Here is a 57015-nt window from a genome sequence, read left to right as displayed (position 1 = left end):
CACCTATGGTCGATTCCAGCTTGATGCATGGACAGACGAGGAGTGGGAGGCTTACAAAAGAAGGTTTGTGCAAGTGGTACAACGACATTGGTCGGATAAATTTATTTTGGATCCAAACAGGGCTTGGTACCGTCCGAGATTGGGTGCGGCGCTTACATCAGCGCTCATTCAATGCGGTCTTTCCATTCAATTAGTTGAAACCGCGGCCCAGGCTCATCAAACTTACAGGATTATCCATCCCCGTAATCCAGGTTTCCGGTCGTATGCTTCGGATACACTCAGGTCCGGTCTTTTCACACATGCAGATCTTGAATCCCATTGGAATGGCAGACTTACCAGAGTTGGATCAGAGCAACATAACATTGATTTTCTTCAAACGACCATTAATCACGAGTTTGGCCATACGCTGGGCCTCGGGCATGTGAACGGATCGGGTAACAACGACAGGGCCTACGGTGTAACGCTTAATGAACGGGAAAATCAAATGGGTATGGGCGGATTACTTACAGCCAGTCACGCACGACCCTGGATCAATAGCTTGCGGTATCGGCACCATTTACTTCCGGAAGGCAATCCCAGAGAGCACCATGTAACCTTTACCGGTCGGGTCGCCAGCCCGCAATTGATAGAATATTGGGATAACGATTGGCGGCCAGCAGCTGCAACTTCATAGGATACTGTTCGGAATGTGTTTTGGGAAAATAATTAAGAGAAAAATGAAAAGTCGTAACAAATATTTATTCCTGTTCCTGGCCATTTTATTAAATGCCTGTAATTTGTTCAGGCCGGTTGATCCGCTGGCACCTCAAGTATCCGAAGTTACCATACTGCAGGTTACCTCTACCAGCGTGAGGGTAAGTGCACAGGTTTCCGACCCGGATGCGGAAAATAGTCGGCAGGAAAAGAAAAGCGGTAAAATCCAGGATTTTGGCTTTGTGTACGGGATACTGGATAATCCTACAATTGAAAATGGTTACGTAGAGCAAGGGGGACAGAACATTATGGCATCGCCCTACAACTGGGAAGATCAGATCACCCGGCTTTCTTCTCAGGAAAAATATTTCATCAGAGTTTATGCCAAAAACGAAGGCGGAGGGATTATTTATGGACCGGTAGCCAGTTTTACAACGGGTAATTTCATCTTGCCAACCATAAAAACCACCAGCGTATCGGGCATAAAGCAGAATTCGGCAGTCGTTAACTATACCGTAACGATGGGAAATAGCAATGCAACCATCACCAACTACGGCGTCTGCTATTCTTCTACCAATCAAACTCCTGTTGTGACCGATTCAAAAGTACAAGTGACTGGCTCCGTGAAAACAGGAACCTACACGGCCACGCTGGAAAGGCTGTCTGGCGGAACATTATATTATGCCCGTGCTTATACAACAACCAATGCGGGTATCGCTTATGGCAATGTTGTTTCATTTACGGCTGGCCAGCCAGCGGTTTTGAAAGACACTACATTCGTGATGAACTTCTCAAACACGTATGACCTGGAAACCGGCGATATCCAATCGCGAAATGGTACCGAAGATCTGTATTGGTATCCTTATGGACAACCTGCCGGAATTTACCCTAAAAATGGGGCGAAGTTCTTTGTCATGGATACAGGTACTGATTTCAAAGCATTGAAATATTCTGACTTGTTGTCTTTAAAATATTCAGTTGATTTTGTTGATGGCAGCTACACTTCTAAAAGTAACCGGCTTTCAAACGGCACGGTGGTAGCCTATGTGACCAACATTGGCCATTATGGCAAAATGCGTATCAATTCAAAAGGATCCGAGCGAACCGAAACCGATGTGTATTCTGGAAACATGGAAGTGTCCATTGTGACTTATAATAATGACTAAAACGGCCTGCGTATACGGATATCCGTAGGGCATTACACTTAGGGGAAAACCCTGATACTATGAAAAAGTTTTTGACCTTTTCCGCCTCAATTTTGCTCTCAGGACTTCTGGTTTCTTGCAGCATATTCTCTGCTGTGGATCCGCTTGCCCCTGCCGTTTCCCAATTGGAAGTTGTGTCGGTAAAACGGACTGAAATTACGGTAAGCGGAACTATCAATAAACCCGATTTTAAGAATACCAGACAGGAGAAGAAGAGCGGGCTAATCAGAGAATATGGCCTGGTTTACGGTACAAATCAGAATCTGACTGTGGAAGTAGGTCCGGTGAAAGTGCTGGGAATTTCGGGCACATTACCGTTGACGATCCAAAATGAGACAATCAGTGGATTGCTGGCCAATACCCAATATTATGTCGCTGCTTATGCGAGGAACGAAGGCGGAGGAATTGCTTTGAGCGAAATTGTGAGCGTGAAAACCACCGATCAGCCTGGTATTTTTACCAGTAAGGTATCAGTTAAAGTGGCTATTACCGGCGCATCGCCTTACGATCTGGATGAGGCGAAAGTAGTGGCATCGGGAGATGCGCAAACGGACGTGACCATGGAAACTTTTACCATTTCGGGAAGAGGAACGGTGCTGTCCGTCTCATCTGTTGGCGGAACGGTTCTCAAAAATCTGGGTGTAGTTGATTTTAATGCATTAACCTACCTGAACCTGCTGAATATCAGGGACTATAAGACCGAGGCAATATCCATATTAATGAATACAAGTACTGCCAACACGGTAATTGCCTTCAAAACGAAAGAAGGCAGGTATGGCAAATGGAAAATAGAATCGCTGGTTGGTAAGGACTTGACTGTGAGCCTAATCGCTTATGATAAATAACCCGGAATTATGAAGTACTTCGTTACCCTTATATGTGTTTTTCTCACGCTTGCCTCTGTGGCGCAGGACCGGATTTGGCTGGATAATGGAAATCCTGTTCAAGCCAAACTGAGCCGTGCCATGGATAGTAAACTGGAATGGATCGCCGCTGACGGCATCCCCAGAATATATCATAGAAAGCGATTTTTAGTGGTTTTTGCAGCCAGCGGCCAGTTTATGGTCATTTCCGAGCTCAGTGAAAATGCGTCCAAAGCCCAAAACCAGATCGAAGCTTTTTACAAATCTCCCCCGAGAAATGTAAGCCAGGATATCATTATCAAGAGCGTTCCGCTGACGGTCATGGCGGGTTCTATATCCTACGAAAGCGATGAGGTGATCAACTATCTGACAAGCGAAGGTAATGCTGCATCCATTAGCAAAGAGGAAGTTGCAGCTGTGATTTATAAGGACGGACGTCACGAAATCCTGCGCGATGTGGTGGATGTAGCCCCTTTGCTGGCGTTGGCCCACAAAGAAATTGAAAAGAAAGAGCGTGAGATTGTTCGAAAGGAGCAGGAAAAACCAAAAACACAACAACCTGTCGCGAAACAACAAGAAAAACCTGAGCCACCCAAAGAGCCGGCAAAGCCATTTTTGACAGCTACGGAAGTGAAGGATTACAGCGCCAAAGGGATCAGAAGAGTGGATGAATTTACCTCTTACCTGCGGATTATAGGCAATAAAAGTATGAAGTCGGAAGAGAAAAATAAGGCTGTGCAGCAGGCTTTGAGCCTTTTTGAACCACAGGCCACGGTTGCAGTCAGTTCTTCTAAGGGCGTAAAGAAGTATCCCGTTAAAGAATATCTGAACAGGCTGAAACTGTTGCCTTACAGCAAGATCAACATTACGTGGAATGAGGTCAAGTATGTGAGTGAGCTAAAACAGGAGGCGGATGGGAATTATTACGGCATTATCGCGGCGCAGCAGGTCTTCGAAGGATTTGCGGCCAATGGGAAGGTTGCTTACGGGGATATCACCAAGAAAAACATCCGCGTGAAACTGGAATCGTATCAGAAAACCATTGATGGAAAAGATACGGTGAACTGGGAGGTATTACTGGGAAATATAGGTGTTGAAACCAGCGAGGGACAATGAGATACAGTCGGTTTTTCTTGGCTAAATTGTTTGCAGTCGCCTGGACTTCGCTGCATGCGCAATGCGGCTTCCTTGCTGGAAATGTGACGGAAATTACCGGTACTGTTCCTGTCGTTGCCAGTATCTCGGTGAAAACAGACCAGGGAAAAGTACGGCTGGGAAAAACAGATTCATCAGGTGTTTTTAATGTAGAAATGCCTTGCAATGTATCTGTAATTACTATTGAAGCCTCCAAGCACCAGTCGCTGCACATTCCTTTGAATGCCGATTCCAAACTGGAAGGTACCTATTTCGTGACATTTGCATTGATGCCATTGGGCAAGCAAACCAGCGATGAACCGTATGCGCAATCCGAGCAGACCCATTTTGAATTGAAGGATACGACCAAAGCGCAGACGTCGATTATCAGACGGTTTGAGGTGAAAGATGCTATGTCCAACCAGGCCTTACCTGCTGAAATATGTCTTTATTATACCCAAAAACAGAAAAAGGATTGCATTAACCTGCTTGTTTCAAAACCCTCTGCGGAGATCATTTTTACAGAGAAGGATATTGTGGCCATGGAGGTGAAATCCGCTGGTTATCAAGCATATAACGGGAACCTCATATTGGACAAAACGGATCAGGAGCCCAGGACCTACATTATCAAACTCAATAAACAGCATTCAATGCTGTCGGTCAATATTATCAATGCCAGTTCGGGAGTTCAATTCCAGTTATTGGAAGAAAACAATTCGGCAGTACCATTGCACCGGGTCAATGACGGACATTATTTTGCCGAAGTCGCACCAGGAAAGTCGTACAATCTGGGAGTTGGTGGGGCAAATCAGAAAGAATTCAGTACCGCCGTGGCGTCGCTGAAAGAAGGTTTAACATTGAAATCGCTGCGGATTCCGGAAAGAGAAACGCCTGTTGCTATTGCTGAAAAACCAATTAATAGGAAGGGGATCGTAGCTTCCGGCAAGACGCTCTATTTTCCAAGAAGCGATTACAAATTACCGGTGCAATCACGGACTTATCTGGATTCGGTGGCGAGCTATATCCTCGAAAACCGGGATAAAGCATTGCGGATCACTGGTCATACGGATAATGTCGGGAACCCCGGTTTGAATGTGACATTGTCTGAATATCGGGTAAGGGTGATCACGAAATACTTAATGAATAAAGGTGTTCCGGAAAGTGCAATTACGGCGTCGGGTGTTGGTAGCAAGCATCCCGTCGTCCCAAATGATACGGAAGAAAATCGGCGAAAAAACAGGCGTGTAGAGGTTCAAATAATTGATTTACAGGAAAAAAGTAATTGAAATCATGAGGAATTTTACAAATGTGAGATGGCAGGTATTGCTGGTATTGGGCATACTTTCGGTGGGCCAGAGCTTTGCACAACCCCTTAGTCGGAAGGATGCAGATGAGATACGGGTTCTTGCGAGAGAGAAGATAAAGGGTTTGAATGACCTTTTGAATGCGATCGCCAATGAAGACCTTAGCAATTACGAGCGTCGCTACCTGATGATGAACAGCTATATGCCAAGTAATGATCAAATCTTCGTCAATGACGGGGTGATTGTAGAGGACGATACCGATCCCAAAAACAGGGTTAGCGCGCCAGGATTGGACACGCCCATTGAAAAGTACCTCAGCAATTTCGACCTGTTTTATACCAAAACCGAAACCAATACCATCGAATTTACAAACCTGGTAGTAGGCGACGTAAAAGTGGATAAGTACCCATTTGTAAAAGTCTTTTACACCCAGCATTTCAAAGGAAAAAGCAACCGCGATAACACGCCTTTCCAGCCCATATCCCGGGTAGCTGAGCTGCGGGCAGACAAATCGGGAAATGACTGGATCGTATCCCTTACGCGTATTGCATTCAATTCCACCGAAAACGCAAAAGCAGTACCGATTACGCCCAAACCATCAGCTACTTACGATTCATTACAGCGTAAAAAGGAACCCATTGTAGCGCAGCCTACGGATAAAAAGCCGGTAGCAACACCGGAACAAACCAGGCAAACCGAGCAAGTTTCACAACAAATTAGTCAGCTGAGCCAGGCAGAGATCCAGCAAGCCAGGAAATGGGGCGCTATTAAACTGGGAGCAGGCGTAGCAGCCCTTGCATTTGGGGCAGTGACTTACAGTATGCTCAACAAAGATTACAAGGATTATAAAAACAAGATCGCAGAATCGGAAGGATTCACGAGTTACGCGAAACCAGGTGCGTTCATATCCATCGGCGCCGCCGCAGTCGGAATCGGTCTGTCAGTGAGTTCGATATTTGATTTTAAGACGGCGAAGGGGAGGTAGGAAAAAGCTATGAGCTGTTAGCTATTAGCTGTTAGCCAAAGTGACTGCAAGCCTCTGCAGGAACAAAGAATACTTAAAAAGGCCAATTGTCAAAAAAGCTATTAGCTAAAGGCTAACAGCTAAAAGCTCAACACTAATGTCCCAACCAGCAGCACGAATCGGAGATATGCATGTTTGCCCGATGGTTACGCCCGGAACGCCGCCTGTTCCGCATGTGGGCGGGCCTGTTCTGCCGCCGGGTGTGCCTACGGTACTTGTCGGAGGCGTGCCCGCCGCATGTATGGGTGATATGTGTGTATGTGTGGGACCGCCGGATGTGATTGCAATGGGCTCGACGACTGTGTTGATTGGTGGAAAGCCCGCGGCGAGAATGGGCGATTCCACGGCGCATGGCGGAACGATCGTATTAGGTTGCCCGACGGTTTTAATCGGCTGATTATCAAACGTATTAATAAAATTACTCTTAACCATATACAATTATGTTCAACTACGGAATAGGTGGAAATGAACGCAAAATCGACCAGTCCAGTGAGGGCATTGCGGATATCCCACAAAACAGAACGCTTTTTGCCAGCCAATTAACCGGCGACCCGTCACCCAGGCCACAAATGGTCTACGATCTGAAAACAACAGAAGAGGTTTTTGCGCATTACCAGCCGGAAGCGGAAGTGGAATTTATCACATCCGACGGAAGCCTGATCAACGAAAATCTCCGGTTTAAGAATTTGGGCGATTTTGGTAAAAAAGGCATCATCGCACAAAGTGCCTTTTTACAGGACTTGGATGCAAGAAATGAAGCTTACCAGCAGGTTGTGAGACATTTGAAGGTAAATAAAATCCTCAAAGCCGCCCTGGAAAAGCCGGAAGCGAAAGCAGCATTATTGGGAGTTTTTCAGACGCTCATCAACGAGTTGGAAGAAGCGGGCTGAAAACAATGAGTGAATGAGTGAATGATTGAATGACTGAATAAAGTAAAACTAGACATTCCACCATTCCGCCACGCAATAACCATTCACTCATTTTAACATTCACTCATTCACTCATTCGGTCATTCACTCATTATTTCATTCAATCATTCAACATTGACATGGCATCAAATCTAAACGAATCGTCCCCAGAATCCTCTTCAAGTGCGCTGAAGGAACGCACAGCAGTACCTCTCGAAGCCGGCCTGCCTCTTCTTGCCAAATATGGAGGCTACGATCTGGTAGAAACCATCATCGAAGGCGCAGCCAACATTAATCCTGAAAAGAAAGCACGTAAAAAGATATTCCTGACAGAAGCGGATAAAAAGAAAGAACGCCAGCAACTTAAGAAGCGGCTGGAACTCTGGTCGGAGCTGCTGAGCAGTGGGGATTCCGTGCCTGATATGATCGAAGCTGGTCAGAAACAGGCAGATACGGCCTTCGAATCATTGAAAGAAAATCTGGGAAAAGCGGTGGAGCAGGTACGTCCGCTGGAACAGTCGTACCGTTCGGTAGCGATGTTTTTCAAGAACACCGATCAGGAAAAAGTGAAGAATGTTACATTCCTGAATGCGGCGCCCGATCAATTGCAGGATCTGGACGTAACCACTTTTATCGATGCAGTAGGAGAAGAGCTTGCCGCGAAATTCGATCGTCTCGATCTCCGTGAAAACTATTCTATTCTGAACGTACCTGGATATATGGGTTCAGGAAAAGTGGTGGACAAGTGGGCCAAAATGGCTTATAAAAACAAAACCATGCTGGTGACAGATTTTATGCATTTGGATGCACCAGAGGATGTTATGGAGCTTTTTGAATCCGCTAACCTTACCGGCGGGGCGGCACATTTGTCCAATGTAATGATGACCTGCAACTGGCTGGTGGGCCGTGCAAAACATGCGGATCTCGGCGAGGAAGATGACTTATACATTCCGCCATCCACTGCATTGGCCGGAAACCTGTATAAAACCCTCATGTCGCAGGTGGCTGCTGGTAAAAAGCACGGAACACTCAGCGAAGTGGACGGCGTTCGTTTTCCATTGAAAAAATCCGAGATCGCCGATCTTGAAAAAATGGGATTGATACCCATGGTGAATGAATACAGCAAAGTAATGGCCTTCTCTGCCAAAACATTGTTCAATGGCGATAACGTTGGTTTGCAGACTTATTCGGTCGTACGGGTGTTCGACTACATCACCAAAGTACTCATCGATTTTCTGAACCGCAGGGCTTTTGAAAACTTCGATTACAATACCAAAAACGATCTTAAAAAGCAGATTATCAAGTTTTTGGATAGCGTTACCGGCCCAGGTAAGCTGATTGAGAAATTCAGCGTAATGCGTTTTGAACAGGATAAAAACCAAAAGGATAAGGTCTACCTGGACATCCATATGGTCCCTTATTTCCCTGCCAAAAATTTCATGATCGCATTAACTGGCCAAAAAGGAGATGATCTGGATGCGGCGGAATGGGCAGCGGAATATGCGCAGCAATAAGGAAATTTTGAATGAGCGAATGAGTGAATGAGTGAATATTTTTTTAACTCTTCATTCACTCATTCAGTCATTCAGTCATTCACTCATTTCACATTAAAAGTGGCATTCAGCACAACGCTAAAAATCGACGGCGAGCATGAGTACAGCGTCATGTTTATGCGGTTTGAGTTACATCAAACGGTGGACGAGGCGATGTCTATCACGTCGCCGATCCAGTGGGCGCATTTGTATATGGAGCTTGAAATGGTGCTTGACGATTTTCTGATCGAGTGGGCCAATAAGCCTTCACAGAAATATGATCTAACCGTGGAGCAGTTCGGTGAAACGGGCTCGTTCAAGACACTGAGTTTCAAGGATTCGGTATGCACCGAGTTTGTGGAAATGTTTGACGACGGTACTGACGATTTGGATAAAGCTTTGAAAAATCGGTTGCAGAATTTCATTACCTGCCTCACGATCACTGCTTCGAGCGTGGAGATTAACGAAGCGAAACTGGAAAATTTTTAAAAATGGCCGAACAGGACGCGACGATCGGTGTAGAAGCACATTTTACGCTGGACGGAAAGGATTTTCTTGTCAAAAAAATATCATACGGGTGTAACCGCAATGCCGATGAACGCGGCAGCCCGACGGACGCGCCGAAGGCAAGGTTGATCCGGATGACGATTGCGCCAAAGCAAAACGATGACTTCACATTGCTTTACGATTGGGCCTTTAAAAATGACCGTCAGCTGAGCGGGCAGATCGAATTCAAGTACGACGGCGACTCGCAGGTGCTACGGAAAATGGAATTTGAAGATGCCTATTGTGTAGGTTTCCGGGAATCATTTATGGCAAAGGAGTCCACGATCCGGGGCCGCACATTGGCGCATGTTCCGGATGGAAAGGGTTATCTGCCACAGCACCGCGGAAGGGATTATTTCCTGAGGGAGAGCTTTGCAGCATTGGTTTACGAACTGATATTACTTCCGAAAAAAGTGAAAATCGGACAGGTTGAAATGAACAGCTAGATGGCACGACAGGTAAATACTTCCATTGAAATCGAAGGCGGAACAGAGATAACCCGTCACCTCGGGCTGGTGATTGAGCAGGATTTGTTTGCACATCATTGGTTTGAATTGCTGGTGCCATTTGAACAGCTAGAAGATGCGGGAGAACATTTTTTCAATCGCTCTCACAGGGCTGTGATGGGTAAGAAAATTACTTTCTCATTCAGTCCGAGGCTGGGAGAGGAATCATTTGACTTCACTTTTCAGGGGATCGTAACCGAAATAAGGCTCCGGAGCCTGAGCGATATGAGCAGCGCATTTGTGCTGAAAGGATACAGTCCGACGATTGTGCTGGAAGATTCGGTACAGCGACGTTCGTTTCTGAGGGGAACCGTCCAGGAAATCTTTAATGCGGTTTTACAACCTTATCCGCAAAATCTTTTGAGAAAACAGCTAAATCCTGAGAATGGAGGGCGTGCAGTGCCATTTACCCAATACAATGAAAGTAATTACAAATTTCTCAGCCGGGTAGCTGATCGGTGTTGCGAGTGGTTCTATTACAATGGGCGGGAGTTGGTTTTGGGACATGGTAATGATACGCAGGAAGTGGATTTCCTGGTTGACGGGTTGCAGAACTTTGACGTCGCATTGCGGCTCCATCCATCCCAATTCAGTTTTGAAGGATATAATTACACAGTTCCGGAAGCATATCTGGGCGAATCCGGCCAGCAGAATGTAGATGGACTTACTTCATTGAGCGAGTTCGCTTTGGAACAATCGGACAGTCTTTTTGCCCAACCTTCATTGCTGCCGTCGCCGGAGATCATCGGCGGGCAAAGTGAAATTGATGAACTGACTAAAATGGAACGCTCGGCGAGGGTTACTTCTATGGTTGATTTCCGGGGAAGCGGAGAAACACCGACGATGAGCGTCGGAACGGTACTTACCGTGAAGGGCCAGCGACTGAACGAGCGTGGTGAGCAATATGAAGAAAACTTTGGAAAATACAGGGTCGTGCATATCCGCCACGAGATCAATACGGCCGGAAGTTATCAGAACACATTCAATGCAGTTCCCGAATCGGCGCAGCATCCGCCCAATAATCCTTATGTGAAAAACCCGCTGGGAGAAACGGAACAGGCAGAAATCATCGCTAATGACGATGGTGAGAATCTGGGAAGGGTACGCGTCAAGTTCTTCTGGAGCCAGTCGCGGCAGCAGGATCAGGAGTCGGTTTGGATGCGGGTGGGGACATTCCACAATTCGCAAGGCAGGGGAGCCAATTTTGTCCCGGAAATTGGCGCTATGGTAATGATTGGTTATGAAGGTAACCTGGCGGAGAATCCATTTGTGATGACCAGCTTATATCCCAAACCGGAAGAGGATATCAGCTATACCAATGACGACAATGATGTCAAGGTCATTGCGACCCGTTCAGGAAACATGCTCGTTTTTATCGATAAAGATGGCGACGCGCAAATTCAGATCAGCAACCGCAATAAGACGGATACTAATTTAAAATTCAGCTTCAAAGACGATGGGCTCATAGAAATGGAAGTTGAAAACGGCCTTATCAATCTCAAGGCGAAAGACGTCAATGTGGAAGCATCCAATAACATTACCATGACGGCCGATTCGAGTTTCAGTGTCCAGGCAGGAAGCATTTCCATCAAAGCTGATCAGGACATTAAAATGGAAAGCGGCACTTCGACGGACATTAAGGCGGGTACCGAACTTAATGCGGAAGGAAGTGTCAGTGCGAAATTAAAAGGCGCCCTGGTGGATGTGGAAGCCAGCGGGCCTACCACTATTAAAGGAGCATTAATCATGTTAAACTAAATATATCCATAATCAATTCTTTCACTTTTAAACAGTTACAACTATGCCAGCTTCAAGTTTTGACGCGTACTTTACCTGGGACGGTGGTCCCTCAGGCGACGGAATTGCCGTAATCTCATGCAACTATTCTTTGTCACAATCCATAGATGATAAAGGCCGTGTTTCTTCCAAAGTGTATGGAGGAACCGTATTTATCCAGGTTGATTCATCGAGTGCCTCCGACAGCCAGGGGCTTTGGGAATGGATGGTGGATCCGGACGGAAAAAAATCCTCTGCAAAAATTACATTCAAAAATGTGGATGAAGAACAAACTCAAAAAGAACTGGAACTGACGGATGTATACTGCGTCCAGTACAGCGAAAGCTTCATTGAAACAGGTTCGATGCCCATGACAACAAGCCTTACTTTGTCAGCAAGGGAAGTGAAATTGTTTGGTACCCCACATGTAAATCGCTGGTAGGTGGTCTTCAGCCTTCGCGGCCCGGCAGTCGGCTATTGGATGACGGCCGGGCCACGAAGGCCGGGCCACGACGGCCTCTTTTTTGTTTCGAATTTGACTCTTATCTGTCAACATTTTTTATATGGTCCTTTTCAGTGATTACTCGGCGTTGCAAGCAAATCATCCCACATTCAAACATATTCGGAGTGTGCTGGAAGATGGGCAGATAAGGGATGAGGCGAAGGCAAATAAATGGAATACCTGCTGTATCCAAATGAGCATTGCAATGAATAAGTCGCAAATGCCCATTGAGAACTATGACTATTTTGATCCCTGGCTAACTCCGGATAAAGACCCTGCTAAATCGAACAGAGTTAGAGCGTTACCCGACAACAAGGGTAACAATTACATTTATAGTGTGCTTGATATGAAGGTTTATTTGAATAAAAAATATTTCCAGGCGGAAAATTACCAAAGACCTTACAAGAAAAACATCATGGGCCGAAAAGGCATCATCGCTTTCGGCGTGTCGCATATGGATCTTTGGGACGGTAAGGAATTTCATCAGGAACAGATATTTGGCGGATGGAGTGCGTGGGATGCGTCGGATGGTGCAGGAGGAATTTTTTTCTGGGAGGTGTTGTCACTGAACACGTTATTGGAAGACGCTTTGAAAAGTTAACCCTCTTATTACAATTAAATAATGTTATGGCAGATGCAGTGGTGCATGTCGCAGCGAATATGCAATTAGCAGCGGAATATTATCAGAGGTGCGGGTTTGATGTAATGGGCCCCGGGCGAATATCGACCGGGTTGACCATCAATTTTAATAATCTGGAAGAGTTGCTGGATAATATGATCAGTCGGACGGAAATGATACAATTGATAGTATGTCACGGATCCGATGTGAATGGATTACTCACGCCTTTTGCCAGGGGCAGCAACTTCACGGCAACGGGCGGGGTAATCACTGATCTGGCCCGGCTTGCAAAGAATTCGATCCCTCACCTGGCCAATAATTCACATTTACCCAGCGATACCTTTGCCGTGGTGGATGTGGCATCGAAAATGGGTGTCAGGCCGGAGGTAGCCATCCGGCTTGCTGAGAAGCTGGTCGGAGTTCAGAAAAAGAAATTAATTGTGTTCGTCAGGGGCTGTAACATTGGCGCCAACCAGCAGATGTTGCGGGATTATAAGGCAGCTTTTGGGGCGCAAATGGTGACGGCACCCAATTGTCGCATGTTTTTTCTCCGGATCAGGCCGCATCTTCCGTCAACGCGGCTAAGGCAGACGATGGCAACATTGCAAGCTGGCTCGGCTACTACCGCCAAGACGAGAAGGAAGTTTTTTAAACAACCATCGACGAGTGGTTTTACCAGTCCCCTGATCATTGATGTACAGGATATTGACGGGCATACCCGGGTGGATAATGAGGCGTTTCAGAGCGCGCCCGATCCGGCCAATGCCTGGGCCAGAGAATTCAATTTTGCCTGGAATGGAGGATTGCCGAATACATTCATTCTGCCTGTGATGTGGAACAACGATGAAGCGACATATCATTGCCCCAATGAACTGGGCTATCGCGAGAGATTGGTTTTTGTTTGAATAAACGCCATTAAACATATTCGGACATGAGCGTTCGTTTTCAATATGCCTCTAATATCATCGTTGCCGAGGGTAACCGGCCGATGTTTAGCCAGGATTATCTGGCTTATGAGCAGGGTACGCTGGACGCACTTCTGGAAATCATGAAGAACAGCTGGACCGGCTACGGATTGATACAGGTGATCAGGGAGTTGAATGGAAAAGAGATCGTCATTACGCCAAATCACAGTAAAATGTGCAATGCGTTTGCCAAAAAGCCATTCTGGAAAAGCAATAATCAGGTCGAGATTGTCTATAACCCGACCATTTTTGGTACTAATTCATGCAGTGGTCCAGGGTTCAGGGCGGATGAGTTTCTGATGCACGAACTTGTGCATGCCTATCGAAAACTCAGGCTTGGTATCCAGGTCAATGCATCTGTTTACGTTCCTTCTTTCCATTACACAGATTTTGAAGAATTTGCAGCAATTCTGTATGTAAACATTTATTCATCGGCTAAGAAAAGGAGCCCGCTCAGAAAGGACCATATCGATAGTACCGCATTACCTGAGATTTTTTCGACCAGCAGGGGATTTTTTCACAATGAAAAGCATCACGCAAAAGCGGTGCACGACCTCATCCGCCAGGATTATTATCTTACCCAAAGTTTTGTCCGTCAGGATAATGGCAGATTTAATCCAATCGACTATTTTTTTAGGAACTCGGATGAATGTGTGAAGATGATCGTGGAACCCGAGCCAATGGTAGGGTTTTAGCCTCTTACCGCAACGATGGTTTCGTTGTCGACAATGTTGTTTGCCTGAAACGTAAGATCGGGGTCCATGTAGCGGCGGCGTCTGTACCAGGGTGCTTTTTTATAAAACAGCCAGCCATAAGGTACATTTTCCGGTGTGAGATATTCAATGGGGCTGGATGGATTCCGATCATTATAATCATTCAAAAAAATAAAGAAAAGCTCGCCAAATAACATGGCATTGGGTGCTTTGGCGCGGAAGTTGGTAAAGGCGCTTTCATTGAATTTTTTGGTAAATTCAAACTGAATGACCAAAACCCTGGAAAGATCCAGCAGATCCATATCAGGCAACGGCTGGCCGACAGGATAGTACCATTTTTTGTATTCCCTATGCGGAATTGAGAGATAGCCCTGATATACTTTGGCAACAAAAATGGGGAAAAGGAAGCCAATTAGCGCAGTAGCCATTCCGATGCCCTGGGTCAGCTCGTGAATCAGTTTATGATAAAGGTATATAACCAAAAGTGCGGTTATCAAAGAAATTAACAATGTAAATCCCACAGCTTTGAGAGAGCCAGTTTCGAAGAGCGGATTAAACCATTCAGATAACAGGTAAACGTGCAAAATGCCCAGGATCAGAAAACTTGCCATGGCCATTGGATAGGCGTCGCGGTAGTCACTTATCCAAAAACCGAGTGAACCAATGACCACAAGCAATGCAATAGAGATGACTGCATATAATGCCAGAAGACGTTTAGTAAAAGCTATTAGATTAGGCAGTCGAATCATTTAGTGGCAAGACGATTTTATAGCAGACAAAAATAAGATACATGTTCATTAATGCAACCAGAATTTATTAATCGCCGGTATGGAGGATCAAAACTACGCATTGCCCCTGGCTCTTGACCGGATCGTGGCTGGTCAGATCCACCCAAAAAGTCCTGATAAAGAGGCGATCCATCAGCATTTGTACCTATTAATGGTCACCCATTTTGACGAAGCCCGGTTTGATAGCAACTACGGCTGCGCGCTTTGGGAGCATGACTTTGCGGTTTTATCGCAAATCAAATGGAAAGACCTGATCCGTGAATCGCTGGAAGAAGCCATCAGCAAGTATGAGCCCCGACTTACCAATGCCAAAATCCGGATCGAAGTAGAGGAATTCGAGGTGCTTACAAAGACCAATAACTATGTGCGTAAACGGGTTGGAGTGGAGGTAAAAGCAACCATCCGACGCACCAATGAACCTTTTTTGTTTTTCGAACGCATTTTTATTTCACCGTTGTCTATTGAGTGATTTTTTGTCATCCTGAGTGAACTATTGTCGTGACGCGCGCTTGTCACACTGAGCGCGCGCTTGTCACACTGAGCGCACGCTTGTCACACTGAGCGCACGCTTGTCACACTGAGCGCAGTCGAAGTGCTAGAAGCACAATGCAAAAAGGCATCCTGCCGAGCCAGAAGCGTGCTTCGACCGCAGCGGCGGCCGCTTCGCTCAGCATGACAAATAGGCACTTAGTTTGACGTGGTAACATACATGATCGTACCTTATATGAACCAAGCCCCATATTCTAAAGAAACCATCTCCCGCCGCCTCCTTCGCCGCTCGGCTGAGTTGTGGGGTTATGATGAATCACAATTGGACCAATTCGATCCGCTAGTGAAGCTGTTGATTGAAGCCTGCTCGGTTGAGTTTGAGAAAGTAGGTCAGGAAATCCAGGGCACTGAATTGCGGCTGATGACCCGTTTGGCTGAAATTTTATCTCCCCAAACCCAAAACAGCCCGAAGCCTGCGAGTGCAATTGCCCAGGCGCGTTCCCTGGAACCTTTGGCATGGATCGAGCCGGAAAACCAGCTTGTTTGCAAAAGAACCAATGCCCGGAAGGGAGAACCGGCTGAGGTTTTCTTTTCTCCGGCTGCAAAATATCCGCTCGTTAATGCGTCGGTAGTACATTATGCCACGCCAGGGGCTTTATATATTGTTGAAAAAGGCGTGCGCACATTAGTCTCAAACGGTCGGCCACAGCCTGGAAATGATCAGAATCTCTGGATCGGCCTGGATGCAGATCCGGGCATCACATCCTGGAAAGGTTTTCGATTTTATTTTGATTGGATCAATGATCCCGGACTTTACGGCTATCGCGAATTTCTGCCGATTACAAGCTGGGAAGGAAATCAGAAACCGCTGGATTTCAGCACTGGACTGCATGATGACGATGTGGATGATGACGTGCTGGTGTACAGCAATAGCTTCGTAAGGATCAACAGCACCGATTTTTGGGAAAAAGGCAAAATTAAGATGGAGGCATATCCGCCTGATTTTGAAAAAATATTCGATAACCGAACTGTGCAGACACTCAAAAAGCAATTGGTTTGGATCAAAGTAAAATTCCCCGATACATTCCCTGCCGCAGGATTTGAAAACATGACCGTTGCAGTTAATGCGTTTCCAATTCTGAACAAGCAATTGCACAAGCTAACCTACCGTCTTCAATCTGGCCTGAATGGCGTGGCTTTACCGGTCGCTGATGCTTTTCTTGGCGTGAATGCGGTGATTAATCAGAAAAACCAGGTTTATGCATCGTCGGGAACGAGCCAGTATAATGAAGAAGAGCTAGGTGGCAAAATGTACACGCTGCGGCAGCAAGGTGTGGGCAGGTTCGACCAACGCAATGCAAAGGCGGTGCTGTATCAATTGATGGAATTGCTGAGAGATGAAGTAACTGCTTTTAATGCGATCGGGGAAGATTTTCTTGCGTCGTTGTTAAGGGAAATCGGACAAAATATGGCCCGCATTGAACAAAAGCTAGGTGTTAAGAAAGCCAGCGAAACCACCGCGCAGCCATTTCTGGTGATCAAGGGCGAAAAAAATGCGGACGTTCTTTTTGTTTCTTATTGGACCACATTGTCCGAATCGGCAAACGGACTTCCGTCCGGGACAAAATTGCAGTCCTACAACGCCGCTGGTATAAGCAGTTCCGAAATGGTGTTGCTGACCCGATCGGCCGGAGGAAAACCCAAGCCTGATGAAACTGAATATGTGCAGGAGCTCAGGAAAAACATTATTACGCGTAATCGGCTGGTTACGATGGAAGATATACGTACTTTTTGCCTGGCGGAACTGGGTGAACGTATTAAAAGTGTTCAGGTAAAACCTGGGTTTGTGCAGGGAAATATGCCTGGGCAGGGTTTTGTGCGCTGTTTGCAGGTAATGCTAACCCCTTCAATATCAGGAGGAAATAGCGTAGAATGGGCCAATTCCTGCCAGCTTCTTCAATTGAAAATCCAAAAGCTTTCCTCAGGGATGTATCCGGTCCAGGTAACCACAGCAAAATAAACCGAAATGATAGCTGAAAAACGGGCCGATCTCAGGGCAGAATTTATCGCCAGTTCGTGGCTGGAAGATGGGGTGCGTTCGGGCGACATTTTGTTCCGGTCGCTTGGCTCATTCAAGCGCAGGAGCCACCAGGATGTGGAGGCAGTAACCGAGCAGGAGATTGGGAATTTCAAAGGAAAAGTCATAGAGTCCAACCGGAGCGGCATTTATGATTATTTGCCGGAGCAGCTTTTTCATTTGCCCTCCTCAGGTACCATTAACACATTAAAAAAGAAGGTAGACGAAATCCGTTTACAACGTGAAAAAGAACAAAAGTCGAGAATGTTCTTTTTGCCTTTGGAGCAGGAGTTTTTCCTGAACCGCGTTAGCCTCACGCAATTGGAGCAGCGGGCATTCGAATTAGATCCCGAATCTTATCTTTTGGAGGAATTAAAAGGTTTCTGGCAGGTTCCTGATGCCGTCCCGAAAGATACATTGGTGCGCTTGCTTCCTGTTTTGCCTTTCGTTTCGGAAAACCGGGGAAATATGGAAATGGCCGAGCAAGTGCTGTCTGCAATGCTGGAACTGCCGGTAAGCATTAAGAGTGTTTTTGGTAAAAAATATAAACTGGATTCCGATACCCGGCTTACTGGTTCGCGGCTCGGGATTGATACCATGTTTGGAGGTGAAATGGAGTCTTATCAGGCCGATTTACTTGTGGAAATACAGTTATCCAGCCAGGAAGCATTGGAAAATTGTCTGCTAGATCCTGATTTTAATACGCTCGTAAACTGGCTTTCCGGATGGTTTATTCCGGTTGAATGTGATTACAGTATCAGCCTGGACCTTGATCCGAAGGCGTCCCTTTTTCAATTGGCGGAGGAAGGAAACATTGCGCCGAGATTGGGTTATACGGCGCTGGCAAGTTAGTAGGTGCGGCAGCTAAGGACAATATAATGTGAAGATGTTTATATCGTTTTGTATAAAAAAATAGTTTGCGATTGTAATTTTTTAAAACAAAATTTGCGGTTCGAATTGAACAGGTATTTGACAGTGAAGACAATAAGAGTGATTAATCAGGGAATTAGCTTAATGCTTGCCGTCATGCTTTTGATGGTAGCAGGCACACGTTCCTGGTCGGATCACACAGATAGTACTCGATCATTTGCTTCTGTTGCCAAGGATTTTTCAAAACAAAAGGCTGCAAAATCACCTGAATCCAATGAAGCAAAAGTAAATACGCTATCGCTGGACGCAGTAATTACCCCCGCAATTTCATTTGCTTTTTCACACCACTTCCATTTTTTACCTCAGGCTGTCTGGCACTTTGTTGCGGGTAAGCCGGTTGTTCGATTTACTTTCCAGGAATCCTTTTTCCTAGTCTCCTATTTCCACCGGATCTTCGGTAGGTTTATAGTCACCAACGCCCCCTGACCCTTCCGAAGTCCAGGGATTACCGGCTTTTCAGCATTTATTCCCCATTTGTTCGCGACGATGTATTGCCTGATCCAGGCAGTTTCAATCCGCATTTACATCAGTATTCAGTTCAATTTTTATATCAATAACAATGACTAACAAGAATGCAATAATAGGGTTAACCATTGTGGTTGCCCTGATTAGCGTCTATTACCTTTCCTTTACTTTCGTTTCCAGAAGTTTCAAAAGTAAGGCAACCACTTATGCGACAGATGCTAAGGGTGAGGTAAATGTGACAAAAAAACAGCGTTACATTGATTCGTTGTGGCGTGAGGATGTGTACCTGGGACATACATTACAGGAAGTTACTGAGCGTGAGCTTAACCTTGGGCTTGACCTTCAGGGCGGTATGCACGTGGTGCTGGAAGTAGCTCCTGCGGACATTTTGAAAGGAATGGCTGGCGGAAACGCCCGCAGCGTGGCGTTTCAAACTGCTTTGAGAAAAGCGGGTGAAGATAAGTCGGCAAGTAACAGCGGCTTTATTAAACGTTTTGTGGATGCCTATAAGGAAGCAGCCCCTAATTCCAGCCTTGCATCTGTATTTGCAACCAGCGCCAACCGCGGCAAGATCAGCGGTAGTTCTTCGGATGCAGATGTAACCAAAATGCTGAATACGGAGATCGACGGTTCTATCGACCGCGCATTTCAGATTACGCAGGCACGTATTGATAAATTTGGAGTAACTAACCCGAACATTCAGCGCCTACCAGGCCAGAACCGCGTTTTGGTGGAACTTCCCGGTGTAGATAACCCTGAGCGTGTCCGTCGTTTGCTTTCCGGCGCTGCGAAACTTGAATTTGCAGAAGTATATCTTACCAATGAGTTGGGAGCAGGCTTGGAAGGTTTGGGTAAATATTTGACCAAACAAGCTGAGATTGAAAAAGCAACTGCCAAACCAACTGCTGCCACTGCAAAGGTTGATACCAAAAAAAAATCAACAACTGGCGGTCTTGCTGAACAGCTAGCCCAGAAAAGCGAGGTTGACTCTACCCAATCAGATTCTGCCAAAGTAGCAGCGCAAACCGCTGCATTGACCAGCTTATTTGTACCAATGCCGCAAGGTTTGGGTGTTTATCTGAAAGACACAGCCCGTGCTAGTGAAATTCTTCGTCGTCCGGAAGTACGTTCATTGTTCCCTGCTGACCTGGTCTTCATGTGGGACCGCAAAGGAACAGAAGCCGGAACTAACCAACTGATCTTGCCTTTATATTTTATCAAAAAAGCAAATGGCGAAGCAGCTATGGAAGGTGACGTGATCGTGGACGCAACCCACGACTACGACGAGCGCGGTCGCCCGGAAGTTACCATGCGTATGAATGGCGAGGGCGCGCGAAAATGGCGCTCATTGACTGCACGCAGCATCAATCGCCCGGTAGCGATTATCATTGATAACCTGGTGTATACTGCTCCTACTGTCCAAGGTGAAATCCCAAATGGTAACTCAAGCATCACCGGTAACTTTACAATTGAAGAAACGAAAGATATGTCCAACGTTTTGAAAGCGGGTAAGTTACCAGCGCCAACCCACATTGTGGAAGAAGCCGTGGTAGGTTCTACGCTGGGCGCAGAGGCAATCAGCGACGGACTTTGGTCTTCTGCGATTGGTTTGTTGATTGTGTTGGTATTTATGGTTACTTATTATAACAAAGCAGGCTGGATTGCAGATATCGCATTGGTTATCAACCTTTTCTTCCTTTTGGGAGTGATGGCATCTCTGGGAGCCGTGCTTACATTGTCCGGTATCGCAGGTATCGTACTTTCTATTGGTATGGCTGTGGATGCGAACGTACTGATTTATGAGAGTATCAAGGTCGAAATTAAAGCGGGCAAACCTTTTGCGCAGGCAATTCGTGATGGTTTTAAACATTCATTAACCGCTATCATTGACTCCAATGTTACCACATTGTTGACGGGTATTATCCTTTACACATTCGGAACAGGATTGGTACTTGGTTTTGCGACGACATTGGTTTTAGGTTTGCTTACCTCGCTTTTCAGTGCAATTTTCATCACCCGTCTGTTGCTTGAAACACAGATCAAAAGAGGCAAAGTTTTCAATTTTTACACAGGATTGACTAAAAACTGGTTTAAGGACAACCATTTCGATTTTGTTTCTCAGCGCCGTCGTTTTTATGTTATATCAGCGGTTATCATTGCGATTGGGATAGGATCATTTATTTTCAAAGGATTTGGATTAGGTATCGATTTCAAAGGTGGGCGCTCTTATGTGGTTCGTTTTGATAATAATGTGGATGCGGACAAGCTTCGTACGAATATGGACGAGGTGCTTGGTTCGGCAACGGAGGTGAAAACATTCGGTGGCCAGGATCAGGTGAAAATTACCACCGCTTATCTGATTGAGGAAACTACCCCGGAAGCGGATCAGAAGGCAGAGACGAAGGTTTTGGAAGCAGCTAAGAAAATTCCAAATAATCCTGCGAAGATCGTAAGTTCCAATAAAGTGGGACCAACGATGGCAAAGGATACTTTGTGGTCAGCAGTTTACGCGGTACTGCTTGCACTTGCGGCCAACTTTATCTATATCCTGATCCGGTTTAAAAGAGTGGCATTCAGCTACGGTGCGGTAATGTCCCTTGTTCACGACGTAGCGATCATTCTTGCCATCTTCTCGTTGTTCAACGGCTGGCTGCCATGGTCGCTGGACATTGACCAGGCATTTATTGGGGCGATCCTGACTATGATCGGTTATTCCATGAATGATACCGTCGTCATTTATGACCGTATCCGTGATTATCTGGCCGACGAGAAATCTCGTGGACAGAGTCTTCCAGTGGTTATCAACAATGCATTGAACAGTACTTTGAGCCGTACGGCGGTAACCGGGATATCCGTTATCCTTGTACTTGTTGTACTGATGATCTTTGGAGGTGCGGTCATTCGCGGGTTTACATTTTGTATGTTGCTCGGGGTTATTGTAGGAACCTATTCATCGCTGTTCGTGGCCGCCCCAATCGTGGTCGACCTGCTGCAGCGTGACCAGAAAAAAGAGCCTGTCCTGGCCGTTGCAGAACCTGCACTACCAGCATCAGGTAAGAAAGTAAAAGCGTAAGTAACAAGAAGAAAAAAGGGTAAGCGTAATGCTTTCCCTTTTTTTATTCTGTCTCTGTATATAATTAGCAAAATTTTCTTTTAGATTTATAAGATGTTAAAACAACTACAACACAGAGCTTATGGCAAATCAATTATGGGCTAAAAAACCCATTGAAAAACTATTAAATGAATCAACAGGAGAAGCCAATCAGCTAAAAAGATCGTTAGGATCCGCCAGTTTGGTTGCTTTGGGAATTGGGGCCATCATTGGTGCGGGACTCTTCTCTTTAACAGGAATTGCCGCCGCGGAACACTCCGGTCCGGCGGTAACTATCTCATTTATACTTGCCGCAGTCGGTTGCGGCTTTGCAGGGCTTTGCTACGCCGAGTTCGCTTCCATGATCCCGATTGCCGGAAGTGCCTATACCTATTCCTATGCTACCATGGGCGAATTTGTTGCCTGGATCATCGGCTGGGATTTGGTATTGGAGTATGCCTTGGGAGCAGCCACCGTTTCGGTGAGCTGGTCCAGGTACCTGCTCGAATTCCTCAGCAAATTTGACATTCATCTCCCCACTCAATTGGTTTGCTCGCCTTTTGAGATCGTTAAATTGAGCAATGGTACCGTTATCGACAACGGGATCATCAACTTGCCTGCCATCTTCATCGTGTGCATGCTTTCATTGCTGCTGATCCGCGGAACAGAAGGTTCGGCATTTTTGAACAACTTCCTGGTCGTTCTGAAAGTAGCGGTTGTATTGATATTCATTGGATTGGGTTGGAGCCATATCAATCCGGACAATTATGTGCCTTACATTCCTGAAAATACAGGTGCTTATGAAAACTTTGGCTGGTCGGGTATTGCAACCGGGGCCGCGGTGGTTTTCTTTGCCTTCATTGGTTTTGATGCGGTTTCAACAGCCGCGCAGGAAGCGAAAAACCCACAAAAGGGAATGCCGATTGGGATTTTAGGATCATTGGTCGTTTGTACTATTCTATACGTGCTTTTTGCCCACGTGATGACTGGGTTGGTTAAATACACAGAGTTTGCCAATGATGCAAAACCAGCTGCGACGGCATTTGCTAAAACGGGTTACGATTCATTGCAAACAGCATTGATTATCGCCATTCTCGCAGGTTATACTTCAGTAATGCTGGTCATGCTTTTGGGCCAGAGCCGTGTATTTTATTCAATGAGCAAAGACGGTTTGTTACCTAAATTTTTCAGTGACGTTCATCCGAAATTCAGCACGCCTTGGAAAACCAACCTGTTTTTCATGGGTTTTGTAAGCATTTTCGCGGGACTTGTGCCTGTGAGTGATTTGGGCCACATGGTTAGTATCGGAACATTGTTCGCATTCTGTCTGGTGTGCGTCGGAGTTTGGATGCTGCGTGTAAAAAGACCTGAACTACACCGTTCTTTCCGCACCCCGCTGGTACCATTTGTGCCAATTATGGGTATTGTGGTTTGCCTATATTTAATGTATTCTCTGCCCATTGAGAGTTGGTACCGTCTGGCAATCTGGCTGGCAATTGGGCTTGCCGTTTATTTTGGATATGGCAAGAAGAATAGCAAGATAGGACGGTATGATGATTAGAGGTTAACTATAAAGCAATTAGCGATTAGCTTTTAGCTTTTTTTAAATTTTATGATCCCTGCTTTCGCTTTGGAAAGCAGGGATTTGTTTTGGTAATCGAAAAATTTCTTTACCGATCATTGCTTTCATTCAATTTCGAAATTAATGTCGCAGCTCTCAACTGATTTGCAATATCAACCCTCAACTCAGGCGTGACATTTTGTACGTCTTCGGAAAAGAGAACAACTTCAACCAAAGCATTCATTGAGCCAACGATCTGGGCGCAGCTGTCGGTCTGAAAAAATTCTTTGACGTCCCTTAGCATTGCTTGCTGGGTTTCCCTCAAATCTGCTTTTGAAACATTGGTTTGTTTGTTTTTTGAATTCTGAAATGTGTTCATACATTTGTGAAAGTTTGATTGTTAATTGATTAAACTGGCCCGGGTGTTGAAGTTTGGAGACCGAAGCATCCGGATTTTTTCTTTATATAATTTACGTAGTTTTACATAAATTTAGATTAAATAAAAAGCCCTTTTAAGGCTTATATCTGACTATTGTTTCTATTTCAAAATGCCCATATTCGATTAATATCTCCTTCATTCTTTTTTCCGAGATACCTCGCTCATATATATAATCTTGCATGGCCTGAACCGCCTTTCCTTTTTTCATTTCTGGTGTCAAATTGGGATATAGATTTTTGACCCACCAGTCAAATGCCTCTTTTACCGAGCCGAACGTTTTCATTTCTCAAAGATAACAATTTACGTAAAACTACACAAATTAGTGAGCTGTATTTATTTGCATTCTACCCGGCATTCAAGAGTTGGTGGATAACCTTTTGATATGAGATCGTCCCTAATCTCAAAGGCGGTGATTTTTATCTGTTCAAGTTTAGAGCATGTATTGGGTACCAGCATCATCATATCGAACTTATCGCCATTCCACATACTTGATCCACTAATGATAATCCTTGTAACCTTCTTGCTCACAAACCCGCAGCACTCGTTATACCACCGGGCAAATGTAATTTTTCGACTCCTTTGTCGGCCATCCCTCGTGTCGTACATTACGAGCATTGACCTTTCAGGATATTCTTCCATTACTTGTAAGAGTATGGAAAAGACAGTCTCTTTTATCCGTGGATCGTGCTTTTCAGCAAAAAAACCTTTGGATTCGTTGATTTGCATCAATCCAAAGGTAACAACGTCTTCCTGCATTGACAGGTACTCGTCAAAATGACCAGAAGCATTCAGAAAGTAACAGAGATAAGAATTGCCAGATTCGGTTTGGAAAAAATATGAATCTTGTCCATTCCGGTAATTGACTATATAATCATACGGCCTTAGCGAACCTAACTCCTCTGGCATATAATTCCTCCCTGGTTATTTTTCCGTTGTAATACAATTCAACGGATTCCTTGTCCGCCAATACTTTTTCAATAAAGCGAGCCAATCGATCCTCCTTTTTCGCACCATTAGCAGCTTCTACCACAGGTGCATTTGCCGTTTTGTTCATGGTTTTTTGGTTTCGATTTAACTTGTTTGAACGTAGTAATGAGCAGCAAGTCTTTTCAGGGAGCTTATCAGCGCGAATAAAAATAGAGAGAAAAAATCATCTTTTATAATTTGGCCAAATTTTATTTCAAATTCTCGCCAAAACCCGCTCGGAAACCGTCTGCCCAATAGACAGGGAAGAAGTCGCCGCTGGCGAAGGCGCATTGCAGACATTGATGGCCGTTTTATTTTCTATAATAGAAAAATCATCCAGTAGCCCACCATCGTAATCACAAGCTTGTGCGCGCACGCCCGACCCCCCGGGGAAGAGATCGTCGCTTTGTATTTCGGGAATAAGTCCCTGCAATGCTTTGGTAAATGCGGCTTTGGAAAACGAACGATAATATTCTCCTATGCCGGTTTTCCAGTATTTCAAGGCTACTTTTCGGAATCCCGGCCAGGCCAATGATTCAAATAACTCTGGAAAATTAATGTCAAGCTTATCATAGCCTTCCCGCTTGAAAGCAAAAACAGCATTGGGTCCGGCCTCAATTCCGCCTTCGATCATTCTTGTAAAATGGACGCCGAGAAATGGGAAATTCGGGTCAGGAACGGGGTAAATGAGGTTTTTGACCAGATAATGCTTGTCAGGCTTAATCTTGTAATATTCACCACGGAAAGGAATGATCCGGACATTTATATTTTCTGGCTGTGTTAGTTGCGCGACCTTATCAGAATACAGTCCGGCACAATTTACGACCAAACGCGTTTCAAAGAGCTTGCCGGTCGCCGATACGACTTCTGAATGAGTATTGCGGTTTTTAATGTCAATGATTTTTTCGTCAAAAAGAATTTCTCCATCCAGCTTTCTGACGCATTCAGCATATTTTTCACAAACTGTTTTATAATCAATAATACCAGTGTAAGGTACCCAAATGCCTTCCAAGCCATGCACGTGCGGCTCAATTTCGCGGATTTCGGATTGTGAGATCATCCTGTTATCGACCAGCCCGTTTTGCATTCCCCTATCAAATAAGTTCCGCAGCAATGGCCTTTGTTCTTCGCTGGTAGCGACCACTATTTTCCCGCACAGATCATAATGCACATTTTCACGATTGCAAAAATCAATAAGCATCTGGTAACCGCGTATGCAATTGGTTGCTTTCAGGCTGCCGGGTTTATAATAGAGACCGGAGTGGATTACGCCGCTGTTGTGGCCGGTTTGGTGCTTGGCCACTTCGTTTTCTTTTTCGAGAAGAAGGACTTTTATAGAAGGTTTTTGCTCTTTAATGCGAAGCGCTGTGGCCAGGCCCACAATACCGCCGCCTATGATGGTAATGTCGTACATTCTATTCTTAATCTTTTCTGTAAAGAAATAGGTTGTGACGCAATTATCTGAGTTAAGTACTTATTTAAGTTGAGGAGAGCTTACTTATCACTCATTTTAAGTACTTTTCAAAAAAGTAGTCGATAGCAGCGCAGCTATCCAGCCGGGCTATCCATCCATGATCATCACGTTCCTTTAATACTCAATCCATAGAATATGAAATTAGTATTAGCAATGAAACGGAACAAATTTAATGATCGAGTTCGAAACGAATCCCTCCCCTTCATTCAATCTGGATGTAAAATCCCCTCTTCACAATGCTTTCGAACGGAAAGCCATTGTCTTAGATCTTCGTGAGGGTGCGATCATTTTCCATCCTGACCAAAAGCAGGACAGTCTTTATTTTGTTAAGAGCGGAGTCCTAAGAAGCCTTGTGAACCGCGGCGACACAGAATTGACCAGGTGGTTCTATTCGGCTGGCGATCTCGCGTTCTCGGCACTTTGCTTTCTTCACGGCGCACCGTCCGACATCTGCCTGGAGGCAGCATGTCCTTCCGTCATAATGCAAATTTATAGGGAGGATTATAATGCACTGTGCAACGATTTTCCTGAATTCAAAAAAATCGTTAATGACTTGCAAACAGCGTTTCTATCAAGGTATTCCTTGCATAATGATTCGGTCAAAATGCTCTCACGGATCGAAAGGTATCGGAAATTCCTGGCTGAGTTCCCCACAGTCAATCACCGGGTTAAGGTCATGCATCTGGCCAGTTTTCTCGGAATGTCGCCTGATACGCTATCCCGGATCCGCAGGCAATTTAAAGATGAATCTTCGAAGAATAATCCAACTGCACCGTCAAATTGCGGATGATTAACTGGCTTTTGCCGGTTGTCGGTTAAGATAGTTGCCTCTAAGTTTGCGAAGTAATACGTCTGATTCAAACTTTACTTCCACTTAACTATCAACTAAAATGCGCTTGTTCTACATCTTTTCTAAAAAATGGGTTTTAATAATTACAAACACAGCGTATGTATGTTCAATGTTCTTCGATTTGTAACCGTGATGCTATGCGTCATGAGTTGCCAGATCAACAGCGAGGTCGAAAGTCCTAAGAGATCAGCTAATCAATATTTTAACCAACTTAAAAATGATGCTTCATTTAGAGCCCTAAGGGACGAAACAAAAAGCATTGCCGATAAAGCCAGACTTTCCAATGTTGAATTTTATGATAGTCGCCCGGAAGACCTGAGGAAATTGGATTTCGCATCTGGATTGTCAAAGGAAAACTTACTTTTGAACTTTACGAATAACCCTAGATTTGTAATTAATGCGGAAGATCGGTTGCGGGTTCTATTGCAAGATTTCGCAAAGCATCACCGGGATTTTGTCAAAGAAGACCCGGAATTAATAGACGAGGTTTACTCGAAATTGTTGAGTTACGAAGGCGACAGATTAATCCTGAGTCTGAAGGCAGCTAAAACGCCTGATTGCGGAGGAACCTGCAACAATCAATTTTATGGAAGTATGGAATCCTGTGCATTCAATTACACAGTTTCATTCGCAGGTCTAATTATCGGTATGATTGCAACAGAGGGAGGTGGTTCTGTTGCGGCATTGGCTGGCTACATTATAGCGCAAGCACAAAGATCCTATTGCGAATCGAGTGCGTTTAATAATTTAGGATATTGTATGGATGGATGTGCGGGTGGCAATAACGCGACTTCAAATGGTACAGAAGATGAATAATACAATCTTTGGGATCAAACTGATTACCTGGGCACTAATCCTGTCGTGGTTATTGAATAGTGCACTCTGGATCGGATTTCCGCAATTTATGTTGAGAACAGGCACATCTTATGTTATAATGGGCATCTTCTGCACATTAATATTCGTAAAAGTTAAGTCCTTCTCCAAGCAGGAATGGGCCGATAATTTTTTTCATCTCAAAAAACAGCTTCCGTTATTGATCTATATGCTGGCGATGGGAATTTTGATACATAGATTTCTGGAAACCACCTACTGGGCACCCAAACGGCTGAAAACGATGCAGGAAATCAGGGGAAATATGACAAGGCGCAAGGTATCCGCAAGTAGCATCATCAATCAGCCTGGAAGCGAAATTTTTCCCATTGAAATGTTGGGTACCCCTTCTTTTTCGCCAAAAAAGGATTGATCTCCTGCGATCGCTTCATTGGCGAGAACCGCAAACAAAACGGCTTCTTTGGCATCACCCGAAACGCCGAGCTCGTCAATCAGCTTCACTTCCATATTCAGGTTTTCACGGATTGCAGACATTAGTACAGCATTGTGAGCACCGCCGCCGCTTGCATAAATCGTGTAGGTTTCATTAGCTGAGATGGCGATTTTGATCGAGTCGGTGATGGTATCGGCACTCAAGCTGGTAAGGGTCGCAATAATGTCCTGGCGGGGTAGAGATGTGATTTTCGATTTCTGGATGGCAGTTTCTGTATACTCAAAATTAAAGACTTCCGGTCCTGTTGTTTTTGGAAAAGCCTGCTTAAAAAATGGCAGGGATTTGAGTTCGTCTAAAAACCTGGTATTTACCTTTCCGCTCGCTGCAATATCACCGTTTTCATCATAAGGTTTATGGAAAAACCTGCGGGTATAAGCGTCCAAAAGTGTATTTCCGGGGCCGGTATCTGTCGTGAACACCAGATTGGGATCCAGACTTCCGGGCAAATATGTAAAATTGGCAATGCCTCCCATATTGAGCAATATCCTGTTTTCCCCTTTTTTCGAAAAAAGAAAATAATCTCCGTAAACGGCCAGAGGCGCGCCTTCACCACCTGCAGCAATGTGTTTTTGACGGAAATCGCTTAATGTAATGATGCCCGTTTTGACTGCAATGTGATCCCCATCACCGATTTGCAAAGTAGCATTGGGAAACCCGGGAAGTTTGTGCTGTTTTTTTGGCGAATGAAAAACCGTTTGTCCATGACTGGCAATCAAATCGATTTCTTGCGGCTCGATATCCCACGTTTTCAGACAATCCAATACCATTTGGCCGTGCTCGTTGCCGATATAGGGGTTAAGCAGGCAAAGCTGTTGGAAATCTATTTCTCGCTTCGCGAAAATTTTCCGGATCTCATTTCGAAAATCATCTTGATAAGGCACTGTGGCAAACTTTTTAAGCATCAATGTGGTATTTGTACCGCTGCTTTCAATTTTGCAAAGTGCCACGTCCAGTCCATCCAGGGAAGTCCCCGACATCAGGCCAATGACACACCTGGATGGGCTATTTGCCAGTTCATGGAGTCTTTGGATGTGATTTTTCATAGGTAGGGTTTGTAAAAAAAGAAGTCAAGCTCTAAACGGGGGCGCCTAGTCCTGACTTCCAGTAATTTTAAAAATAAGCTACGGATTCTCTGACCTACTGTGGTGCTGATGAGGCCTGTGGCTTGTTTTGGGGATTTTTATTCTTACCAGACCTGTTTTTCTTCTTTTTCTTCTTTTTTTGTTCTTCGCTGTATTTGCGATCCAGGTTTTCAAGATCACCGTTTAGTTTTCCGGGTATCTTGTCAAGGATTTTCTCGGCTTGCGGCGTAAGGATTTCCAAAGATTCAGGAATTACATTGTTTTTATTCAACTCAATGATTTCCAAAACCTTCTCGATTGCTACCGGATACCAGTTTGTGTCTTTTTCAAAACCAAACCACATGATTTTTTTGAAAATATCGGTCTTAAGCAGTGTTGCAACCCCTTTTTTCGTTTTTAAAGGTGCTTCAACAGTCGGTATGTCTCGCAAAGCGTCGATGTAAGTTTCGAGCTCGTAATTCAGACAGCATTTAAGTCTTCCGCATTGCCCTGAGAGCTTGGCTGGGTTAAGAGAAAGGTTCTGATAACGTGCCGCTGACGTGGAAATATTTTTAAAATCCGTTAGCCAGGTCGAGCAGCACAGTTCGCGGCCGCAAGAGCCAAGGCCGCCCAGGCGACTGGCTTCCTGCCTTAAACTGATCTGGCGCATTTCGATCCTTACTTTGAATTCCGATGCCAGCGATTTGATTAGCTCCCGAAAGTCCACTCTTTCTTCGGACGAATAATAGAATGTTGTTTTGGTATTGTCTGATTGAAATTCTACATCTGAAAGCTTCATATTCAGCTTCATTTCGCGGATGATTTCTCTCGTGCGGTAAAGCGTAGGCATTTCCCGCGCAATGGCTTGTGTATGCTTGTCCAGGTCCTTCTCGGAAGCCACACGATACACGACATGCATATCATCGCTGATCACAACACTTTTCCGCTTCATCTGAAGCCTCACCAGCTCGCCCTGAAGCGACACTGTGCCAATATGCTGGCCCGAAGCCATTTCACAAACGACATAATCGCCCGTTACAAATTCCAACTGATTTATATTGCGGAAATACTCTTTTCTGCCCCCTTTGAACTTTATTTCGACAACGTCAAAACGCTGGCCTGTTGGCACATCCATATGACTTAACCAGTCGAACACATTCATTTTATTGCATCCGCCTGTTCCGCAATTTCCTTTGCTTTCGCATCCGGCGGCAGCCGATCCATTAGTACCGCACCCGCCAGATGTACATGATCCACATCCCATAGTTACTCCTCCTCATCAATCGTTATAACGTATTAAATCCACACCTATATCGTGACGAAAGTATTTGCCTTCAAATTGTACAGCCTGGGCTGCACGCTGCGATTTGTGAACCGCATTTTCCAGTGAATTGGCCAGGCCGGTAAGTACCATTACCCGACCTCCATTCGTCACTATCTCAGTATTTCCATTAAAAGTAGTGCCAGCATGGTACAAATAAACGTCCTCTACCTTATCACTTCCTGAAATTACCTTTCCTTTTTCATAGTCTCCCGGATAACCGCCCGATACGACGACCGTAGTTACTGCTACCTGCGGCGAGATCTGCAATTCAAAGTCATTCAATGTTCCTTTGGCCGTTGAGGCCATCAGCATTGCAAAGTCGGATTGTATGCGTGGAATAACAACTTCCGTTTCCGGATCGCCCATCCGAACGTTGTATTCGATCACGTAAGGTTCACCTTTTATATTCATTAATCCTATAAAAATGAAACCCACGTACCTTATGCCTTCGTTCTTTAGGCCAGCCAGTGTCGGTTTGACCACTTTTTCATCAACTTTCCTCAAAAAATTAGCATCGGCAAAAACAACGGGCGAGACTGCTCCCATCCCACCGGTATTAAGGCCTGTATCGTTTTCCCCAATCCTTTTGTAATCTTTTGCTTCGGGTAAAATCTTATAATGTTCGCCATCCGTTAATACAAAAACAGACAATTCAACTCCTTTCAGAAATTGTTCGACCACTACCTTGCTTCCCGCAGTACCAAATTTGCCATCCAATAGCATTGCTTTAAATGCTATCTCGGCCTCTGCATGTTTTTCGGCAATGATTACGCCTTTTCCGGCAGCCAACCCATCGGCTTTAAGCACAATAGGAAGTGGATGGGCTTCGAGATATTCCAATCCTATTTCCAGCGTCTCCGCAGTGAATGTGCGGGACGATGCGGTTGGAATTGCATACTTCTGCATGAATTGTTTGGAAAAATCCTTGCTGCCTTCAAGTCGGGCACCTGCTTTATTGGGGCCGATCACCTTAACCCTGGAAAGATCCGGCCTTGATTCAAAATAATCAACTATTCCGTTGACCAATGGCTCTTCGGGTCCCACGATCACCAATTCAATGTAATTCTGTAAAATGGCGTTGCCAATCGAGTCGAAGTCGTTATAGGAGATAGATAAGTTCGTTGCTATGCCCGCAGTGCCCGCGTTCCCAGGAGCTACAAACAAGCTGTCACAAAGAGGGCTTTGGGCAATTTTCCAGGCAAAGGCATGCTCTCTCCCGCCTGATCCCAATATAAGTATGTTCATAAATTGGTTTAAAATATCCGTCGGTTTGGGCGGATAATTGTTCTGTAAGGGTTTTAGTTTGCGAGTTCTGATAAAAACTTGATACGCATCAGCCGCAATTCTTCTTCACTTATTTCATCTTTCGCAAATTCATCCAGGGCGACGGCAATGTTATCCGTTTCCGCTGCCATAAAATAATCATAAATATCCTGCTGCCTTTCACGGTCAATTACCTGATTGATATAGTAATCGAGGTTGAGTTTGGTACCCGAATAGCAAATATGTTCAACTTCTTCTATCACATCGGCCAAATCCAGGTCTTTCACCTCAGCGATCTCATCCAGGCTTACCTTCCTATCTACCTGCTGAATAATGAAAATTTTGATTTTGGATTTATTGACTGTCGATTTAATGACGACGTCCTTAGCCGTTTCAATCTCATTTTCTTCGACATAACGGGTGATGGTGTCAATAAACTGTCGGCCGAATTTCTGCACCTTCCCCATTCCGACCCCATTGATCTGGGCCATTTCCTGTTGAGTGGTGGGATATGTTGTGGCCATTTCTTCCAGGGAAGGATCCTGGAAAATGACATAAGGAGGAAGATTTTTCTCTTTCGCAACTTTTTTACGAAGGGCTTTCAGCAAGCCGAGCAAAGCTTCGTCATAAGCATGAGCGCTAGTACCTCCGGCTGCTGCATCCTTATCATCGTCCTCAGGCTTAACTTCCTCTTCCTCGAAATTATGGTCTTTATGCAACGTAACCTGATAAGGGTCGCTGAGATATTTGGCCCCTTTTTCGCCAAGCCGGATCACGCCGTAATTTTCAATGTCTTTTTCGAGGTAATTGAAGATGACAAGCTGCCGGATCGTGGAAATCCAGTAATCGCGTGACTCATTCAATTCCAATCCCTTACCATATACATCGAGCTGGTCGTGCTCATAACTTTTAACATATTGGTTTTCGGTGGCAGTCAGCAGATCGGCAATGTGATCGCAGTCAAAGCGTTGCTCGGTTTGTGCAACCGCTTTTAGCACCAAAATCACATCTTCCTGAACCTTACTCTTATCAGTATGTTTGATACAATTGTCGCAGGCGCCGCAATCCTTATCCAGGTATTCTCCAAAATAACTTAGCAATTGCCTTCTGCGACAAACGCCTAATGTAGCGTATGCCACCATTTCATTGAGCAAATGGCGCGCATTATCCCGCTCGGTTACGGTTTTATCCTTGTTGAATTTTTCGAGCTTCTGAATGTCCTCATAGCTGTAAAACATCAGGCAATTCCCTTCCAATCCGTCACGTCCGGCGCGGCCGGTTTCCTGGTAATAGCCTTCTAACGACTTGGGAACATCATAATGGATGACAAAGCGAACATCCGGCTTATCAATGCCCATTCCAAATGCAATGGTTGCCACGATCACATCAGCCTCCTCATTCAGGAATGCATCCTGGTTGGCCATACGCGTATTGCTGTCTAAACCAGCATGATACGGTAATGCGCGAACATCATTAACATTCAGTAGTTCGGCAACTTCCTCAACCGTTTTGCGGCTCAGGCAATATACAATCCCAGATTTTCCTTTGTTATTTCTGATATACCGGATCAGCTGCTTTTTGACATCCTTTTTGGGGCGTATCTCGTAATAAAGGTTTTTCCGGTTGAAAGACGATTTAAATGTCTCCGCTTCCTCCATTTGCAGGTTCTTGCGAATATCCTGCTGCACTTTTGGGGTTGCAGTGGCTGTAAGTGCAATGATTGGGAGCTGACCTATATTTTCAATAATTCCATAAATCCGTCGATATTCTGGCCTGAAATCATGGCCCCACTCAGAAATACAATGTGCTTCATCGATGGCGATAAAGGAAATATTTACTTTTTTAAGAAAATCGAGGTTATCTTCTTTGGTAAGCGACTCGGGGGCTATGTAGAGTAATTTAAGCGTTCCATCCAATGCATCCGTTTTAACACGGGTCATTTCTGCTTTGGTAAGCGTTGAATTAAGAAATTGGGCATTGATTCCAAAAGCGGTGAGCTGGTCAACCTGATTTTTCATCAATGCAATGAGCGGCGAAATAACGATTGTTAACCCTTCACTTACCAATGCAGGTAATTGGTAGCAAAGTGACTTGCCAGCCCCTGTGGGCATGATTACAAAAGTGTTTTTACCTAGGAGAATATTTTGAATAATTACTTCTTGCTCTCCACGAAACTGACTATATCCAAATATTTCTTTTAGTTTCTCTTTTAACGTGTCTAAGACGACTTGCTCAACCTGCTTTACCATACTCTGTTAACAAAATGGTTATCCCCAAACTTCTTTATCTTTGCTTTTTTTGAAATGAATTTTGACGATTCTATCCCTATAAACTGTGTTTCAGATTTGAAATTAATAAAAAATATTCAGTCGATAGCAAAAGATGTAATACAGCAAGAGGCAGAAGCTTTGCATAAAATAGTTGAACTGATTGATGACGAATTTGAAAACTGCGTATATGCTATTTTAAACTCCGGAGGCAGGGTAGTCATTTCCGGTGTAGGCAAGAGTGCCATTGTTGGACAGAAGATCGTAGCCACTCTCAACTCGACTGGGACGCCCGCGCTGTTTATGCATGCTGCCGATGCTATTCATGGCGATTTGGGCATGATTCAAACCAATGACGTTGTGATCGTTATATCCAAAAGTGGCGATACATCGGAGATAAAAGTGCTGGTTCCGCTGTTGAAACGTATAGGAGTTACCATGATCGCAATGGTCAGCAACAGGGAATCTTATCTGGCCAAAAATTGCAAATTTATTCTACATGCATTTGCTCCGAGAGAGGCCGATCCCTTAAATCTGGCACCAACTGTAAGTACCTCAGTGACAATGGCTTTGGGAGATGCATTGGCGATCTGTCTGCTAGAAGCAAGAGGTTTCACGCATGATGACTTTGCCCGATTCCATCCGGGAGGTTCTTTGGGAAAAAGACTATACCTGAAAATTTGTGATATCTACCCGCATAATGCTTTACCGATTGTCTCGGAAACTGCTAATTTACAGGAAGTTATTCTTGAAATGACTTCAAAAAGACTGGGTGCTACGGCGGTTAATGATGTTGATGGCCAAATGATTGGAATTATTACCGACGGTGATTTGCGTAGAATGCTGAAAGAACATCAGGCGATCCGGATTCTCAATCTTACAGCTGCCGATATCATGACTAGATCTCCAATATCTGTCTCCCCCGACGAATATGCGGTGAATGCTTTGGAAATTATGCAGTCGCGAAGCATCACGCAGGTGGTTGTTGTGGAAGCGGGGAAAGTGCTGGGTTTCGTGCATTTGCACGATCTGCTGAGAGAAGGACTGGTTTAGGGTAAAGTTGTAATGAGATTCACTTACCCAAAACAGATCATTGCTTACCTGAATCTTTTGGATTGTTGAACCGTACGCTCATCTTTACGGATAAAGCGATTTGCAAAAACATTGGCTAGCATTGCGCCCACCAAGCCGTAAAACCCAATGTCATATTTACCTGGAAGCTCGGAATCAAACAGTTTTGCTGTCTTATAATAAGTAAAATAAATGACCAAACCCATGATAACGGTCATCAATATAGAATTGACTGCACACAAGGCAGATTGTAAGACGCGGTTGCGAAATTGAGAAATGGCGTAAGCCGAAATACCGGCAACCAGTACTGCTAAAATTATGAGATAGTAAACTGGCTGAATCGTGGATTGAACCTCTGTTACCTGATGTGTAAGTTTAATAGCGGTTAATTCGGCTTTTTGTATCCCTGTGACAGATACTTTGGTCCAGATCGGGAAAGCAAGGAAAATACCCATTCCTACGATTGCGATGGCTAGGAAGATAGATTGGATTCTTTGTAACATGTGCTAAACTGTTATTCTTTAATGTTTGATGAGCAAATTTAATAAGGCCGGATCTTCGGAAAAAGGGACTGAAGAAACGACTTCGCCATAAAGGTCAAACTCTTCGGCAGATGTGATTTTAATATTGGCGAAATCTCCCAACCTAACAAACTGGCTTGCAGGGATCAACACCTCATTATCTACTTCGGGGGAATCGAATTCTGTACGGCCGATAAAATGTCCACCTTCCTTGCGGTCGAAAAGCACTTTATAAGTATTACCTATTTTTTGTTGGTTCAATTCATAGGATATGCCTTGCTGCAATTCCATAATAGCATCCGCACGTTCTTGTTTAATCTCAGCAGGAATGTCATCCGGCATGGTGTAGGAATGCGTATTGTCTTCGTGCGAATATTGGAATGCACCCAATCGGTCGAAACGCATCTTTTCTACAAACTCGTAAGTTTCATCGAACAATGCCTCCGTTTCACCAGGATGTCCAACAATCAACGTAGTCCTTAATGTAATTCCAGGGACCTTCTCACGAATGGTTTCGATGAGCGCCTCCGTTTTCTCGCGGGTAATGCCTCTGCGCATCGATTTAAGGATCTCTGTCGAGCCCGATTGCAAAGGCATGTCCAGATACTTACAAATGTTATCACGTTCATTCATGACATCCAAAACGTCCATTGGGAAGCCTGCGGGATAAGCATATTGCAATCTAATCCACTCGATTCCCTCCACATCAGATAGTTGAGCAAGCAGATCGGATAGATTTCTTTTTTTATAAATATCCAGACCGTAGTAAGTCAGATCTTGTGCAATAAGAATCAGTTCTTTCGTGCCGCGCTTTGCCAATGATTTGGCTTCTTTTACAAGATCCTCAATGGGGCGGGAAATATGTCCGCCGCGCATTATGGGGATTGCGCAAAAGCTACATGGGCGGTCGCAACCTTCGGCAATTTTCAGATAGGCATAATGTGCTGGCGTTGTGAGTAAACGTTCTCCAACCAATTCATGCTTGTAATCGGCTTTAAGTGTTTTGAGGAGGCGAGGCAACTCGTTGGTGCCGAACCATGCGTCGACCGTAGGAATTTCGATGGAAAGTTCATCCTTGTAACGGTGTGAAAGACAGCCTGTAACATATACCTTATCCACAATTCCTGCTGCTTTGGCGTCGGCGTAACGAAGAATGGTGTTAATGGATTCTTCTTTGGCATTGTCGATAAAACCGCAGGTGTTGATGACAACAATCTGGGAATCATCTTTTCTGGATTCATGCGCAACATTAAATCCGTTTCCTTTGAGTTGTGTGTAAAGCACTTCTGAATCCACCACATTTTTGGAGCAGCCCAGCGTAACAATATTAACCTTATTCTTGATTATTCCTTTGGTTTTCATTGGGGTTAGCTATGAGCGGTTGGCAGTAGCTATTGGCTTTAAATTGGGAAATAGTGCAATTCCTTTATTAGTGAATCAGCTGATAATGAACCGCTAAACGGCGCGCAAAGTTCGGGAAATTCAAATGATCAGCCAATCTTTTTAAACAAAGAATCAACAAACTCATTTCGGTCAAATACCTGAAGATCATCCATTTTTTCTCCTACGCCAATGTATTTTACAGGAATTTTAAATTCGTCGGAGATACCGATCACCACGCCACCTTTGGCGGTACCGTCCAGTTTGGTAATGGCCAGGGCAGTTATTTCAGTGACTTTGGTAAATTCTCTAGCTTGAATAACCGCATTTTGACCAGTACTTCCATCCAATATCAAAAGTACCTCATGCGGCGCATCCGGAATAATCTTTTGCATTACCCGCTTGATTTTTGACAACTCATTCATCAAGTTAACCTTCGTATGCAAACGGCCGGCGGTATCAATGATGATCACATCGGCACCAATTTCCATTCCTTTTTTTAAAGCATCATAGGCTACCGCAGATGGGTCGGTGTTCATTCCGTGATCGATTACGGGCACATCAACTCGTTTGCCCCACAATTTTAGCTGATCCACAGCCGCTGCGCGGAATGTATCCGCTGCACCCAGTACTACTTTATGTCCTCGCTGATGGAATTGGTGAGCCAGTTTTCCTATTGTTGTCGTTTTTCCAACCCCATTCACACCCACGACCATGATCACATAAGGTTTTGGCAAATGCTCGGTTTCGTAACTGTCCTTGATGTCAACTGATTTATTTTCAGTAAGCAATGCAGCGATTTCTTCGCGCAAAATTCCGTCAAGCTCGGCAGTGGTGGCATATTTGTCCCTGGCAACACGTTCCTCAATCCGTTTAATAACTTTAACAGTTGTTTCAACCCCTACATCGGAACTGACCAGAATGTCTTCCAGTTCGTCCAGGACATCTTCATCAATGGTCGTTTTGCCTATTATGGCCCGGGAAAGTTTACCAAAGAAGCTGTCTTTGGTTTTCTCCAAGCCTTTATCTAATGTTTCTTTTTTCTCTTTTGAAAAAAAGCCAAATAAACTCATCGTGCAATTAAGATTAGTAGCCCAAAAATAAAACAAAAAAGTCCCAAAAGGGACCTTTCATATAATGCAATATCACGCTTCGACTTCGCTCAGTGTGACAATATCAATTTTAATCTCATTGCAGCCAAACAATGTCAGTCTGAGCGCACCGGGCCGCCGGGCGGCCGAAGACTAGTTTTTCAAGGCACCCTGAACACCGTCAAGGGGTACAATTTCTTCTTTGAACGTATAGGCTCCGGTTTTTGGAGATCTTACGGCTTTGATCACTTTTGCAAATGCCTTACCGCCTTCTTTTTTCAGGGTAGCAACTACTTTCTTTGCCATGTCTGTATATTGTTAAAGTTTAAAACCTTATTTGATCTCTTTGTGGACAGTATAGCGTCTTAGAAACGAATTGAATTTCTTCAATTCCATACGGCCAGGTGTGTTTTTCCGATTTTTTGTAGTCACATAACGTGACATTCCCGGAACACCGGTTTGTTTCTGTTCTGTGCATTCTAATATGACCTGTACTCTATTACCTTTCTTAGCCATTGCTTTACTTCGTTTTTACAAATAGGAGTGCAAAAGTAACAACATTTAATATTAATCAAAATAATATCTGTCAAATAAGGCATAAAAATTTGAGCACTTTTAATTGCGAAAGCCCAGGGTAATGCATTGTAGTACAAAACGGTAATGTTGTTGACCAGCTAAAATGCTGCTAATTTCTGGCATCAATAAGAAGGAAATCTAACGCAAACTTACTTTCTTCGTATGATGATTTAAATATCAAACCTTAATCTGGCGGAAATTCTTAAAATTGAAAACAATGACACTCAAACAAAGCACTTCCCGGGCACTAATCGTACTGGCAGTTTCCTTCTGCATCGGTTGTTCTTCAAAGGAAGACCGCGATAAGTATGACCACTACTACGGATCAGGCAGCAAATCGCGAGAAGAAACTGCACTTGTCAAGCTTCAGAACGATAGAAAAAATCAGCCCGAAAGACCTGCTCCTGTTGCCGCGCCGGCACCTGCTGCCACTTCTCCGGATTCAGGTGCTGCAAAAACTGGGGACAGCGCTGCTGTTGCTGCAACGGCTACGGCAGCCGCTACGCCTACGTCCGCCGCTGCACCTGCGTCCGCACCAAAACGTAAACCTGTGCCTGCCGACGTTTTAGCTTTGTTGAACAAACACGCATGTTTTGCATGTCACCAGGCATATGATAAGGTAATCGGGCCTGCTTATTCGGAAGTAGCTAAAAAGAAATATAGTCCGGACGAGATAGTAGAACTGGTACATAATCCTAAGCCAGAGCATTGGCCCGGTTATCCTCCCATGGCACCTATGGCCCACGTTCCCAAAGCCGAAATCGTCGTAATTGCCAGCTGGATTAACTCATTATAAGCCATTCCGTTTGTTTAGAAAATACGGGCCGTTCATGCTATGGACGGCCCGTATTTGTATCTTTGTGAAAGCATTAGTATAAAATATGATTCAAAACGCATTGCGTCCTTCTGACATTACAGATGAACTTTTGGCCGCTTATGAAACGGTAATCGGGCTGGAAGTACATTGTCAACTCTTAACCGAATCCAAGTTATTTGCCAGGGATTGCAATGTGTTTGGGGCCGAGCCTAATACCAATATTGGCCCACTTACATTGGCCCTTCCAGGGACTTTACCAAAAATCAATAAGAAGGCAGTGGAATATGCGATCCGCCTCGGCCTGGCGTGCGGATGCACAATTAGTAAAAAAACCATCTTTGACCGGAAAAACTATTTTTATCCGGATCTCCCAAAGGGCTACCAAATCTCCCAGGATAAAAAGCCGATCTGTGATAAAGGCAGCGTGACAATATCTTCGAAAAATACCGACGGTCAAACCGTTGAAAAAGTAATCCGCTTTCATCACATTCACCTGGAAGAGGATGCGGGAAAATCAGTCCATGACGGGAGCTACACAGAAACATTGCTGGATTATAACCGGGCCGGAACACCACTTGTCGAAATGGTATCAGAGCCGGATTTAAGATCTGCGGAAGAAACCGGAGCATTTGTAACAGAAATCCGGCGACTAGTGAGGTATCTCCAAATCAGTGATGGCAATATGGAAGAAGGCTCATTACGTTGCGATGTGAACGTTTCAGTTCGTAAGAAAGGCGCGCCGGAATATGGAACAAAGGTGGAGATCAAGAACATGAACTCTATCCGCAATATGATGCGGGCAATCAATTTTGAGGAACGACGACAGGTAGCATTACTGGAAGGCGATCAGGATGTTCAACAGGAAACCAGAATGTTTGAGGTAGAAAGTGGTCAGACATATGGCATGCGTGTGAAGGAAACCATGAACGACTACCGCTACTTTCCTGATCCTGACCTCAGTCCGGTTGTTATTTCGGATGAATGGCTGGCGAGCATCAAAGCTGCTATGCCTGCATTGCCTCAGGAACTGCGTGAGAAATTCGTTCAGCAATATGGTATCCCTGTGTACGACGCAATTGTACTGACAGATACCAGAGAAATTGCACTTTATTTTGAGGCGGTTTGTGCTTTAACAAATGCCTACAAATCAGTATCAAATTGGCTGATGGGACCAGTTAAATCTTATTTGAATGAACACGATAGCAATATTGATTTGTTTCAAATGAATCCGACAAATCTGGCTGCCTTGATAGCATTGAGTGAATCGGGTGTTGTGAGTCATTCGGTTGCTTCGCAGAAAATTTTCCCTATACTTTTGAATGAGCCAGACCGCGCGCCTTTGGACATTGCGACGGCAAATAACTGGTTACAAAACAGCAATACAAATGAGCTCGAATCGTTGGTAGATGAGGTTATTAGCTCCATGCAAGATAAGGTAACAGCATATAAAAAAGGGAAAAAGGGATTGATTGGGCTGTTTGTCGGGGAAGTGATGAAGAAATCAAATAATACGGCTGACCCGAAAATGGTCAATCAATTGCTTGCACGGAAACTAAGTTAGCCACACATAATTAATCAGCTTTGAAGAATATGAAGGGTTTTATCAAACAGAGTTTCTTAGTAATAAATGTTGTTTTCTTGAGCCTTCAATCAATGGCTCAGCTTTCGCCGAAGGCTTTCACAGTTTCAGGCAAGGTTAAAAACGGGTCAAAAGGCGAAAAAGTTATCTTGCTTGTATCAATTTCGGGTGGATCCTCCATAAAAATCGATTCTACACAGCTTGCGGCAGATGGCAGTTTCGCGCTAAAGGGAACTGAAAAGGATCGCGGCAGCTTTTTTTCTCTGAACATTGCAGATCGTCAGAAGGTAATTTTGCTGGTAGAAGGGGGTGAAAATTTCATCGTGTCGGCAGATGGTACCGGAAAAGATAGCAAAGGCAATGGTGGTAAAGCTGAGGTTTCAGGGTCCAAAAACATGGAATATTATGCGCAAATAGACCAGCTCATGCAGAGTTTTGCGGCGAAAGTGACAAAATGGAATGAGGACTATGCCGCTGCGGAAGAGAAAAAGGATTCTAAGAAAATTGCGGAAATTCAGCAGTCGTTTGCAAGGGCTGATCAGGAGCGGCTAAATGTGATAAAGAAATTAATTCCAGAAATGGGTACATCCCTGGTGGCGCTTTTTACGGCCAATAATTTTTTAAGACCTGAGAACGATCTTGAAACATTAAGAAAATTGGCTGACGACTATGGAAAAGTAGAACCTTTACCAACGCTCGCAAAAGGATTTATTGGCCAGATTAAAAGAATTGCTGGGCTTGCGGTAGGTGAAGTAGCGCCGGATTTTACATTGAACAGTCCTGAGGGGCAACCTGTTGCCTTGTCATCTTTACGCGGAAAATTTGTGTTGATTGATTTTTGGGCATCCTGGTGCGGGCCTTGCCGGATGGAAAATCCGAATGTCGTACGAATGTATGATAAGTTTAAGGACAAAGGCTTTGATATATATGGGGTATCACTAGACGATAATGAGAAAGCCTGGAAAACAGCAATTAGCAGGGATAACCTCAAATGGCAGCATGGATCGGAATTGAAAAAATGGAAGTCAGGAGTTGCGCAAGCATATGGTGTAAACGCCATTCCCGCGACCTTTTTAATAGATAAGGATGGGAAGATTATAGCAAAAGACCTGAGAGGCCCAGCCTTGGAAAGCAAATTGACCGAGTTGCTGGGAGCTCAGTAATATTTACTTTGGTTAAAATAATGCAAAAAATCCGCGGGGCTACCTGCGGATTTTTTGCATTAGATAAAATCTAAGCTTTGTCTTCAAGACTATAAAAGAATTGCAAAGGATTGGGAAACAGATAGCTATAAGAGTAATGGTTTTCAAATTTTTCATTCGAAATTATCTTAAAATCAGGGCTGATTTCAGGCTGAATGTAAGTCGGGGCTTCCCAGCCAAACCTTTTGCATGAATCGTCGTAAACTTCCCGTCTCGTGGGATGGATTGGTGAAACAATATTGAAGGTTTCATTTTTAAGGCCATGTTCAAGAAAATGTTGTATAATGCCTACGGCATCGTCCCGATGAATGTAATTAACAGGAATTGAGCCAGTTAACATATTTTTTTGCCCTTTCACATATTTTCCTGGAATACGATTATGGCCCAATAAACCTCCCAGTCTGAGAATCGTAACCATTCTCAGCGGGCGTAATGATTGAACTATATTCTCCGCCAAAACCATGTCTGGTGATGGAGAATTTTCAGGAGCGGAAACGTCTTCTTCTTTAACAATCCGATTCAGCTCTGGATATATTCCTGTAGAACTGATGAAGATCACCTCTTTAACTGTCGACTTTTCTATTTCTCGTGCAACTACTTCAATTTGTTTTGGATAAAATCCCGGCTCGTTTTTGGTCAACCGCGGCGGCAGGGAAATGATCAATGTATCTGCATTAAAAAATGCGTCTAATTGTGTTTGGTCTGTCGCAAAATCGGGCGTAAGATCCAATAAATAGCCCTCGATTCCATTGGCTTCAAATTTTCCCAGGTTGGAAGAAGAAGTAGTGCTGCCTGCGATTTTCCACGTACTATGCTCCTGTTGCAAACGTTGAGCTAGGGGAAATCCCAGCCAGCCGCATCCCAGAATGCTTAATCTTTTTCTTTCTATTTTTGAACCTTGGTCTATCATGTTACCCATTTTCTATCGAATGCTTTATTTCAAAGGCTTTACCATCATGATATTTTTAGTGGTAATTTCATTTTCCTGCAATACAGACAAAACACAGGAAGCTGATAACAGTTCGACCGTATCAAATTTGGTTTCCGAAAATCTTGACCAGGAATTTTTCGCCTGTAAATCGGTGGACGAAGTTCAAGGTTTTCTTAAAAAGCACCCCTCCTTGACCAAGTTTTACTTTGCCGATTCGTCTGTTGATTCAACCCAATTGGCTCAGCAACTTTTCAGTATTTCTCAAAACCCTGATTTTCAATCTTTCCGAAATCAATTGGATTCCTTAATTGGGAGCAGGGACGAGACCATATTAAAACCTTTGTCCAAGGCTTTTAGGCAAATTAGATACTACTATCCCGGATTTAATGTTCCCAAGATACAGTTTATGGTTACTGGTTTCACTGGCAACGATCTCTATATTTCCGACTCTCTAATTATCATTGGCTTGGACTATTTTGGAGGGCCAGCTGCACGATACCGGCCCAATGTTTTCGATTACCAACTCAGACGTTATCAGAAAGAGTACATTGTACCTTCAATCCTTTTTTTCGAATCAAATCAATTCAACAGGATAAACTTGGGAGACCAGACGATGTTGGCAGATATGATTGGCTACGGGAAAGGGTATGAATTTGTAAAACAAATTATGCCGGAAACGCCAGACAGCCTTATTGTGGGTTATTCAGAAGAAAATCTGGGTCGTACCTATAACAGTCAGCAGCAGATATGGAGCTATTTTATCGCCAGTAAATTACTATACGAAAAGAGTGATCTGATCAAAAGAAAATTTATTGAGGAGCGCCCGTTTACCTCTGAAATCGGGGCGAAGATCCCTGGCGCTATTGCGAGATGGATTGGATGGCGGATTGTAAGCAGATATGTAGCAGAAAATCCGGAAGTTACTTTGCCCCAATTAATGGAAATTGACAATGCGCCAAGGATCTTACAGGAATCGGGATATAAAGGGCAACCGGACGAAGAACAGTAAGTTTTTTGACTAGTTTTGTAGCATCAAATTATACCTCAATAGCCGTTAATGCCATTTACACTGATCTTTTTCCTCCTTTTTGTCCCTGGTTTCGTAGTGATCGGCGTATATCTGGAACGGAAAGTTTCTGCTTTCATTCAAGACCGGATGGGGCCGATGGAGGTTGGTAAATGGGGATTGTTGCAGCTATTTGCCGATCTTCTGAAGTTGCTTCAAAAAGAAGATATTGTTCCGAAGGCTGCCGACCGTCCGTTATTCCTTACAGCACCTCTTGTAATTTTCATTTCGGTTTTCGCAGGTTTTGCAGTTGTTCCGCTCGCGCCAGACCTGGGAGGCTCAGGAGCAGCCGTAGGCGTTTTTTTCCTTTTAACCATTGTTTCAATTGACGTCGTTGGGTTATTAATGGCAGGATGGGGGTCAAACAATAAATTTGCCTTGTTTGGCGCCATGCGTGCAGTTGCTCAGATTATTTCTTATGAGATACCACTAGGTTTGTCTATTCTTTGCGTAGTAATGCTAACACAAACGCTTGATTTGCAAATTATAAGCCAGCAGCAGGGCATTTATTCATCAGATACCATATATCTTTTTGGAATGAGAAAACTTGGGGTAGATGTTACTTCGGTCGGAGGCTTTTTGTCTTGGAATATCATTCGAAATCCATTTCTCCTGCTTGCTTACATTGTTTTCTTCATTGCTTCTCTTGCGGAATGTAACCGCGCTCCATTTGATTTACCAGAAGGCGAGTCAGAATTGGTTGCTGGATTCCATACCGAATATTCGGGTATGCGATGGGCGCTGTTTATGCTATCCGAATATGGAATGATGCTGCTGGTTTGCTTATTGGGAGCAATTCTTTTTTTGGGAGGCTGGAATACGCCTTTTCCCAACATCGGGCCTCTCCGGCTTGCAGATTGGACCAGCGGCGAGCCCGGAACCTGGTTCGGATATATTACGGGGATTTTCTGGATTCTGAGTAAGGCAATGTTTGGAATTCTTATCCAAATGTGGGCACGTTGGACGCTTCCAAGGCTTCGCGTAGATCAGCTAATGTATTTGGGCTGGAAAGTTCTAACCCCCGTCGGGCTGGTTTTATTTTTTATCTCAGGAGTCTGGCGGCTGATTGGTATTTAAGTCAGTCTGCGATTTCAGCCGCGTCCAGGATGTAATTCATTTGGTAAATGTCGTCTGCATTGAGTTTCAGTGTACCAGTAAACGTCAGACGTTCATCCGTTTTGAATTTACGACTATCCTTCTTTTTGAAATTTAAAGTCATAACTGTTTCAGGACCAGCACCTCCGCAGAAAAAACAGGCACTGAACGGAAATGCAGAAAGCACATATAAGTTTGCATCCAGATCGATCGGCAATATGTAGCCAGTAATTGATACCTGCTGGTTTTTTAGTTTTTGGACGCTTGGCCCAAAGGTTGGGTGAAGCATATATATGGATTCTTCCGCATACCATTTCTTCTTAAAAGTAACATCCCTTAAAATTTCCCAGGTTACTTTCACAGGCTCCCCGGCAGGCCGGAACGCGCATAAAAAGGAAATGCAAGCAATGAATAGGGCAATCCTCAACAATTTCATTAGCGGTCAATTTACTTTGTTTTACAAGGTGTTAAAAACCCAGACAAAAGTACGTACATTATCATTCCTCCGCCAGTGTACGCGAAATATTCAATTTGTAGATGCCTAGAGACGGAAGTGCCGCGGCAATTGCGCCTATCACCAGAGCCACAACAAACAAATAAACTTCTTCTGGCAGGATGCTGAAACCTCTCAACGAATAGTGGAAGTCCTGTTCCGCAGCCCTCGAGAATAGCCATAGTCCCAGCCTACTTAAAATGATTCCTGAAAAGAAGCCAATTACCGCCAGGGATACACCTTCAATTAAAAGCATCAGAAATAGGCGGGATCGGGTTGCCCCCATGGATAGCATGAGCGCCATTTCGTATTTCCTCTCTTTTAAAGAGTTATATAATGAGATAAAAACACTTACCCCGGCAATGCTAATGATGATAAGTGCGAGGGCGCGGAGTGTTTCAATTCCTACGCCGAGCAGTGAAAATAACCGATTGATTTCAATGCTGGGCAAGGCGGCTTGCATGGATGTATTTTCATTGATCTGCCTCGGGAGCGTGAGCAGGCCCATCGGGTTCCTAAACTGTATCAGCGCACTGGTTACCTGCTTATCTTCTTCGTTCGGCTCAGCATTTATATGATTTGACGAACCAGATTCTTCCTCATGCTCATGAATATCCCAGACGCTCGAAAGTCGGGTAAGAATTAGTTGATCTACCACACTTCCGTTGGGTTCAAATATGCCGGTCACCTTGTACTTTTTATTTCCATGGGTTTTCCCCTTCGAATCCAAACCGTGAGAACTCGAGAATAAATCTCCTATTTTCAAATTGGAATTCCTGGCGACTTTGCTGCCAATGGTAACCTCCATGGAGGCATTATATAATTGTCCTGCCAAGACCTTCGCCTGAAAATGCTCAACATACTTTGGAGTAGTGCCTACAATGCGAAATCCCTGGTAACTATCGCCCATGGAAAGAGGAATTACAGTCTTCACAAAGGGATTCTTTCTGAGAGAATTAACCTCAGTCAATGGAACGTTCCCGGTAGGTGCGTCGATCTGATATATGCTGGAAAGGATCAATTGCAACGGGCTGCCTTTCGCTCCTACAACCATATCAATCCCTCTTATATTTCTGCGAAATTGTTCGTCCAGTTGTCTGTCTAGCAATAATAGCAGCGAAATCATGCCTATCCCAAGCGTAAGCAAAAGAGCGCTTAAAAAGCTGTTGAGTTTCTTATCCTTCAAGTTGGCAATGCTGATCTTAAAGAGGTTCATGCGATATAATCTATTCATAAAGTCACCCGGTTGGAGAATTCGTCTTTTAAACGCTGGTCGTGTGTCACCACTACCAAACTCGCCCCAATTGATGCTGATTGGCGTTTCAGCAGATTGATGACCTTTTCGCAATTGCTGTCGTCAAGACTGGAAGTAGGTTCGTCGGCTAGTATGACATTTGGATCATTCATCAAAGAGCGCGCAATGCTAACCCTTTGCTGCTCACCCTGGCTTAATTGGGTTGTTTTCTTTGATAAATGCTCTGCAAAGCCTAATTCTTGCGCCAGATAAATAGCCTTTGCCCTATCCTGCTTTTGATTTGCCAAATAATTGGAAAGCAAAATATTGTCTATTACAGATAAGGAACTTACAAAGTGTGGACGCTGATAAATAATGCCAATATGTTTTGCCCTGACTCGGGTAGCAAGCTCAGGAGAAAGGCTATTAGCCAGTTTGCCTGCAATCAGAATTTCACCGGAATCAGGTTTTAGAAGAAGCGCAAGCAGATGAAGCAATGTTGTTTTTCCTTTTCCTGATTGACCAAGGATGAGGAGCGCTTCTTTGTCTTTACAACTAATATCAGGAAAATCGAATTTTTTCAAAGAGGAGTATGAAAAGCGAAGATTGCTGGCCGTGATCATAATGTTCCTTATTTGGTACGCAATGATAATGAAGTTTTGTTACGGCTAAAAAAAATTGGCGCTACAAATAAATTTTGGGTAAATACGTTCAAAAGGAGATACAACCTGAAGAAAACCAACAACTATTCTATTTTTGCAAAAAAATCGATCTCAAATGCGTAAAAATTTTGAATTGAAAAGTGTAACCGGAGCGCTGACATTGATCTTGACTTTTGGGTTATTATTGACAAATACGGATTCACAAGCACAAAGTCGCGGTATCTTTGTCCCCTATTCGACAGTGGGAGCCGGCATTGGGACTTCCAGCTACTTTGGAGATTTCGCACCTTACAGAAGACCTTTTTCCTCTATTTTTTATATGATGCGTTGGAGTGCGGGTGGTAACTATACTCGCCATTTTACGCCAAGATTGGCTGCCAGAGCCAGTTTTACATATGCTAGAATTGCCGGCGATGATTACATTTCGAATCGTAGTTCCAAATATGAGTCCAATGTTTTTTACGCCAGAAACCTCCATTTTCGCAATGATTTGAAAGAGTTTTCTATCCAGGGGATATTTAAACTCACGCCGGATAACCGAAGCTATGACCGACGTCCTCAATTCGGGACATATGTTTTCGCAGGCATTGCGTTAACCGCTCATAATCCGAAAGCATTAGATTCTTTAAAAGGGGATTGGGTTAAATTGCAGCCACTTGGTACAGAAGGGCAGGGAAACGAAGGTTACGCGAAACCCTATTCGCTCGTCCAGTTTGCTATCCCAATCGGGATTGGAGTGAGGTATAAAATAAACTCAAGATTTGATGTGTCCGCTGAACTTGGTTTTAGGAAAACGTTTACAGATTATCTTGATGACGCACATGGGAACTATGCAGATCCGGCATTATTTGCTGATGATCCATTAGCGCTTGCACTCTCTAACAGATCAACAAATCAGCTTGCGGTAAGAAAAGGTGCTGACAGGACCGAATCCTTAAAGAAATTTTTGGTGGTTAATTATAGCCTGGAAACTAATGATCCTTTGGCAGCCCTGCCAACAACGGGATTTGCAGCGCCAGGGACGGCAAGAGGAAACAGCCCGACTTATACAGACAACTACCTTTTCGGCATGATCCATATCAATTACATGCTGCCTTCACAAATCAAATGTCCTCCACTTAAGTAATTTGAAAAACCATTGAAGTACGTTTTTAGAAATTTGAATAGTAGATACTTGCTCCTTTCAATAGTGGCAGGTATTTATTTTTTAATGGCGGGTAATGGTTTCGTTTACGCTCAAAAAATTGAGTTGGGTGCCGGCGTTGGAGGATTCAATTACAGAGGGGATATTTCGCCTACTTTGAGAATGCGCTTTTTCAAACCGGGAGGAAGCCTTTTTTTTCGTTTTAACCCAAATCAGGCATTGTCTTTACGTGCAGAAGTGGCAGGAGGGATTATTGGTGCAGATGATAAGTCAAGTAAAGATCCGTTTCAAAGGGTCAGAAACATGTCATTCAGGACAACAATCCTGGAAGGCAGCGCTGTGGCGGAGTACAACTTCCTTAATTTTCAGGAACGGAGATTTGCGGTAAATTGGAGTCCTTATTTATTTGGCGGCATCGGTTATTCGAAGTTTAACCCTAATGTTCAGACAAGTCCTTATAAAACAAGCACTTTTGTACTTCCTTATGGGGTTGGAATTAAATATCAGATTAGGCGTCCCTGGAACATTGGGTTAGAATATGGGACAAGGAAAACTTTTACAGATTATCTGGATAATCTGGGCGGAGAACCAGTTTCTACAGATAAAATTCAGGGTGATCCTTCCTTGAAAGATAATTATTACTACGTTAGGCTTTCGATTAGCTATACCTTTTACAAAATCGTTTGCCCTTGACATATGAAAAAAATTCTTCTCGTTATTTTAGGTGTCATAATAATATTTGTAGTTGGCTTTTTTGGGGTTAGAAAATATACAAAATCGTTCAGCCCGGAGGCCATTGCGGAGACATCTGAGAATGGAATTAAAATCAAAGTCATTTATAGCAAACCTGGTAAAAAGGGACGGTTGATCTTTGGAAGGCAACAGGATAAGGCACTACTTCCCTACGGAAAAGTTTGGCGCACCGGTGCCAATGAAGCTACCTTGATTGAAATAGGCGAAGAGGTTTTGTTATCAGGTAAAACGGTCAAAGCAGGAACATATTCGCTGTATTCTGTCCCCGGGCAAAGCAGCTGGAAAGTCATCCTAAATGCGGAGACGGGACAGTGGGGTACAGAATATAACGACGGTAAAGATATTTTGAGGGTTGAAGTCCCTATTCGGATCAGGCCGTCGGTGCAGGAGCTTTTTGAAATTTATTTTGAAGAATTACCAAATGGAGTGAATATGATTTTAAGCTGGGACCAAACGGAGGCCTTGGTCCCATTCATTAAAAAATAGTTGCCACAGGCTTTCTCCTCCCGTTTATGTTCGTCGACGCAATTGAAAAAGTAGATCAGTTCACACGTCCAATCCACTTTATTTTTCGCTACTACACCGGCAGCGACATCGTTCCAGGCACTGCTACCTTGTTTTTTGTAAATGAAGATGGGTTTGCCGTAACCTGTAAACATGTTGCAAAACAGATTTTGCATGCGCAATCCATTTATGAGAACTACCTGAAATTTAAAGGAGAATTAAGAAAATTCGAAAAAGATCCTGGTTACGAAACCCAGAGACAACTGTTAGAATCCAAGTATAAAATTACCGGCGATAATCCGATACGCATTCTTTTTAATTTCATTCAATGCGTACAATCCTACAAAGGCCTGACCATCCATTTACATCCAACTCAGGACCTTTCCATCATTCAGTTTCATGATTTTGAAACCAAACTATATCAAAGCAGTGCCCGCTTTTTGAAAGATTCGCGTATGGTTAAACAGGGCAGATACCTGTGCCGACTCGGTTATCCTTTTCCTGAATTCACTAATTACCGCTACAATAAAAATACTGGTGACATTGAATGGGTAAAGGAAGGAAGGGTGAAAACACCAAGCTTCCCAATTGATGGCATTATTACGCGTCATATTGGTGAAGCAAATGAAGTAACTGGGATTGAAATGAGCACGCCTGGACTGAGAGGTCAGAGTGGCGGTCCTCTTTTTGACCAGAATGGCATTATTTATGGTATGCAAAGCGCCACAAGGCATCTGCACCTGGGATTTGATCAGGTTAATAAGGAGGTTATTTCTGAGGGGTACAGAAGACGGGTTTCTAATTTTCCATTTCTAAATGTAGGTCAATGTGTCCATGTGACCGTGATCAAGCAATTTCTTCGGGAGAAAAAAATTGCTTTTAGTGAAAGTGAATAGGCAGGTAGTTTTGGGAACTCAAATTCTTTTTTTGTTTTAAGCTCTACTAAAATGACTTACTTAAATACCGAATTTCTTCAAAGTGAGCTTTCTAAGCCATTTGTTCTACCCGAAGGGGCTGTTGAGCATTTTAATACCTATGGTTATGTAAAGCTCAAAGATGTTCTCAGTGCGGAATTGCTCTCGCACTACGATTCAGTCATAACTGATCTGGTTTTTAGTTTAAACAAACTAACGAAACCGATGGAAGAGCGGACGACCTATGAGCGTGCGTTTCTTCAGGTAATGAACCTTTGGAGGGAAAGCGACGAGGTAAAGGATTTTGTTTTTTCGGCGAGGCTGGCAAAAATTGCTGCTGACCTTTTACAAGTTAATGGCGTAAGGCTTTATCATGATCAGGCTCTTTATAAAGAATCTTCCGGCGGAATTACACCATGGCATGCAGATCAATTTTATTGGCCTTTGTCATCTCCCAAGACCGTCACAGTTTGGATTCCATTGCAGAAAACGGAAATGGAAATGGGGCCACTTGCTTTTGCTGAAAAAAGCCATCATGTGGAGATTGGCCGCGATCTTGAAATAAGTGATGAAAGTGAGGCAATCATGGCAACTCAATTAAAGCAATTCGAGGTAAGTGAGGCACCGTTCGATTTGGGAGAGGTTAGTTTTCATGCAGGATGGCTGTTTCACCGGGCAGGTCCCAATAGCTCAGGTCGCCCGCGCAAAGTTATGACGATGATCTATATGGATCAGGAACAGAAAATTGTTCAACCCCGTAATGAGTACCAGCACGCTGACTGGGAAACGTGGTTGTTATCTAAACCCGTAGGTGGCGCAGCCGATAGCGAACTAAATCCGGTGCTTTTTGCATATTGATTCAAAAAATATGCATTAGTTCTTCTAGGCGCTGGATATCATAAGTTGGGGATTCATCAAATTTTAGTCTAGCCGGATTAAAATATGCAGTATCCAGCCCAACTTTTTTCGCACCCAAAATATCTGCCACCCAATTATCCCCAACCATAATGCTTTCTTGTCGCGTTGCATTTGCAATGTCTAGAGCAAATTCAAAAATTGCCGGATCAGGTTTTTTTGCCTGGGCAGTTTCAAATGTGATAATGTTATCAAAGAAATGGCCAATCTCTGAACTGGCGATTTTTCTGGCCTGCATTCCATTGAAACCATTTGTGATAATGTGCATGCGATAGCCGCTTGAAAAAATGTGATTCAGAAGATCAAGAGCCCCTTCAAGCAAATGCTTTTTATCCGGTAAAGTCCGAATATACAATTCCCCGATTTCGATATGATTTGGAGGGCAATCTACCCCTAGCTCTTCGAAAACCATTTTGAATCTATTTTCGCGTATATAGGTATGGTGTAGTTTTCCCTGATCAAAACCCTCCCATAAGGAAGTATTTATTTTTAGAAATGATCGTACAAATCCATCGAAGGAGCCTATTCCATATTGATCTAGGGTTAGTTGATAGAAAATTTCTTCCAACGATTCTGACGAATTTTTGTCGAAATCCCATAGGGTATGATCCAAATCAAAAAAAATATGCTTATACTTCATTCTAGAAAAAGTTCAATAATTATAAAAAAAATTAAATTATCCTTGAAAAATTAAATGATATAAATACAATACTTTGAGTGATCTGATTAGGCCTGTTTTAGCGTATGTTTATTTGATAAGTTCAATTATTTATTTCTAAAAGGACAGCAAAGGTTATTGAGGTCAAAATATTCCCAAAAAAAGCCTTTGTTGTTAACATGTGTTAATAATAAATATTTTGTAAAAAAAAGAAACCGAAAGATTTGCAAATTATTTCTCAAATCCATTTCTTTGATTCGTATAATTCGAAATACAGATAATTACTTCCAAATTTTCACCAGACAGAAAGGAGAAACAATATCGACGAACCGCTCTACGTTAACTAAATCGAATAGTAAAATGGAGAAAGTCCAAGTTAGCGACAGTGAGTTGGTAACATTGTATGTCCGTGGTAATGAGAAAGCATTTGAAAAGCTAGTTCAACGTCACAAATCAAGAATATACACCACTATTTATCTAATTGTCAAAGACCAGTATGTAGCCGAGGATTTGTTGCAGGATACATTCATAAAAGCAGTTGACACGATAAAAGGTGGTAGATATAATGATGAAGGCAAGTTTTTGCCATGGATTATACGGATCGCACACAACCTCGCCATTGATTATTTCAGACGCGATAAACGCTACCCCAATGTAGTGTTCGAAGATGGAAGCAGTGTTTTTAATACACTTGATTTTTCGGAAGATTCCGTTGAGTCGATCCAGATTCGTCAGGAGACACATGAGCAACTGCGGGAGATGATCCAGCGGTTACCTGATGTTCAGAAGCAAGTGCTGATCATGCGCCATTATGAGGACATGAGCTTTCAGGAAATTGCGGATGCGACAGGTGTGAGTATTAATACGGCATTGGGAAGAATGCGTTACGCGTTGATAAATCTGCGTAAACAATTTAACCAACGTGCCCCACAGTATGACAAAAACTTTTACCTACGATGATGTTGTAAGGTATTTATATGCCGAGACAACAGCGAATGAAAATGAACTGATTGTCGAAGCTCTTGCGCTTGACGACAACCTGATGAATTTCTATCTTGATTCGCTCGAAATACAGAATCAGATGAACAAAATTAGACGTAATCCATCTGAAAGGACGATTACGGAAGTTTTCAAATATTCAAGACAATTCACTTCTAAGAGACCTGCCGCTCTTTTGTATTAGTAGAAAGCGACAGTTTTTTTTGCCAGCCATTCATTGAGTGGCTGGTTTTTCCATTATTCAAAAGTAATAAATCGCTCCACTGACATCATTCTGATATCCTACTTTAAGAAGGATTCTTTGAACTGATAGCACCATTCATGAAGAGAAAAGAACGTTTCAGTTTATTTCTGAATTATTTTACCCAACATTTTCCCGAACCCCAGACCGAGTTGAATTATGTTGATCCATATCAATTGCTGGTTTCAGTAATTCTTTCAGCACAGTGTACGGATAAAAGGGTTAACATCGTAACACCTCCTTTGTTTGAGCGTTTTCCCGATCCACAAGCGCTGGCTCTTTCGACTGCAGAAGAGGTTTTTACCTACATCAAGTCCATCTCATATCCCAATAATAAAAGTAAACATCTGGTAGGGATGGCCCGCATGCTTGTGGAGAACTTCGGTTCTGAAATACCAGCGTCAGTTGATGAACTGAAAAAATTGCCTGGGGTTGGGCGTAAGACGGCTAATGTGATTGCCTCGGTTATATTTAATCAGCCAGCGATGGCTGTGGACACCCACGTTTTCAGAGTTTCCCATCGCTTAGGTTTGGTTTCCTCTACTGCCAAAACTCCGCTGGCGGTTGAACGGGAATTGGTAAAATATGTTCCCCGAGATCTCGTTCATAAGGCTCATCATTGGCTGATACTTCATGGCCGTTATATTTGCGTTGCCAGAAATCCTAAATGCCACGAATGTCCATTAACTTCTTTTTGTAGTTATTACGAAAGAAATGTGAAGATCAATGTTTTAAAATCCGGATTGCAACCAATGGTTAAATGAAGGAGTCTACCGTTAAGTTATATAGTTTTATTAGTTTAGAAAGTGATCGAAAAGATGAAGCGTATTAATCTAGTATTTTGTTTTTTATTGGCAATGGTTGTTGGGCTCTCCGGGTGTATGGATTCGGATGGAAATCAGGATGAGCAGAAAATCACCGAAAATGAAGCTGCTATTCAGGCTTATATTAAAACAGACAGCCTGGGCTCAAGTGTTGTGAAGGACAGCTCCGGACTTTATTACATTATCCGTAAATCCAATCCTACTGGTGAGCGTGTGAAAAAGGGGGATGGAGCGACGGTGAAGTTTACAGGATACCTTTTAAATGGTGCAAAGGTCTTATCCGTTCCGGGAGATTCAGCTTTTACTTTTCCTGCTCAAGGATATTCAACCGGTTTTGCGGGTTTGGAGCGAGGTATATTTCTAATGAGGACAGGTGAAAAAGCATCATTTTTATTGCCTTACTTTCTGGCATTTGGCAATGTCGAACGTGTAAATATCCCAGCATATTCTCCAATCCGACTTGAAGTTGAGTTTCTGAAAACCCGTACGGAAATTCAGCAGATAGATGAATTTCTGTTGATGAAAAAATTTAAAGTTTCCGAGAGGACTAGTGACAATTTAGTCATCATTCGGACAAATGTGGTTACGACCGGAGACTTGATTGGAACTGGGAAATCAGTTAATGTGAAATATGTTGGTAAATTCTTAAATGACAAAAAGTTTGATGAGGGAACGCTTAACGTCACGACAGGCACAAACGGTGTTATTCCTGGGTTTGATACAGCGATTCAAAAAATGAGAAAAACCGAAAAGGCTATTATCATTTTCCCTTCCCCTCTTGGATATAAGGCTTCCGGATTTGGTTCGGTACCTCCATTTACACCACTTCAGTTTGAACTAGAAGTGCTTTAAACGTAAAATACTGAGGTCCTTCAGGGCTGTTGTGTCATTCGCACGCAGCCCTTATTTTTTGACCATACCAGTAATAAGCAGACATATGTCTAAAAGTTTTTCTTGGGGCAAATCGGAGCCCGAAGGCAGACATAAGCCCGTTTGATAAAGTTCTTTGCTCACATTGCTACCAAAATACGGCGCATTTGAGAAGATAGGCTGCAAATGCATCGGCTTCCACAAAGGCCGGGATTCGATTTGCTGGCTAGCAAGATTTAATCGCACATTTTCCGGGGTAATTCCCAAGTCTTCATGTAAAATAATAGTAGTTAGCCAGCGATTGGAAAGCGATCCCGCGGACTCCACTTGAAAATTTATGCCTGGGATCTTCCGTAACAGATTTTTGTATAAGTTAAAATTGGCGCGCCTTTGAATTATTCGCTGACCTAGTACTTTCATCTGACCCCGCCCGATCCCAGCACAAACATTACTCATCCGATAATTATAGCCTATCTCCGAATGTTGGAAATGAGGGGCGGTATCTCTTGCCTGAGTAGCTAGGAACAGTGCTTTTTCGATATACGACTTATTGTTTGAAATAAGCGCACCTCCACCAGACGTTGTAATAATTTTATTTCCGTTAAACGAGAAAATGCCCAGGTCACCGAATGTTCCCAGTTGCTTTCCATTATAAACTGATCCCAATGCTTCGGCTGCATCTTCAATTATAGCTATCCCATACCTTCGACAAATCGCCGAAATTTCATTGAGTCGGCACGGCATCCCATATAAATGAACACAGATAATAGCTTTGGGCTTTTTGCCTGTTCGTACATAAAATTGAATTGCATCTTC

Annotated in this window: 61 protein-coding genes (2 of these 61 running past the window's edge); 40 read left to right on the top strand and 21 right to left on the bottom strand. The window is 43.7% G+C overall.

What is annotated here, in order from left to right:
• The 16 genes from FHS68_RS01590 to FHS68_RS01515 all read left to right on the top strand — a co-directional run.
• On the top strand, nt 1-673 hold the 3' portion of the coding sequence (locus tag FHS68_RS01590) for a zinc metalloprotease (RefSeq protein WP_167266604.1). Its footprint begins 173 nt before the window's first position; only the last 673 of its 846 coding nucleotides appear in the window; its start codon lies beyond the left edge, outside the window; the stop codon is at nt 671-673.
• A gap of 43 nt (nt 674-716) precedes the next feature.
• Complete coding sequence (locus tag FHS68_RS01585) at nt 717-1859, top strand: hypothetical protein (protein ID WP_167266601.1); 1143 nt, start codon at nt 717-719, stop codon at nt 1857-1859.
• Between the two features lie 59 nt (nt 1860-1918).
• Nucleotides 1919-2743, top strand: a complete 825-nt coding sequence (locus tag FHS68_RS01580; protein WP_167266599.1) for a fibronectin type III domain-containing protein — start codon at nt 1919-1921, stop codon at nt 2741-2743.
• Between the two features lie 9 nt (nt 2744-2752).
• On the top strand, nt 2753-3877 hold the full coding sequence (locus FHS68_RS01575; RefSeq protein WP_208408126.1) for a hypothetical protein: 1125 nt from the start codon (nt 2753-2755) through the stop codon (nt 3875-3877).
• Nucleotides 3874-5181, top strand: coding sequence for an OmpA family protein (locus tag FHS68_RS26320; protein WP_229211737.1), 1308 nt, complete (start codon nt 3874-3876; stop codon nt 5179-5181). The genes FHS68_RS01575 and FHS68_RS26320 overlap by 4 nt, the downstream gene beginning before the upstream one ends.
• 4 nt (nt 5182-5185) lie before the next feature.
• Nucleotides 5186-6184 (top strand): hypothetical protein, encoded by a 999-nt coding sequence (locus FHS68_RS01565; protein WP_167266596.1) that lies wholly within the window; start codon nt 5186-5188, stop codon nt 6182-6184.
• A gap of 136 nt (nt 6185-6320) precedes the next feature.
• Complete coding sequence (locus FHS68_RS01560; RefSeq protein WP_167266593.1) at nt 6321-6620, top strand: PAAR domain-containing contractile injection system baseplate protein; 300 nt, start codon at nt 6321-6323, stop codon at nt 6618-6620.
• 43 nt (nt 6621-6663) lie between these two features.
• The gene (locus tag FHS68_RS01555) at nt 6664-7113 is read left to right on the top strand and encodes a hypothetical protein (protein ID WP_167266591.1); all 450 of its coding nucleotides are present in this window, start codon (nt 6664-6666) and stop codon (nt 7111-7113) included.
• 158 nt (nt 7114-7271) lie between these two features.
• A complete protein-coding gene (locus FHS68_RS01550) occupies nt 7272-8645 on the top strand; it encodes a DUF5458 family protein (RefSeq protein ID WP_167266588.1) in 1374 nt (457 codons plus the stop codon).
• 27 nt (nt 8646-8672) lie between these two features.
• The gene (gene tssD, locus FHS68_RS01545; RefSeq protein WP_208408125.1) at nt 8673-9152 is read left to right on the top strand and encodes a type VI secretion system tube protein TssD; all 480 of its coding nucleotides are present in this window, start codon (nt 8673-8675) and stop codon (nt 9150-9152) included.
• Between the two features lie 2 nt (nt 9153-9154).
• Nucleotides 9155-9655: a type VI secretion system tube protein TssD gene (tssD, locus tag FHS68_RS01540; RefSeq protein WP_167266585.1), complete on the top strand. Its 501-nt coding sequence runs from the start codon at nt 9155-9157 to the stop codon at nt 9653-9655.
• Complete coding sequence (locus FHS68_RS01535) at nt 9656-11473, top strand: type VI secretion system Vgr family protein (protein ID WP_167266583.1); 1818 nt, start codon at nt 9656-9658, stop codon at nt 11471-11473.
• Between the two features lie 43 nt (nt 11474-11516).
• Nucleotides 11517-11933: a type VI secretion system tube protein TssD gene (tssD, locus tag FHS68_RS01530; protein ID WP_167266580.1), complete on the top strand. Its 417-nt coding sequence runs from the start codon at nt 11517-11519 to the stop codon at nt 11931-11933.
• A gap of 121 nt (nt 11934-12054) precedes the next feature.
• A complete protein-coding gene (locus tag FHS68_RS01525; protein ID WP_167266577.1) occupies nt 12055-12594 on the top strand; it encodes a T6SS effector amidase Tae4 family protein in 540 nt (179 codons plus the stop codon).
• Between the two features lie 26 nt (nt 12595-12620).
• Entirely contained in the window at nt 12621-13517 is an 897-nt protein-coding gene (locus FHS68_RS01520; protein WP_167266575.1) for a hypothetical protein, read from the top strand.
• A gap of 26 nt (nt 13518-13543) precedes the next feature.
• Entirely contained in the window at nt 13544-14272 is a 729-nt protein-coding gene (locus tag FHS68_RS01515; RefSeq protein WP_167266572.1) for a hypothetical protein, read from the top strand.
• Here the strand turns inward: FHS68_RS01515 and FHS68_RS01510 are convergent.
• Nucleotides 14269-15039 (bottom strand): TssN family type VI secretion system protein, encoded by a 771-nt coding sequence (locus FHS68_RS01510; protein WP_167266569.1) that lies wholly within the window; start codon nt 15037-15039, stop codon nt 14269-14271. The genes FHS68_RS01515 and FHS68_RS01510 overlap by 4 nt on opposite strands.
• Before the next feature lie 79 nt (nt 15040-15118).
• Here FHS68_RS01510 and FHS68_RS01505 point away from each other — a divergent pair, with 79 nt between their 5' ends.
• From FHS68_RS01505 to FHS68_RS01480, 6 genes are all read left to right on the top strand, one after another.
• Complete coding sequence (locus tag FHS68_RS01505; protein WP_167266567.1) at nt 15119-15547, top strand: GPW/gp25 family protein; 429 nt, start codon at nt 15119-15121, stop codon at nt 15545-15547.
• Nucleotides 15548-15802: 255 nt separating this feature from the next.
• Nucleotides 15803-17587 carry a type VI secretion system baseplate subunit TssF gene (locus FHS68_RS01500; protein ID WP_167266564.1) on the top strand — a complete coding sequence of 595 codons (1785 nt, stop codon included), beginning with the start codon at nt 15803-15805 and terminating at the stop codon, nt 17585-17587.
• A gap of 6 nt (nt 17588-17593) precedes the next feature.
• Nucleotides 17594-18496: a type VI secretion system baseplate subunit TssG gene (locus FHS68_RS01495; RefSeq protein ID WP_167266563.1), complete on the top strand. Its 903-nt coding sequence runs from the start codon at nt 17594-17596 to the stop codon at nt 18494-18496.
• A gap of 123 nt (nt 18497-18619) precedes the next feature.
• Nucleotides 18620-19000 carry a hypothetical protein gene (locus tag FHS68_RS01490; protein ID WP_310588490.1) on the top strand — a complete coding sequence of 127 codons (381 nt, stop codon included), beginning with the start codon at nt 18620-18622 and terminating at the stop codon, nt 18998-19000.
• A 133-nt stretch (nt 19001-19133) separates the two neighbouring features.
• Entirely contained in the window at nt 19134-22112 is a 2979-nt protein-coding gene (gene secDF / locus FHS68_RS01485; RefSeq protein ID WP_167266560.1) for a protein translocase subunit SecDF, read from the top strand.
• Nucleotides 22113-22233: 121 nt separating this feature from the next.
• Complete coding sequence (locus FHS68_RS01480) at nt 22234-23691, top strand: amino acid permease (protein WP_167266558.1); 1458 nt, start codon at nt 22234-22236, stop codon at nt 23689-23691.
• A gap of 109 nt (nt 23692-23800) precedes the next feature.
• On the opposite strand, the gene FHS68_RS01475 is transcribed toward FHS68_RS01480, so the two are convergent.
• The 5 genes from FHS68_RS01475 to lhgD all read right to left on the bottom strand — a co-directional run bounded on the left by FHS68_RS01475 (nt 23801) and on the right by lhgD (nt 26510).
• The gene (locus FHS68_RS01475) at nt 23801-24070 is read right to left on the bottom strand and encodes a hypothetical protein (protein WP_167266555.1); all 270 of its coding nucleotides are present in this window, start codon (nt 24068-24070) and stop codon (nt 23801-23803) included.
• A 133-nt stretch (nt 24071-24203) separates the two neighbouring features.
• Complete coding sequence (locus FHS68_RS01470; RefSeq protein ID WP_167266552.1) at nt 24204-24413, bottom strand: hypothetical protein; 210 nt, start codon at nt 24411-24413, stop codon at nt 24204-24206.
• 50 nt (nt 24414-24463) lie between these two features.
• The gene (locus FHS68_RS01465) at nt 24464-25036 is read right to left on the bottom strand and encodes a DUF6169 family protein (RefSeq protein ID WP_167266550.1); all 573 of its coding nucleotides are present in this window, start codon (nt 25034-25036) and stop codon (nt 24464-24466) included.
• Nucleotides 25002-25184 (bottom strand): hypothetical protein, encoded by a 183-nt coding sequence (locus FHS68_RS01460; protein WP_167266547.1) that lies wholly within the window; start codon nt 25182-25184, stop codon nt 25002-25004. Before FHS68_RS01460 ends, FHS68_RS01465 begins: the two co-directional genes overlap by 35 nt.
• A gap of 126 nt (nt 25185-25310) precedes the next feature.
• Entirely contained in the window at nt 25311-26510 is a 1200-nt protein-coding gene (gene lhgD / locus FHS68_RS01455) for an L-2-hydroxyglutarate dehydrogenase (protein WP_167266544.1), read from the bottom strand.
• Between the two features lie 232 nt (nt 26511-26742).
• Between lhgD and FHS68_RS01450 the strand changes: the two genes are divergently transcribed.
• The 3 genes from FHS68_RS01450 (at nt 26743) to FHS68_RS01440 (ending at nt 28663) form a co-directional block, all read left to right on the top strand.
• Nucleotides 26743-27360 carry a Crp/Fnr family transcriptional regulator gene (locus FHS68_RS01450; RefSeq protein WP_167266542.1) on the top strand — a complete coding sequence of 206 codons (618 nt, stop codon included), beginning with the start codon at nt 26743-26745 and terminating at the stop codon, nt 27358-27360.
• Nucleotides 27361-27522: 162 nt separating this feature from the next.
• Nucleotides 27523-28236 carry a hypothetical protein gene (locus tag FHS68_RS01445; RefSeq protein WP_167266539.1) on the top strand — a complete coding sequence of 238 codons (714 nt, stop codon included), beginning with the start codon at nt 27523-27525 and terminating at the stop codon, nt 28234-28236.
• Nucleotides 28229-28663, top strand: a complete 435-nt coding sequence (locus FHS68_RS01440; RefSeq protein ID WP_167266537.1) for a hypothetical protein — start codon at nt 28229-28231, stop codon at nt 28661-28663. Before FHS68_RS01445 ends, FHS68_RS01440 begins: the two co-directional genes overlap by 8 nt.
• Here the strand turns inward: FHS68_RS01440 and FHS68_RS01435 are convergent.
• The 4 genes from FHS68_RS01435 to recQ form a co-directional block, all read right to left on the bottom strand.
• Nucleotides 28594-29787 carry an anhydro-N-acetylmuramic acid kinase gene (locus tag FHS68_RS01435; protein WP_167266534.1) on the bottom strand — a complete coding sequence of 398 codons (1194 nt, stop codon included), beginning with the start codon at nt 29785-29787 and terminating at the stop codon, nt 28594-28596. The genes FHS68_RS01440 and FHS68_RS01435 overlap by 70 nt on opposite strands.
• A 94-nt stretch (nt 29788-29881) precedes the next feature.
• Nucleotides 29882-31069, bottom strand: coding sequence for a PSP1 domain-containing protein (locus tag FHS68_RS01430; RefSeq protein WP_167266531.1), 1188 nt, complete (start codon nt 31067-31069; stop codon nt 29882-29884).
• Between the two features lie 15 nt (nt 31070-31084).
• Nucleotides 31085-32374, bottom strand: coding sequence for a phosphoribosylamine--glycine ligase (gene purD, locus FHS68_RS01425; RefSeq protein WP_167266528.1), 1290 nt, complete (start codon nt 32372-32374; stop codon nt 31085-31087).
• A 53-nt stretch (nt 32375-32427) separates the two neighbouring features.
• Nucleotides 32428-34641 (bottom strand): DNA helicase RecQ, encoded by a 2214-nt coding sequence (gene recQ / locus FHS68_RS01420; protein WP_167266525.1) that lies wholly within the window; start codon nt 34639-34641, stop codon nt 32428-32430.
• Nucleotides 34642-34737: 96 nt separating this feature from the next.
• On the opposite strand from recQ, the gene FHS68_RS01415 reads away from it, so the two are divergent.
• Nucleotides 34738-35712: a KpsF/GutQ family sugar-phosphate isomerase gene (locus tag FHS68_RS01415; protein ID WP_167266523.1), complete on the top strand. Its 975-nt coding sequence runs from the start codon at nt 34738-34740 to the stop codon at nt 35710-35712.
• A 44-nt stretch (nt 35713-35756) separates the two neighbouring features.
• Here the strand turns inward: FHS68_RS01415 and FHS68_RS01410 are convergent, their stop codons facing one another.
• The 5 genes from FHS68_RS01410 to rpmG form a co-directional block, all read right to left on the bottom strand.
• Nucleotides 35757-36233, bottom strand: coding sequence for a DUF4293 domain-containing protein (locus FHS68_RS01410; RefSeq protein WP_167266520.1), 477 nt, complete (start codon nt 36231-36233; stop codon nt 35757-35759).
• Between the two features lie 18 nt (nt 36234-36251).
• The gene (rimO, locus tag FHS68_RS01405; protein ID WP_167266517.1) at nt 36252-37613 is read right to left on the bottom strand and encodes a 30S ribosomal protein S12 methylthiotransferase RimO; all 1362 of its coding nucleotides are present in this window, start codon (nt 37611-37613) and stop codon (nt 36252-36254) included.
• Nucleotides 37614-37741: 128 nt separating this feature from the next.
• Nucleotides 37742-38704, bottom strand: a complete 963-nt coding sequence (ftsY, locus tag FHS68_RS01400; protein ID WP_167266515.1) for a signal recognition particle-docking protein FtsY — start codon at nt 38702-38704, stop codon at nt 37742-37744.
• A 171-nt stretch (nt 38705-38875) separates the two neighbouring features.
• Entirely contained in the window at nt 38876-39028 is a 153-nt protein-coding gene (locus FHS68_RS01395) for a DUF4295 domain-containing protein (RefSeq protein ID WP_167266513.1), read from the bottom strand.
• Between the two features lie 27 nt (nt 39029-39055).
• Nucleotides 39056-39238, bottom strand: coding sequence for a 50S ribosomal protein L33 (gene rpmG / locus FHS68_RS01390; protein WP_167266510.1), 183 nt, complete (start codon nt 39236-39238; stop codon nt 39056-39058).
• Nucleotides 39239-39515: 277 nt separating this feature from the next.
• Between rpmG and FHS68_RS01385 the strand changes: the two genes are divergently transcribed.
• From FHS68_RS01385 to FHS68_RS01375, 3 genes are all read left to right on the top strand, one after another.
• The gene (locus FHS68_RS01385; protein WP_167266508.1) at nt 39516-40094 is read left to right on the top strand and encodes a c-type cytochrome; all 579 of its coding nucleotides are present in this window, start codon (nt 39516-39518) and stop codon (nt 40092-40094) included.
• Nucleotides 40095-40179: 85 nt separating this feature from the next.
• Nucleotides 40180-41676, top strand: coding sequence for an Asp-tRNA(Asn)/Glu-tRNA(Gln) amidotransferase subunit GatB (gatB, locus tag FHS68_RS01380; RefSeq protein ID WP_167266505.1), 1497 nt, complete (start codon nt 40180-40182; stop codon nt 41674-41676).
• A 92-nt stretch (nt 41677-41768) separates the two neighbouring features.
• Complete coding sequence (locus FHS68_RS01375; protein ID WP_208408124.1) at nt 41769-42857, top strand: TlpA disulfide reductase family protein; 1089 nt, start codon at nt 41769-41771, stop codon at nt 42855-42857.
• A 70-nt stretch (nt 42858-42927) separates the two neighbouring features.
• Here the strand turns inward: FHS68_RS01375 and FHS68_RS01370 are convergent, their stop codons facing one another.
• Nucleotides 42928-43806: an NAD-dependent epimerase/dehydratase family protein gene (locus FHS68_RS01370; protein WP_167266500.1), complete on the bottom strand. Its 879-nt coding sequence runs from the start codon at nt 43804-43806 to the stop codon at nt 42928-42930.
• Between the two features lie 19 nt (nt 43807-43825).
• Here FHS68_RS01370 and FHS68_RS01365 point away from each other — a divergent pair, with 19 nt between their 5' ends.
• A complete protein-coding gene (locus FHS68_RS01365) occupies nt 43826-44836 on the top strand; it encodes a gliding motility protein GldB-related protein (protein WP_167268665.1) in 1011 nt (336 codons plus the stop codon).
• 48 nt (nt 44837-44884) lie between these two features.
• Nucleotides 44885-45970 (top strand): complex I subunit 1/NuoH family protein, encoded by a 1086-nt coding sequence (locus tag FHS68_RS01360; RefSeq protein ID WP_167266498.1) that lies wholly within the window; start codon nt 44885-44887, stop codon nt 45968-45970.
• A gap of 1 nt (nt 45971) precedes the next feature.
• On the opposite strand, the gene FHS68_RS01355 is transcribed toward FHS68_RS01360, so the two are convergent.
• The 3 genes from FHS68_RS01355 to FHS68_RS01345 form a co-directional block, all read right to left on the bottom strand.
• Nucleotides 45972-46424 carry a DUF3299 domain-containing protein gene (locus tag FHS68_RS01355; protein ID WP_167266496.1) on the bottom strand — a complete coding sequence of 151 codons (453 nt, stop codon included), beginning with the start codon at nt 46422-46424 and terminating at the stop codon, nt 45972-45974.
• A gap of 61 nt (nt 46425-46485) precedes the next feature.
• Nucleotides 46486-47697, bottom strand: a complete 1212-nt coding sequence (locus tag FHS68_RS01350) for an ABC transporter permease (protein ID WP_167268663.1) — start codon at nt 47695-47697, stop codon at nt 46486-46488.
• Nucleotides 47698-47711: 14 nt separating this feature from the next.
• On the bottom strand, nt 47712-48338 hold the full coding sequence (locus tag FHS68_RS01345; RefSeq protein ID WP_167266493.1) for an ABC transporter ATP-binding protein: 627 nt from the start codon (nt 48336-48338) through the stop codon (nt 47712-47714).
• 154 nt (nt 48339-48492) lie between these two features.
• On the opposite strand from FHS68_RS01345, the gene FHS68_RS01340 reads away from it, so the two are divergent.
• From FHS68_RS01340 to FHS68_RS01320, 5 genes are read left to right on the top strand one after another with little or no spacing between them, the layout of a single operon-like run.
• The gene (locus tag FHS68_RS01340) at nt 48493-49503 is read left to right on the top strand and encodes a DUF6089 family protein (RefSeq protein ID WP_229211735.1); all 1011 of its coding nucleotides are present in this window, start codon (nt 48493-48495) and stop codon (nt 49501-49503) included.
• A 48-nt stretch (nt 49504-49551) separates the two neighbouring features.
• A complete protein-coding gene (gene porG, locus FHS68_RS01335; RefSeq protein ID WP_229211734.1) occupies nt 49552-50214 on the top strand; it encodes a type IX secretion system protein PorG in 663 nt (220 codons plus the stop codon).
• A 3-nt stretch (nt 50215-50217) separates the two neighbouring features.
• A complete protein-coding gene (locus FHS68_RS01330) occupies nt 50218-50760 on the top strand; it encodes a DUF2911 domain-containing protein (RefSeq protein WP_167266490.1) in 543 nt (180 codons plus the stop codon).
• A gap of 26 nt (nt 50761-50786) precedes the next feature.
• The gene (locus FHS68_RS01325; protein ID WP_167266488.1) at nt 50787-51674 is read left to right on the top strand and encodes a trypsin-like peptidase domain-containing protein; all 888 of its coding nucleotides are present in this window, start codon (nt 50787-50789) and stop codon (nt 51672-51674) included.
• Nucleotides 51675-51725: 51 nt separating this feature from the next.
• Nucleotides 51726-52550 (top strand): phytanoyl-CoA dioxygenase family protein, encoded by an 825-nt coding sequence (locus FHS68_RS01320; RefSeq protein WP_167266485.1) that lies wholly within the window; start codon nt 51726-51728, stop codon nt 52548-52550.
• A 1-nt stretch (nt 52551) separates the two neighbouring features.
• On the opposite strand, the gene FHS68_RS01315 is transcribed toward FHS68_RS01320, so the two are convergent.
• Nucleotides 52552-53247, bottom strand: coding sequence for a YjjG family noncanonical pyrimidine nucleotidase (locus tag FHS68_RS01315; RefSeq protein WP_167266483.1), 696 nt, complete (start codon nt 53245-53247; stop codon nt 52552-52554).
• A gap of 378 nt (nt 53248-53625) precedes the next feature.
• On the opposite strand from FHS68_RS01315, the gene FHS68_RS01310 reads away from it, so the two are divergent.
• The 4 genes from FHS68_RS01310 (at nt 53626) to FHS68_RS01295 (ending at nt 56181) form a co-directional block, all read left to right on the top strand.
• On the top strand, nt 53626-54225 hold the full coding sequence (locus tag FHS68_RS01310) for an RNA polymerase sigma factor (protein WP_138368148.1): 600 nt from the start codon (nt 53626-53628) through the stop codon (nt 54223-54225).
• On the top strand, nt 54200-54448 hold the full coding sequence (locus FHS68_RS01305) for a hypothetical protein (protein WP_167266480.1): 249 nt from the start codon (nt 54200-54202) through the stop codon (nt 54446-54448). The genes FHS68_RS01310 and FHS68_RS01305 overlap by 26 nt, the downstream gene beginning before the upstream one ends.
• Before the next feature lie 137 nt (nt 54449-54585).
• Nucleotides 54586-55269 carry an endonuclease III gene (gene nth, locus FHS68_RS01300; RefSeq protein WP_167266478.1) on the top strand — a complete coding sequence of 228 codons (684 nt, stop codon included), beginning with the start codon at nt 54586-54588 and terminating at the stop codon, nt 55267-55269.
• A gap of 54 nt (nt 55270-55323) precedes the next feature.
• Entirely contained in the window at nt 55324-56181 is an 858-nt protein-coding gene (locus FHS68_RS01295) for an FKBP-type peptidyl-prolyl cis-trans isomerase (RefSeq protein WP_167266475.1), read from the top strand.
• A 51-nt stretch (nt 56182-56232) separates the two neighbouring features.
• Here the strand turns inward: FHS68_RS01295 and FHS68_RS01290 are convergent, their stop codons facing one another.
• On the bottom strand, nt 56233-57015 hold the 3' portion of the coding sequence (locus tag FHS68_RS01290; protein WP_167266473.1) for a DegT/DnrJ/EryC1/StrS family aminotransferase. Its footprint extends 345 nt past the window's final position; only the last 783 of its 1128 coding nucleotides appear in the window; the start codon falls outside the window, past its right edge; its stop codon occupies nt 56233-56235.

The organism is Dyadobacter arcticus (assembly GCF_011762185.1).
Taxonomy (GTDB): domain Bacteria; phylum Bacteroidota; class Bacteroidia; order Cytophagales; family Spirosomataceae; genus Dyadobacter; species Dyadobacter arcticus.
Note: the sequence above shows the minus strand (reverse complement) of the source record. Positions and strands in the feature narration are given on the sequence as shown.

Coding starts and splice junctions, on each gene's coding strand:
- FHS68_RS01585 (WP_167266601.1), top strand. CDS start 717: ATGAAAAGTCGTAACAAATATTTATTCCTGTTCCTGGCCATTTTATTA.
- FHS68_RS01580 (WP_167266599.1), top strand. CDS start 1,919: ATGAAAAAGTTTTTGACCTTTTCCGCCTCAATTTTGCTCTCAGGACTT.
- FHS68_RS01575 (WP_208408126.1), top strand. CDS start 2,753: ATGAAGTACTTCGTTACCCTTATATGTGTTTTTCTCACGCTTGCCTCT.
- FHS68_RS26320 (WP_229211737.1), top strand. CDS start 3,874: ATGAGATACAGTCGGTTTTTCTTGGCTAAATTGTTTGCAGTCGCCTGG.
- FHS68_RS01565 (WP_167266596.1), top strand. CDS start 5,186: ATGAGGAATTTTACAAATGTGAGATGGCAGGTATTGCTGGTATTGGGC.
- FHS68_RS01560 (WP_167266593.1), top strand. CDS start 6,321: ATGTCCCAACCAGCAGCACGAATCGGAGATATGCATGTTTGCCCGATG.
- FHS68_RS01555 (WP_167266591.1), top strand. CDS start 6,664: ATGTTCAACTACGGAATAGGTGGAAATGAACGCAAAATCGACCAGTCC.
- FHS68_RS01550 (WP_167266588.1), top strand. CDS start 7,272: ATGGCATCAAATCTAAACGAATCGTCCCCAGAATCCTCTTCAAGTGCG.
- tssD (WP_208408125.1), top strand. CDS start 8,673: ATGAGTGAATATTTTTTTAACTCTTCATTCACTCATTCAGTCATTCAG.
- tssD (WP_167266585.1), top strand. CDS start 9,155: ATGGCCGAACAGGACGCGACGATCGGTGTAGAAGCACATTTTACGCTG.
- FHS68_RS01535 (WP_167266583.1), top strand. CDS start 9,656: ATGGCACGACAGGTAAATACTTCCATTGAAATCGAAGGCGGAACAGAG.
- tssD (WP_167266580.1), top strand. CDS start 11,517: ATGCCAGCTTCAAGTTTTGACGCGTACTTTACCTGGGACGGTGGTCCC.
- FHS68_RS01525 (WP_167266577.1), top strand. CDS start 12,055: ATGGTCCTTTTCAGTGATTACTCGGCGTTGCAAGCAAATCATCCCACA.
- FHS68_RS01520 (WP_167266575.1), top strand. CDS start 12,621: ATGGCAGATGCAGTGGTGCATGTCGCAGCGAATATGCAATTAGCAGCG.
- FHS68_RS01515 (WP_167266572.1), top strand. CDS start 13,544: ATGAGCGTTCGTTTTCAATATGCCTCTAATATCATCGTTGCCGAGGGT.
- FHS68_RS01510 (WP_167266569.1), bottom strand. CDS start 15,039: ATGATTCGACTGCCTAATCTAATAGCTTTTACTAAACGTCTTCTGGCA.
- FHS68_RS01505 (WP_167266567.1), top strand. CDS start 15,119: ATGGAGGATCAAAACTACGCATTGCCCCTGGCTCTTGACCGGATCGTG.
- FHS68_RS01500 (WP_167266564.1), top strand. CDS start 15,803: ATGAACCAAGCCCCATATTCTAAAGAAACCATCTCCCGCCGCCTCCTT.
- FHS68_RS01495 (WP_167266563.1), top strand. CDS start 17,594: ATGATAGCTGAAAAACGGGCCGATCTCAGGGCAGAATTTATCGCCAGT.
- secDF (WP_167266560.1), top strand. CDS start 19,134: ATGACTAACAAGAATGCAATAATAGGGTTAACCATTGTGGTTGCCCTG.
- FHS68_RS01480 (WP_167266558.1), top strand. CDS start 22,234: ATGGCAAATCAATTATGGGCTAAAAAACCCATTGAAAAACTATTAAAT.
- FHS68_RS01475 (WP_167266555.1), bottom strand. CDS start 24,070: ATGAACACATTTCAGAATTCAAAAAACAAACAAACCAATGTTTCAAAA.
- FHS68_RS01470 (WP_167266552.1), bottom strand. CDS start 24,413: ATGAAAACGTTCGGCTCGGTAAAAGAGGCATTTGACTGGTGGGTCAAA.
- FHS68_RS01465 (WP_167266550.1), bottom strand. CDS start 25,036: ATGCCAGAGGAGTTAGGTTCGCTAAGGCCGTATGATTATATAGTCAAT.
- FHS68_RS01460 (WP_167266547.1), bottom strand. CDS start 25,184: ATGAACAAAACGGCAAATGCACCTGTGGTAGAAGCTGCTAATGGTGCG.
- lhgD (WP_167266544.1), bottom strand. CDS start 26,510: ATGTACGACATTACCATCATAGGCGGCGGTATTGTGGGCCTGGCCACA.
- FHS68_RS01450 (WP_167266542.1), top strand. CDS start 26,743: ATGATCGAGTTCGAAACGAATCCCTCCCCTTCATTCAATCTGGATGTA.
- FHS68_RS01445 (WP_167266539.1), top strand. CDS start 27,523: ATGTTCAATGTTCTTCGATTTGTAACCGTGATGCTATGCGTCATGAGT.
- FHS68_RS01440 (WP_167266537.1), top strand. CDS start 28,229: ATGAATAATACAATCTTTGGGATCAAACTGATTACCTGGGCACTAATC.
- FHS68_RS01435 (WP_167266534.1), bottom strand. CDS start 29,787: ATGAAAAATCACATCCAAAGACTCCATGAACTGGCAAATAGCCCATCC.
- FHS68_RS01430 (WP_167266531.1), bottom strand. CDS start 31,069: ATGGGATGTGGATCATGTACATCTGGCGGGTGCGGTACTAATGGATCG.
- purD (WP_167266528.1), bottom strand. CDS start 32,374: ATGAACATACTTATATTGGGATCAGGCGGGAGAGAGCATGCCTTTGCC.
- recQ (WP_167266525.1), bottom strand. CDS start 34,641: ATGGTAAAGCAGGTTGAGCAAGTCGTCTTAGACACGTTAAAAGAGAAA.
- FHS68_RS01410 (WP_167266520.1), bottom strand. CDS start 36,233: ATGTTACAAAGAATCCAATCTATCTTCCTAGCCATCGCAATCGTAGGA.
- rimO (WP_167266517.1), bottom strand. CDS start 37,613: ATGAAAACCAAAGGAATAATCAAGAATAAGGTTAATATTGTTACGCTG.
- ftsY (WP_167266515.1), bottom strand. CDS start 38,704: ATGAGTTTATTTGGCTTTTTTTCAAAAGAGAAAAAAGAAACATTAGAT.
- FHS68_RS01395 (WP_167266513.1), bottom strand. CDS start 39,028: ATGGCAAAGAAAGTAGTTGCTACCCTGAAAAAAGAAGGCGGTAAGGCA.
- rpmG (WP_167266510.1), bottom strand. CDS start 39,238: ATGGCTAAGAAAGGTAATAGAGTACAGGTCATATTAGAATGCACAGAA.
- FHS68_RS01385 (WP_167266508.1), top strand. CDS start 39,516: ATGACACTCAAACAAAGCACTTCCCGGGCACTAATCGTACTGGCAGTT.
- gatB (WP_167266505.1), top strand. CDS start 40,180: ATGATTCAAAACGCATTGCGTCCTTCTGACATTACAGATGAACTTTTG.
- FHS68_RS01375 (WP_208408124.1), top strand. CDS start 41,769: ATGGCTCAGCTTTCGCCGAAGGCTTTCACAGTTTCAGGCAAGGTTAAA.
- FHS68_RS01370 (WP_167266500.1), bottom strand. CDS start 43,806: ATGATAGACCAAGGTTCAAAAATAGAAAGAAAAAGATTAAGCATTCTG.
- FHS68_RS01365 (WP_167268665.1), top strand. CDS start 43,826: ATGCTTTATTTCAAAGGCTTTACCATCATGATATTTTTAGTGGTAATT.
- FHS68_RS01360 (WP_167266498.1), top strand. CDS start 44,885: ATGCCATTTACACTGATCTTTTTCCTCCTTTTTGTCCCTGGTTTCGTA.
- FHS68_RS01355 (WP_167266496.1), bottom strand. CDS start 46,424: ATGAAATTGTTGAGGATTGCCCTATTCATTGCTTGCATTTCCTTTTTA.
- FHS68_RS01350 (WP_167268663.1), bottom strand. CDS start 47,697: ATGAACCTCTTTAAGATCAGCATTGCCAACTTGAAGGATAAGAAACTC.
- FHS68_RS01345 (WP_167266493.1), bottom strand. CDS start 48,338: ATGATCACGGCCAGCAATCTTCGCTTTTCATACTCCTCTTTGAAAAAA.
- FHS68_RS01340 (WP_229211735.1), top strand. CDS start 48,493: ATGCGTAAAAATTTTGAATTGAAAAGTGTAACCGGAGCGCTGACATTG.
- FHS68_RS01330 (WP_167266490.1), top strand. CDS start 50,218: ATGAAAAAAATTCTTCTCGTTATTTTAGGTGTCATAATAATATTTGTA.
- FHS68_RS01325 (WP_167266488.1), top strand. CDS start 50,787: ATGTTCGTCGACGCAATTGAAAAAGTAGATCAGTTCACACGTCCAATC.
- FHS68_RS01320 (WP_167266485.1), top strand. CDS start 51,726: ATGACTTACTTAAATACCGAATTTCTTCAAAGTGAGCTTTCTAAGCCA.
- FHS68_RS01315 (WP_167266483.1), bottom strand. CDS start 53,247: ATGAAGTATAAGCATATTTTTTTTGATTTGGATCATACCCTATGGGAT.
- FHS68_RS01310 (WP_138368148.1), top strand. CDS start 53,626: ATGGAGAAAGTCCAAGTTAGCGACAGTGAGTTGGTAACATTGTATGTC.
- FHS68_RS01305 (WP_167266480.1), top strand. CDS start 54,200: ATGACAAAAACTTTTACCTACGATGATGTTGTAAGGTATTTATATGCC.
- nth (WP_167266478.1), top strand. CDS start 54,586: ATGAAGAGAAAAGAACGTTTCAGTTTATTTCTGAATTATTTTACCCAA.
- FHS68_RS01295 (WP_167266475.1), top strand. CDS start 55,324: ATGAAGCGTATTAATCTAGTATTTTGTTTTTTATTGGCAATGGTTGTT.